The sequence below is a fragment of the Lutibacter agarilyticus genome, from assembly GCF_900188235.1.
In the GTDB taxonomy this organism is placed as follows: Bacteria; Bacteroidota; Bacteroidia; order Flavobacteriales; family Flavobacteriaceae; genus Lutibacter; species Lutibacter agarilyticus.
Window position 1 is genome coordinate 1 of sequence record NZ_FZNT01000012.1, and the last position, 57,671, is coordinate 57,671.

At 32.9% G+C, this 57,671-nt stretch carries 31 protein-coding genes and 1 tRNA gene (1 of these 32 running past the window's edge); 25 read left to right on the forward strand and 7 right to left on the reverse strand.

What is annotated here, in order from left to right; translation table 11 throughout:
* Positions 1–381: 381 nt before the first annotated feature.
* Entirely contained in the window at positions 382–1,686 is a 1,305-nt protein-coding gene (locus tag CHB67_RS16185; protein ID WP_089382852.1) for a voltage-gated chloride channel family protein, read from the forward strand.
* Between the two features lie 94 nt (positions 1,687–1,780).
* Here CHB67_RS16185 and CHB67_RS16190 read toward each other — a convergent pair whose 3' ends face one another.
* Both CHB67_RS16190 and CHB67_RS16195 read right to left on the reverse strand, forming a co-directional pair.
* Entirely contained in the window at positions 1,781–3,088 is a 1,308-nt protein-coding gene (locus tag CHB67_RS16190) for a family 43 glycosylhydrolase (RefSeq protein WP_089382853.1), read from the reverse strand.
* A gap of 56 nt (positions 3,089–3,144) precedes the next feature.
* Positions 3,145–4,434, reverse strand: a complete 1,290-nt coding sequence (locus CHB67_RS16195; protein ID WP_089382854.1) for a class II aldolase/adducin family protein — start codon at positions 4,432–4,434, stop codon at positions 3,145–3,147.
* A 681-nt stretch (positions 4,435–5,115) separates the two neighbouring features.
* On the opposite strand from CHB67_RS16195, the gene CHB67_RS16200 reads away from it, so the two are divergent.
* From CHB67_RS16200 to CHB67_RS16305, 22 genes are all read left to right on the forward strand, one after another.
* Complete coding sequence (locus CHB67_RS16200) at positions 5,116–8,316, forward strand: SusC/RagA family TonB-linked outer membrane protein (protein ID WP_089382855.1); 3,201 nt, start codon at positions 5,116–5,118, stop codon at positions 8,314–8,316.
* Positions 8,317–8,343: 27 nt separating this feature from the next.
* Positions 8,344–10,125, forward strand: coding sequence for a RagB/SusD family nutrient uptake outer membrane protein (locus tag CHB67_RS16205; RefSeq protein ID WP_089382856.1), 1,782 nt, complete (start codon positions 8,344–8,346; stop codon positions 10,123–10,125).
* Positions 10,126–10,352: 227 nt separating this feature from the next.
* Positions 10,353–12,056 (forward strand): sulfatase family protein, encoded by a 1,704-nt coding sequence (locus CHB67_RS16210; RefSeq protein WP_089382857.1) that lies wholly within the window; start codon positions 10,353–10,355, stop codon positions 12,054–12,056.
* A 39-nt stretch (positions 12,057–12,095) separates the two neighbouring features.
* Positions 12,096–14,243, forward strand: coding sequence for a beta-xylosidase (locus CHB67_RS16215; protein ID WP_089382858.1), 2,148 nt, complete (start codon positions 12,096–12,098; stop codon positions 14,241–14,243).
* Positions 14,244–14,265: 22 nt separating this feature from the next.
* Positions 14,266–17,214 (forward strand): carbohydrate-binding protein, encoded by a 2,949-nt coding sequence (locus tag CHB67_RS16220; RefSeq protein ID WP_089382859.1) that lies wholly within the window; start codon positions 14,266–14,268, stop codon positions 17,212–17,214.
* Between the two features lie 43 nt (positions 17,215–17,257).
* Positions 17,258–20,641 (forward strand): alpha-L-rhamnosidase-related protein, encoded by a 3,384-nt coding sequence (locus CHB67_RS16225; protein ID WP_089382860.1) that lies wholly within the window; start codon positions 17,258–17,260, stop codon positions 20,639–20,641.
* A 184-nt stretch (positions 20,642–20,825) separates the two neighbouring features.
* Complete coding sequence (locus tag CHB67_RS17495) at positions 20,826–20,984, forward strand: carbohydrate-binding protein (RefSeq protein ID WP_394335364.1); 159 nt, start codon at positions 20,826–20,828, stop codon at positions 20,982–20,984.
* A gap of 60 nt (positions 20,985–21,044) precedes the next feature.
* Positions 21,045–22,409 (forward strand): family 43 glycosylhydrolase, encoded by a 1,365-nt coding sequence (locus tag CHB67_RS16240; protein ID WP_089382862.1) that lies wholly within the window; start codon positions 21,045–21,047, stop codon positions 22,407–22,409.
* 23 nt (positions 22,410–22,432) lie between these two features.
* A complete protein-coding gene (gene budA, locus CHB67_RS16245; RefSeq protein WP_089382863.1) occupies positions 22,433–23,233 on the forward strand; it encodes an acetolactate decarboxylase in 801 nt (266 codons plus the stop codon).
* Positions 23,234–23,238: 5 nt separating this feature from the next.
* A complete protein-coding gene (locus CHB67_RS16250) occupies positions 23,239–26,580 on the forward strand; it encodes a glycosyl hydrolase (RefSeq protein WP_089382864.1) in 3,342 nt (1,113 codons plus the stop codon).
* Positions 26,581–26,784: 204 nt separating this feature from the next.
* Positions 26,785–29,544: an alpha-L-rhamnosidase gene (locus CHB67_RS16255; protein ID WP_217900280.1), complete on the forward strand. Its 2,760-nt coding sequence runs from the start codon at positions 26,785–26,787 to the stop codon at positions 29,542–29,544.
* Positions 29,545–29,695: 151 nt separating this feature from the next.
* Positions 29,696–31,801, forward strand: coding sequence for a polysaccharide lyase 8 family protein (locus CHB67_RS16260; RefSeq protein ID WP_089382865.1), 2,106 nt, complete (start codon positions 29,696–29,698; stop codon positions 31,799–31,801).
* 38 nt (positions 31,802–31,839) lie between these two features.
* Positions 31,840–35,862: a glycoside hydrolase family 2 protein gene (locus CHB67_RS16265; protein WP_089382866.1), complete on the forward strand. Its 4,023-nt coding sequence runs from the start codon at positions 31,840–31,842 to the stop codon at positions 35,860–35,862.
* 166 nt (positions 35,863–36,028) lie between these two features.
* The gene (locus CHB67_RS16270; RefSeq protein WP_089382867.1) at positions 36,029–39,028 is read left to right on the forward strand and encodes a glycoside hydrolase family 2 protein; all 3,000 of its coding nucleotides are present in this window, start codon (positions 36,029–36,031) and stop codon (positions 39,026–39,028) included.
* A 115-nt stretch (positions 39,029–39,143) separates the two neighbouring features.
* Complete coding sequence (locus tag CHB67_RS17320) at positions 39,144–39,689, forward strand: glycoside hydrolase family protein (RefSeq protein ID WP_217900281.1); 546 nt, start codon at positions 39,144–39,146, stop codon at positions 39,687–39,689.
* A complete protein-coding gene (locus CHB67_RS17325; protein WP_217900282.1) occupies positions 39,682–40,188 on the forward strand; it encodes a glycoside hydrolase family 28 protein in 507 nt (168 codons plus the stop codon). Before CHB67_RS17320 ends, CHB67_RS17325 begins: the two co-directional genes overlap by 8 nt.
* Before the next feature lie 105 nt (positions 40,189–40,293).
* Positions 40,294–41,268 carry a Gfo/Idh/MocA family protein gene (locus CHB67_RS16280; protein WP_089382868.1) on the forward strand — a complete coding sequence of 325 codons (975 nt, stop codon included), beginning with the start codon at positions 40,294–40,296 and terminating at the stop codon, positions 41,266–41,268.
* A gap of 57 nt (positions 41,269–41,325) precedes the next feature.
* Positions 41,326–42,438, forward strand: a complete 1,113-nt coding sequence (locus CHB67_RS16285; RefSeq protein WP_089382869.1) for a glycoside hydrolase family 88/105 protein — start codon at positions 41,326–41,328, stop codon at positions 42,436–42,438.
* Positions 42,439–42,451: 13 nt separating this feature from the next.
* A complete protein-coding gene (locus CHB67_RS16290; protein WP_089382870.1) occupies positions 42,452–43,555 on the forward strand; it encodes an alginate lyase family protein in 1,104 nt (367 codons plus the stop codon).
* Positions 43,516–43,695, forward strand: a complete 180-nt coding sequence (locus CHB67_RS16295; RefSeq protein WP_089382871.1) for a hypothetical protein — start codon at positions 43,516–43,518, stop codon at positions 43,693–43,695. The genes CHB67_RS16290 and CHB67_RS16295 overlap by 40 nt, the downstream gene beginning before the upstream one ends.
* A 52-nt stretch (positions 43,696–43,747) precedes the next feature.
* The gene (locus CHB67_RS16300) at positions 43,748–44,965 is read left to right on the forward strand and encodes a DUF2264 domain-containing protein (RefSeq protein WP_089382872.1); all 1,218 of its coding nucleotides are present in this window, start codon (positions 43,748–43,750) and stop codon (positions 44,963–44,965) included.
* Positions 44,966–45,074: 109 nt separating this feature from the next.
* Positions 45,075–48,068 (forward strand): glycoside hydrolase family 2 protein, encoded by a 2,994-nt coding sequence (locus tag CHB67_RS16305; protein ID WP_089382873.1) that lies wholly within the window; start codon positions 45,075–45,077, stop codon positions 48,066–48,068.
* A 395-nt stretch (positions 48,069–48,463) separates the two neighbouring features.
* Here CHB67_RS16305 and CHB67_RS16310 read toward each other — a convergent pair.
* Positions 48,464–48,548 (reverse strand) — tRNA-Ser (locus tag CHB67_RS16310).
* A 100-nt stretch (positions 48,549–48,648) separates the two neighbouring features.
* Here CHB67_RS16310 and CHB67_RS16315 point away from each other — a divergent pair.
* A complete protein-coding gene (locus CHB67_RS16315; RefSeq protein WP_089382874.1) occupies positions 48,649–49,401 on the forward strand; it encodes a sulfite exporter TauE/SafE family protein in 753 nt (250 codons plus the stop codon).
* Between the two features lie 70 nt (positions 49,402–49,471).
* Positions 49,472–50,521 carry a chorismate synthase gene (gene aroC, locus CHB67_RS16320; protein WP_089382875.1) on the forward strand — a complete coding sequence of 350 codons (1,050 nt, stop codon included), beginning with the start codon at positions 49,472–49,474 and terminating at the stop codon, positions 50,519–50,521.
* Positions 50,522–50,555: 34 nt separating this feature from the next.
* Here aroC and CHB67_RS16325 read toward each other — a convergent pair whose 3' ends face one another.
* The 4 genes from CHB67_RS16325 to gltB all read right to left on the reverse strand — a co-directional run.
* Positions 50,556–51,113 (reverse strand): PepSY-associated TM helix domain-containing protein, encoded by a 558-nt coding sequence (locus CHB67_RS16325; protein WP_089382876.1) that lies wholly within the window; start codon positions 51,111–51,113, stop codon positions 50,556–50,558.
* 4 nt (positions 51,114–51,117) lie between these two features.
* Entirely contained in the window at positions 51,118–51,645 is a 528-nt protein-coding gene (locus tag CHB67_RS16330) for a hypothetical protein (protein ID WP_141119740.1), read from the reverse strand.
* A gap of 265 nt (positions 51,646–51,910) precedes the next feature.
* Complete coding sequence (locus CHB67_RS16335; protein WP_089382878.1) at positions 51,911–53,371, reverse strand: glutamate synthase subunit beta; 1,461 nt, start codon at positions 53,369–53,371, stop codon at positions 51,911–51,913.
* 5 nt (positions 53,372–53,376) lie between these two features.
* Positions 53,377–57,671: the 3' portion of a glutamate synthase large subunit gene (gene gltB / locus CHB67_RS16340; protein WP_089382879.1), read on the reverse strand. The gene runs 217 nt beyond the window's last position; the window shows 4,295 of its 4,512 coding nt (coding positions 218–4,512); the start codon falls outside the window, past its right edge; the stop codon is at positions 53,377–53,379.

Below are 57,671 nucleotides of genomic sequence, written 5' to 3' on the forward strand. Positions count from 1 at the left end.
GTTGTAATTATAATTGTTAGTTTAATTCAGCATAAAGGAAAAGATGATGAAAAAGCAATTGAAATTACAAAGGAATTATTTAAAACAAGTCCGTTATTTAACATTGGCTCATTTGCAGTTATGTTAGTATTAGTTGCTTTATACGCTGTTTTTTGGAAATAGAAATAGTTATTTATAATTTAAAAGAGTTGGTGAAAGCCAACTCTTTTTGTTTTATAATAGATGATTTTTAATAAATCTGTAATATTTAGGTTGTCAATTTATTTTTTGTTTTAAATTTGAGCAGCTATTTGAATAAATATGGTGTTAATTAGCCCTTATTTAATATAATAACTTCAATTTGAGTAACCTAAGTGAGTTTAAAATTTATATAAGGAATTAATGAATATTGATAAAATTAAAAAATTTCTAAGTTCTATAGAGCAAATTCCTTCGTTGTTTTATCTTGTTAAGTGGTTGTTAATATGTACTGTTATAGGGGTTATAGTTGGCGGTATTTCAGCCTTTTTTCTTTTAAGTCTTGAGTGGGTTACTAATTGGAGAGAATCACATTTATGGATTATAGCTTTGTTGCCAGTAGGTGGTTTTATTATTGGAATTTCGTATCATTTGTATGGTGATAGTGTTGTAAAAGGTAATAACTTATTGTTAGAAGAATTTCATTCACCCAAAAAAATAATTCCTTTTAAAATGGCACCTTTAGTGTTGTTTGGCACATTAGTTACTCATTTTTTTGGTGGTTCAGCTGGTAGAGAGGGTACTGCTGTTCAAATTGGTGGAGCCGTAGCCGATCAGTTTACAAAATTATTAAAGTTGTCAAAAAGAGATCGTCAAATTGTACTAATAATTGGTATTAGTGCAGGTTTTGCAGCGGTTTTTGGAACACCATTAGCCGGTGGAATATTTGCGTTGGAAGTGTTGGTTTTAGGACGCATTAGATTGGATGCTATTATACCGAGTTTTATGGGAGCAGTTTTAGCCAATTATTTCTGTGAAATATGGAATGTATCTCATACACATTATACCATAAGTTCAGTTGCTGAAATGAATCCTGTAAACTTATTATGGGCTTTATTGGCAGGAATTATTTTTGGATTGGCAGCGATGCTTTTTTCAAAATCTACGCATTTTTGGGGTAATTTATTTTCAAAATATATAAAATATCCGCCGTTACGACCTGTGGTTGGTGGTGCTGTTTTAGCAGTAGCTATTTACGCCATTGGAACTACAAAATATATTGGTTTAGGAATCCCTATGATTGTTGATGCGTTCAACAATAATTTAAACTCGTACGACTTTTTATTAAAAGTACTTTTTACTTCTTTCACTTTAGGAGCTGGCTTTAAAGGAGGTGAAGTAACGCCGCTATTTTTTATAGGTGCTACTTTAGGAAACGTGTTAATTTGGTTTATACCTTTACCTATGAGTTTATTAGCAGGAATGGGGTTTGTAGCTGTTTTTGCAGGGGCTACAAATACACCTATAGCTTGTACAATTATGGGAATTGAATTGTTTGGAATTGAATCGGGCGTTTTTATAGCCATTGCTTGTAGTACAGCATATTTGTTTTCAGGCCACTCAGGTGTATATTCTTCTCAAATAATTGGTAGCCCAAAAAATAATAGTTATTTAAGAGAAAAAGGATTGGCTTTGTTTGAAGTAAGAAAAAAAAGAGCTTCAAAATAAATAAATCAGTTATTTTTTAAGTGAAGTAATTATAAAAAAAAAGCCTATATATAGAATGTTTATAGGCTTTTTTTAAAGTTATTAAGTAGTAAATTTAATCAATAAATTTAAAGTAATCAAGTTCAACTTTAAATTTTTTATTTCCTTTAAAAACCAAATAGATATCTTTAATTCCTGTTACATTTTTAATTTTGCAATTAATTGTTGAAGCAGTAGATTTTTCATCAATATAAACTGTCCCAATTAACAATCCCTTAAGCTTGTTCATTCGAATTTCAATTTCCCCTTTACCTTTTACTTTTTGAAGTAAGGCTTCAAAGCGTTCTTTTTTAGTTTCAAAATTTACATTTGCATATTTTACCCAACTATTATTAGTAATATCCGTTAATACAAAGCCATTTTTTTTAGTTCCTTTTTTTATAATATTTGGAGATACTTCATAATACCATTCAGCTTCTATTTTATCCCAAGAGGCATTGTATTGGCCAACTCCATTGCTAAAGTGTAAATCTAAAAAATTAGTATCAGTTACAATTTCGCCGTTATCATCAATATGGCAATAAGAAATGATAGATTCTCTGAATTTATATCCATTTTTAATATAATAGCACCATATATGGTAAAACTGACCTTTCCACCAAAAAAAACTACTATGTGCTAATTCATTAAGGTTATAACCTTTACCAACAGCACCAACACATTTATAAGGGCCGTATAAATTTTTTGAAATGGCATATTGGTTTCCCCAACTTAAATAATACGTGTCTTTATTTTTAAAAAGGTAATTTTTATCCATCCATTTCGGTGCATTTTCCCAACCTTCACCAATAATTTCTATAGGTTTTGGTGCTTCCGAAGTTGAAATCATATCCTCGTTTAATTTTGCGATATAATAAGAGTCAGATTTATCGCCATAAACTATATAAGGCGTGTTTTTAACATCATCATCTATAAAAATTGTAGGATCGTGTAACGGCGCAACAAGTGGTTTTCCTAAGGCATCTTTAAAAGGTCCAGTAGGAGAATTTGCTGTCATTACCCCAATACCTCTTTTTTGATCAGAAAAATAAAAATAATAGTTGCCGTTTCTGGTTGCTGCATCACTAGCCCAACAATCTATACTGTTTTCATCCATATAATTATCTTTGGGTGAAATGGTAGTTGTTAAATTCCAGTCTAATAAATTAGTAGAAGAAAAAACTCTCCAATCCTTCATTACCCATAGCTTATCTTCGGGAGAATCATCATGACCGCTATACAAGTGTAGTGTATCATTAAAAACTCGAATATGTGGGTCTGAAACTCCTTTGTGTTTTGTAACAGGATTTTGACCAAAGCTTAAATTTGTTATAAAAAATAAGATATTTAAAATAAGTATAGTTCGTAATTGCAGTAATCTCATAGTATAAAAATAGTTAACGTAAACAACTTTTGTTAAGTTTTATAGTGTTAATAAAATTAAACCAAAAACTTTTTTCTTAAATCTTCTACTTGTTCGTTATTCATAGGTGTCATTTTCCCTAATGAAGTACCTAGTACAATTGATTTTGCACTAAATTCAGCAACTTCTAAATAATCAAATGTTTGCAATAATTGATCTCCAGTGATGATAACTGAATCATTTTGGATAATTGTTGCTGTAGAGTTTGCGTTTAAAATATCCTGATTGTTGGTTGCTTTGAAATGTTCACCATATTTAAGAGCCTCAACATCTTGCAAGAAAATCCAACTTTCTGGGATGGTACGTACATCAAAATGGGTGTCTGTTACTCCAAAAGCCATTAGGTATGGCGATTGTGTCATAATAATAGAATTTACCTTTGGATTATTTTTGTAAATTTCTTGATGAATCCATGCAGCCCTACTCGGTGTTTTTCCTTTTTCTCTTTTTCCATCTTTAATTTGAACAATATCTTCAATTGCTAAATCCCAACGGTTTACATTTGTAGGTGTAATTAAAAGATCATTTTCGTTCCATCTTACAGAAGCTGTTCCAAAAGAGCTAATCATTAATCCTTGTTCACAGGCACGTTTTACAATTTTGCAAATTTCCAATCGTTTTTCAACCTCATCTGAAGCGTATTCAATACCGTCAATTTCTGGTAGCATAGCTGGGACTTGTGCTTCAAATTCATTAATTTGAATATCCGTTAAATAGTTTGGCGTACCAATTTGAGTGCCATATAAAATTGTACTAGCACAGAACTCTAGAGTTTCAAATCGTTTAAAAGCATCGTTTAAATCACTTCCACCTAAAACAGTTCCGTGGTTTTCCATGATAATTGCTTTGTATCCTTTTTTAAATTCTTCAGCAATAATATCTCCTAGCTCTTCGCTACCAGGTAATTCATAGTCTGCATATCCAATTGGGCCACAAATGTTTTTGGCTTGTGAACTCATATTTGTGTTTGGTATTTGACGAACAATACTAAAAGAAACTAGCGCTGGTGGATGTGCATGAATAACAGATTTAAGTTCTGGGCGAACCTGATAAATTGCTTTGTGAAATGGAAATTCAGAAGAAGGTTTGTGTTTTCCAATAACAGTTCCATCTTTTTTTACACATATAATATCTGAGGGCTTTAAAGAACCTTTATCTACGGCTGAAGGAGTTACCCAAACATCACCATTGGCGTCAATTATTGAAATATTTCCACCTGATGTAGTTGTCATACCTCTTTTATATATTCTACTAATAATAGTAGCTATTTGATCTCTTGGGTGTACAAATTTTATCTTTTCTGACATTTTTTATGTAAAATTATTTAATAAATACTCGGTATGTTTTTAATAAAATGGGAACCCTGATTGTGTTTGAGGATTCACTTACTAAATATCAAAATTATAGCAAGGTTTAAATAATTCTATCCTGTACTGCACTGTTCTGTGCTGAATACAGACAGTTTGAGTTGTTTTTGTTTGTTTAGTAAGGATATTTAAATTAGTGTAATTCTTAAGTTTTGTTTAAGGCTGCTTATTCTGAATATGGAGTTTTAAGGCTGTGTTTAGTTTTTTTTAATAACATTTGTCTTTTAGGGTTGTTGTTGTGCTTAAATATAATACGCGTAAAAAAATAATTCAAGTAATTCATAATTAATTAATTAATTAATTATGAATTACTTGAATTTTGATCTATTTGATGTTTTTAGGTTTAATGTACGGGTGTTACTGTATAGTTGGGTTTAAATACAGAATACTTAAAAGTATTTAAGTTTAGTAGCGTTAGTAGATTTTATGGTTGAATTAAAAAACAAAAAATGGCTGTCACATATAGGTGTGGTAGAGATTTTAATTAAATTGAGTGTATGTGTGCTGTGTGTCTGCACAGAACGGTACAGGATAGTACAGGGCAGCATAGTTTCTAAGTTGGAGTTAATTTGTTGTAGAATAATTTAAATATTAATTTTTTAACAAACAAACTTACCAAACATGAAAAAAAAATTATTAGGACACGGTTATTTAACAAGAATGACTTGTTATGTAGCATTGTTATTATGGGGAATAGGTAGTTTTACTGCCTTTGCTCAAGAACGTAGTATTACGGGGGCAGTGAAATCGTCTGACGGCATGGGATTACCTGGCGTAAACGTAATTCAAAAAGGAACTTCAAATGGTGTTACAACCGATTTTGACGGAAACTATTCTATCAATGTAGGGCAAGGTTCAGCGACTTTGGTTTATTCATTTATGGGGTTTAAAACAAAAGAGGTTTTAATTAGTAATAATACAACTATTAACGTAGTACTTGATGAGGATTCTCAAAGTTTAGATGAGGTAGTTGTAGTTGGTTATGGTACGCAATCTAAAGCTAACCTTACCGGTGCTGTTGGTATTGCCAAGGGTGAAGTTCTTGAAGACAGACCTATTGCTACAGTAGGGCAAGGTTTACAAGGTGTTGTACCAGGTTTAAATGTTACTGTTCAAAATGGTGACCCTTCACAAAGTACAGATTTTAATATTCGTGGTTTCGAATCTATTAATGGTGGTTCTCCATTAATTTTAGTAGATGGTATTCCTATGGATATTAACTCTTTAAATCCAAATGATATTGAAAGTATTACGGTATTGAAAGATGCTGCAGCTGCTGCAGTATATGGAGCTCGTGCCGCTTTTGGAGTTATTTTGGTGACAACTAAAAAAGGAAAAAAAGGAAAGGTAAGAGTTGAGTTAAGTACTGAATATGGTATCTCAAGCCCTATATTCCATATGGATCCTGTGAATGATCCTTATACGTTTGTGAATGCTTGGAATGAAGCAGCAGTAAATGCTGGTGGAAATCCTGTTTACGATCAAGATATGATTGACGGAACGCAAAGATGGTCTGAAAACCCTACAGAAGCAAATACTTGGGGTGTAAAGGACGACGAACTTCGTTTTTACGGTTTTAATAACTATCAGCGTCAAATTGTAACTGAATCTTCTCCTCAACAAAAATATGATATGAGTATTTCTGGAGCTACAGACAAAACGTCTATTTATGCTTCTATTGGGTATTTTGGTAAAAAAGGATTTTTAAATGTTCCTGGTAAAAACCAACATTTTCAACGTTATAATACATTATTAAGTGCTGAAATTAGAGTAAATGATTGGTTGAAATTGACTGAAAGAGTTGTGTATACAAACCAGTCAGATGATAATCCACATACCTATTCATATGATTCAGGTTTAAATACAGTTGCGAGAGTTACACCGGTAGATCTTATTGATTTTCCAGACCTTCCTTATTACTTAAACCCTGGAGATCGTGATCAATACGAACAATATATCGGAATGGGATTTGATAGCTTTAATTCATTACCATATATTAGAGAAGGTGGTCGTGATACGTGGACAAAACATAATATTGTATTGACACAAGGAGTTCAGCTTGATCTTGCAGAAGGATTAATGGTGAAAGGAGATTTTTCATACAATATGAATTTTAGAGATCAACAAAATGTTGCGAGTAAATTAAATGTATTGGCAAATAGCAACCTTTCATCTTTAAATGTAAACAATGGTTTTAGTGCCAATGATTATATCCAGAATAGAACAAATTACAGCCAGTATTTTACAACAAATATTTATGCTGAATACACGTATGATAAATTGGATGACCATTTCATTAAAGGTATGGTTGGTTACAATCAAGAAAACGGTAAAACAAAACAGGTTACTGCACGTGCAAATAATTTAATCACTCCAGGTATTACAGATTTAGATGTAACAACAGGTGATCAATTTACTGGTGGAGGCCAACAACATTTTGCTTTGAGAGGAATGTTTTTTAGATTAAATTACAACTATAAAGAAAGATATTTCTTAGAAATAAATGGTCGTTATGATGGAACTAGTAGATTTCCAAAAGCAGATAGATTTGGATTCTTCCCTTCATTCTCTGCAGCTTGGAGAATTTCTAATGAAGAGTTTATGTCTGGAACAACAGGGTGGTTAGATAACTTAAAACTAAGAGGTTCTTATGGTGAGCTTGGTAACCAAATAATTTTAAAGAATGGACAACAGGATTATTATCCATATGTTCCTTCATTATCTGCAAATAGTGGTAATTTCATTATGAATTCAGGTGAAACTCCTTTTGTAAATGCAGCTGGATTGGTTAGTTCAACATTAACTTGGGAGACTGTAGCTACAACAAACTTTGGTTTGGATATGACAATGTTAAATAGCAGATTAAATGTTTCTGCAGATGTATATCAAAGAGATACTAAAGACATGCTTTTAGGAGTGTCTAAGCCCGCAATTTTAGGTGCAAGTGCTCCAAAAGAAAATGGTGCAGATTTAAGAACAAGAGGATGGGAATTAGCTGTTACTTGGAAAGATTATGTGAATGAAGATTGGAGTTATGGTGTTACTGCTTCAGTAGCAGATAGTCAAACTGAAATCACAAAATTTGACAATCCAACAGGTCGTTTTACTACATTTTATGAGGGTAAAAAAATAGGAGAAATTTGGGGATATGAAACTCAAGGAATTTTTCAATCTGAAGAAGAAGTTGCAAGCGCAGCAGACCAAAGCAGTGTTAATAGTGGAACTTGGGTTCCTGGAGATATTAGATATGCAGATTTAAACGGAGATGGTATTATTGATAAAGGAACAACGACTCTTGATGATAGAGGAGATATGAAAATTATTGGAAATTCATCAGCAAGATATTCTTTTGGTATTAATGGAAATGTAAAGTGGAAAGGATTATCATTAGACATGTTCTTTCAAGGGTTGAAAAGAGATTACTTACCGCCTAATTCTCCTTGGGGAGCATTTTATCCATACAATTCAGGGTATGCTGAGAAATATTATTTAACAGATACTTGGAGTGAAGATAACAGAGATGCTTATTTTTCTAGACCTATGATTTCTACAAATAATAGTAAAAATATTCAGGCACAATCACGTTATGTTCAAAATGCATCCTATATACGTTTAAAAAATGTAACGTTAAACTATAACTTACCTGAAGAAACAGTAACTTCAATAGGTTTGAGTAAAGTAGCAGTTTATCTTTCAGGTATGAATTTATGGGAATCTACAGGAATGCGTAAACCATTAGATCCAGAAAATGTTTACTCTAGTCTTAATCAACAATACTATTTTGACCGTACTTATAGTTTAGGTGTAAAAGTAGCATTTTAATTAATCCTTAATAAAAACAATATCACAATGAATAAAAATATAAAAAGAATAGGAATTTTATTTTTTGCAAGCTTTATTTTATGGAGTTGCAATGATGATTACTTAGAGAGATATCCACTGGATGAATTGAGTAATGAAACCTTTTGGAAAACGGAGAATGATTTAAAGGTATATAACAATAGCATATATGACCGTTCAAAAAAGGATGACCAGAATGTAGTTTTAATGGCGCATGATTCTAAATTTGCGAGTACACGTGCTAGCTACCAATATTGGGATGAGTTTACAGATAATTTATCACCAGTAGCGGGTGAAGGTAGGACAAACCGTTATAAAGATGTACGTGCAGGGATTCATATTCCAGGAAACAGACAATCTTTTGGGTATAGAGCTTGGGATTTTTTAAGAGCTGTAAATGTTGGTTTAGATAATTATCAAAATGCAGTTGATTTAGATCAAGCAGTTATTGATAAATACGCTGCAGAAGCACGTATGTTTCGTGCTTGGTTTTATTCAGATAAAGTTTCAAAATTTGGAGACAATCAATGGGTAGATCACGAAGTAGCAACTGATGAAGACGATATTTTATTTGGAGAAAGAGATCCAAGAGATGAAGTTATGGCACATGTGTTAGAAGATCTTAACTTTGCAGTTGATAATATACCTACAAATTGGGGGCTTGGTGAAGATCCGGGAAGATTAAATTACTGGGATGCTTTAGCATTAAAATCAAGAATTTGTTTATTTGAAGGTACTTGGCAAAAATACCATGGTGGTTCAAATGCAAATATGTGGTTACAAGAAGCTGCAGATGCTGCTAAATTATTAATTGACGGAGGTGTTTACTCTTTAAATTCAACTGGAGACTATACTACTTCTTATAACGATTTACACCGTTCTCAAGATTTATCTGGAAACCCAGAAATAATTCACTGGGTAAAATATGAGTCAGGAATTAGAGATAATAATATCATGAAATATTATGTGTACTATTCAGGTGGTGCAACAAAAAATATGGTTGAAGATTATTTATGTACAGATGGTAAACCTATTACTTTATCTTCAGAATATGCAGGTGATGCACAAATTGAAGATGTGTTTGTAAATCGTGATCCGCGCTTAAGACAAACAGTATTGCATCCTGCAGATAAAGATTATTACGCTTACAATAAAGGAGATGTAAATGATTATCCAAGAATGGCAAATATGCAAATGTCTGGAGGGAAATCTTCAAGTACAGGGTACCATATTATTAAAACATATGTTTCAAGTGTCCATGCAGGTGGTCATAATAGTGGTACTACTCCAGGTATTGTATTTAGATTAGGAGAAGTGATGTTAAACTATGTTGAAGCAATGGCAGAATTAGGAACAATTTCTCAAGGAGATTTAGATATTACAATCAATAAATTAAGAGATAGAGTAGGAATGCCTCATTTAACTGTAAATCCAGAAATGGATCCTCGTTATGCTAACGATGGAGTTTCAGCTTTAATTGTTGAAATTAGACGTGAGCGTAGAGTTGAGTTGTTTAGCGAAGGGTTTAGATATAATGATTTAAGACGTTGGAAACAAGGAAAGAAATTAGAAGAACCAAACTTAGGAATATTTTGGGACGATGCAGCTGCTGCAAGATATCCAGGAGCAAATCCTCAAACAACAATTGTAGATGGAAAAGCGTATATAAATCCTTATAAAGGAACAAGTTGGGAAAACCCAGTTTTTGATGAAGGAAAACATTATTTATGGCCAATTCCATTAAATGATTTAAGTGAAAATCCAAATTTGGGCCAAAATCCAGGTTGGTAATTCATAAATAAGTTTATTGAAAAGCGTATCCAATCACTGGATGCGCTTTTTTTTGGATAAAGAATAACGAACATAAATTTATATATAGGAATAATTTGTTTTTTTACAAAAAGCAGAACGGAGCAGGATACTCAATCTTTTTTTTTTGTATAAGTTTGGTTTTTAATGTTTTTACGGTGTAAAAACAGAATTAATTTTAAATAATTAATATTGAAATCCATAAATAAATGACTAAAAATAGTTTTTATATTGCAATTCTAATACTGCTAGTTAGTTTTCAAACTAAAATAATTGCGCAAAAAAAGGAGGTTAAAAAACCAAACATTATTTTTATTTTAACTGATGATCAACGTTGGGACGCCATTGGATATGTAGGCAATGAATTAGCATATACTCCAGAAATGGATAAGTTGGCTAAATCAGGTGCTTTTTTTAACAACACCATTGCAACTACACCAATTTGTGCAGCAAGTAGAGCTAGTATTTTTAGTGGTTTGCAAGAACGTACACATGGGTATACGTTTCAAACTGGCCCTATGAAAACTGAGTATATGCAGCAAGCTTATCCTAAAATATTAAAAGAAGCAGGTTATTACACCGCATTCTTTGGAAAATTTGGAGTAAAGTATAAAAATACCGCAGAACTATATGATGAATTTGATGATTACGATTTATTATATTCAAAAAAAGATAAGTCAAGTTACTACTATAAAACAATAGATAAAGATACAGTACACTTAACTAGATATACTGGTTATCAGGCATTAAATTTTTTAGACAATGTAAGTAGCGAACAACCTTTTTGTTTGCAATTAAGTTTTAGTGCACCACACGCAAGTGATAATACTACAGAGCAGTATTTTTGGCAAGAACCATCAAATCATGTATTAGAAAATACAACGGTGCCTGAAGCAAATATTTCATCAGATAGTGATTATGAAAAATTACCTCAAATAGTAAAAGATGGATTTAACCGTTACAGATGGCATTGGAGGTATGATACACCTGAAAAATACCAATACAATGTAAAAGGTTATTATAGAATGATTGCCGGAATAGATTATGAAATTGAAAAAATCCGTAAAAAATTAGATGAAAAACAATTGGCAGATAATACGGTAATTATTTTAATGGGAGATAACGGTCAAATTTTAGGTGAACGTCAAATTGCAGGTAAGTGGTTAATGTACGAAAACTCTATTAAAGTGCCTTTAATTATTTACGATCCAAGAGTTGGAAATCCACATGAAATTGATGAAATGGCTTTAAATATCGACATTCCTTCAACTATTTTAGATTTGGCAGGTATTGAAAGGCCTACATCTTGGCACGGACAAAGTTTAGTGCCATTCATAAACAATAAAAACGCAAGTTTAAAACGTGATACTATTTTAATAGAGCATTTATGGGAGTTTGAAAATATTCCTCCAAGTGAAGGTGTGAGAACTAATAAATGGAAATATTTTAGATATGTAAATGACAAGTCTGTTGAAGAATTATACAATTTAGAAGAAGACCCAATGGAAGTGAATAATTTAGTAATGGATAAAAAATATCACAAAGAACTACTAAATTTAAGAGCTAAATGTGAGGAGTTAATTGTAAAATATAGAGACCCTTATTCTGGAACTCCTTCAGGTTTAACTACTAAAATTAGTAACCGAAAACCAACATTTAATTGGGTAGTTCCAACGGAAGCTACCAGTCAAACAGGGTATCAAATATTAGTTGCTTCTTCAAAAGAAAATATTGAAAATAATATTGGCGATGTTTGGAATAGTAAACGTATCAATGAAAACACTTCAACAAATATTTTATTTAAAGGAAGATCTTTCTTATTGAATAGAACTTATTTTTGGAAAGTTCGTGTTTGGGATGTTGATAAAAGAACAGGAATTTATTCAGAACCACAATCATTTGAAATCAAATAGAATTAATAATATAAATTTTAAAATTAATAAATAACAACCATGTATAAAGTATATCTCTCACTAGTTTTTTTAGTATTAGTAGCTAGTTGTCAAACAACTGAAGTTAAAAATGAAAGCCCTGCAGATGCAGAAATTAGTAAAAAAGTTGCAGCACTTTTAAGTGAAATGACTTTAGAAGAAAAAATTGCAGAATTAACACAAGATGCTCCAGCAAATGAACGCTTAGGAATTCCAATTATGAACTATAGTGAGTGTTTACATGGTTTGTGGTTAGAAGGTGCAACAGTATATCCACAAGCAATAGCTTTAGGTTCAACTTGGCAACCAGAATTATTAACCGAAATGACTACACAAATTGCATTAGAAGCGCGTGCGGCTAATTTAACGCACTGTTATTCTCCTAATTTAGATGTAATTTCAGGTGATGCACGTTATGGTCGTGTTGAAGAATCGTATGGTGAAGATCCATATTTAGTTTCAAAAATGGGTGTTGCTTTTATTGAAGGTTTACAAGGAACAGGTGATGAGTATTTAGATGAAAACCACATTATTGCAACTGCAAAACACTTTGTTGGGTATCCTGAAAACAGAAGAGGAATTAATGGTGGTTTTAGCGATATGTCTGAACGTAGATTGTACGAAGTTTTTATGCCTCCTTTTGAAGCAGCTGTAAAGGAAGCAAAAGTAGGTTCAATTATGCCAGGTCACCAAGATTTTAATGGGGTTCCAATGCATATGAATAACAAATTGTTAGTGGATGTTTTACGTAAAGAATGGGGGTTTGATGGTTTTATAGTATCAGACAATAATGATGTTTTACGTTTAAATTCAATGCATTTTATTGCTGAAAATAGAGTAGAAGCGGCTATTTTAGGATTAAAAGCAGGTGTAGATATGGATTTAGTTATAGGGAAAAGTCCTGATTATTCTACTTATATTGATGTTGTTTTAGTAGAAGCAGTAAAAAAAGATCCTTCAATAGAAAAATATATCGATCAAAGTGTGTCACGTATTCTTACCGCCAAATACAAATTAGGTTTGTTTGAAAGGTTAGATGATCAAGATTCAAAAGAAGTTGTAAGTACAAAAGAAAGCCAAGATGTTGCTTTAAAAATTGCTAAAAAAGCAATTACATTACTTAAAAACGACAATAATTTATTACCACTAAATGCAAATAAAATTAAAAGTATTGCGGTAATTGGACCAAACGCTGCAGAGGTTCGTTTAAAAAACGGAAAATATCCTCAATTGGGTGGTTACGCAGGTATTCCTCCTTATTATACTTCAGTTTTAGAAGGTATTCAAAATAAAGTAGGAAATGATATTAAAGTGAATTATGCTTTAGGTGCATCTTTAAAAAGTACTTCAACAAAAGGTTTTGCCGAAGCAGTTGCAGCAGCAAAAAAATCAGATGTTGTTATATTAGCTATTGGAGGTTCTACACAAACTTGTGGTGAAGGATTAGATAGAGCTGATGTAGATTTATTTGGAGTTCAAAATGAATTGGTTGAAGCAATTCATAAAACAGGAAAACCAATTGTTGCTGTTTTAATCAATGGGCGTCCACTGTCAATTAATTATGTTGCTGAAAATATTCCAGCAATTTTAGAAACTTGGTATTTAGGAATGAATTCTGGTGAAGCTATTGCTGAAACATTATTTGGAGATAACAATCCAGGAGGTAAATTAACAGTTTCTTTTCCGCGTTCAGTAGGACAAATTCCTGTTACTTATTTAGAAAAACCTGATTTTGTTGGTTCAGGAAAAGGACTGTATAAATTTTCAGATAAAACGCCTTTATTCCCATTCGGATTTGGGTTAAGTTATACAACATTTGAATATTCAAACTTAAAATTAGCAGAAACTACAATTGCACCTAATGGAGCTACAATAGTATCTGTTGATGTTACCAATTCAGGAAAAGTTGATGGTGATGAGGTGGTTCAAATGTACGTGAGAGATGATTTTGCTTCCGTAGGAAGATATAATAAAATGCTAAAAGGTTTTGAACGTATTCATTTAAAAGCTGGTGAAACTAAAACCGTACAGTTTGAATTGAATTTTGAAAATCTTTCAATTTACAATCAAGAAATGGTTAAAGTTGTAGAGCTTGGTGATTTTACAATTTCAGTAGGTGCATCTTCTTTAGCTAAAGATTTACATGAAATTAAATTAACTGTAAAATAATAGTTATTAAAATATATTTCAGATGAAAAATATAGACAAGATTAAAAGTTTATTGGTTTTATTGTTTTTTCTACCATCATTATTAATGGCACAAACATACCCTTTTATATTGCCAGCTACTGTTACTGCAGAGTTAAATGTAGAGACAACCAATACAGAAGATTTTAAAAACACTTTATTAGGGTATAATATAGAAGGTTTTAATACAAACCTTCAGAAAGATTTTATTAGGTTGGTAGATCCAATAACTATTCGTTTTCCACATGGTGTGTGGGCAAATTTTTACGAATGGCAAGATGATACATATCAACAAGATAGCTATGATAATGGAACTCATCAAGCAACATTAGATATTTATGTTGATCGTATTAAAGGGCATATTGGAGGTATAGCAGCGTTAAATAAAGAAAGAGTTGATGCAGGCAGAAAAGGTTTTGACATGATGTGGACCTACTCTATTAATTTTGATGATGGTGCTAGTAGTGTAGCCAGAGCAAAAAAAGACATTGCACTTGGTTTGGAAGTAAAGGATATCGAACTAGGAAACGAACATTTTTGGAAGAATCAGAGGTCAAACAGAACCGCAACCGAAGCAGATTATTTAAGAGAAGCGAAAGCAGTATCTGCCGCTTTAAAGGACGAATTTCCTGATATACGAGTTTCAATACCGCTTTCTTGGAGACATGCACAAGCTGGTACAACTATAAATCATGCAGCTTATAATGCAGCAATAGCTGATGATGGTTCTTATTTTGATGCCTTATCAATTCATAAATATTTAGGAGCTGATCCAGATCAGCCAGGTGAAAGTAATAGTGCATATGAAGCCTTGTTAACTGCTAAACTAGAATTGGCAGAAGATGTAAATTGGGTAAGAGATAATTACGGGCCAGGAAAACCTATATGGTTAACAGAATGGGGAGTGTCTGCAGGTTCTGATGTACACGGAGCTGCTTGTTTAGGTATGGCAGATGCATATTTATATATGGCAGAGAATCAACAAGTTTTTGATAGAGCAAATTGGTTTAGTTTTAATAGAGTATTAAACGCTATGGTAGTTGTTGGTAGTAATAGAGAGCCTGTGTATCCATTACAAAAAAGAGGTTATTTATCTACTTACGAAATTTTACACAGTGTATTAAAAGACGCTACTTTATTAAAGAGTAACGTATCTTCATCGGCTCAATTAACTACAACAAGGGGTTCGGTTAATGCTGTAAATGCAAGAGCAGTAACCAAAGATGGTAATACAACAGTAATCGCAATAAACCTTAGTGATAAACCTGTTGAGTTTACCCTGAAATTTGACAATATTGTTTATGGTGGTAGTTTTAAACACGAAGCATTGAAATTTGACAATGTTGGCGTAATAGATCCAATAGATTTTTATTCTAACCCTCTAACGCTTGTTAAATCGGGTTCAGGAACCATTACTCTACCACCATTGTCTATTAGCAAAATAACTGAGGTAACATTAGACCCTACAGTTAAATTTATTCCAGGAACCATTGAAGCCGAAGATTATAAATCAGGTGGAGAGGGCGTAGGATACTCTGATACAACATTAGGTAATAGCTTGAATGCTAGCTCATTTGCTGACGGTGTTGATGTTGGTATTTTTAATTCAACAACATATGTGGGTGGTACACAAACCGGTGAATGGTTAAAATATGATGTAAATGTGTTACAGGATGGAGATTATGACGTTGAATTTTTATATGCAGCTGCAACTGCTGGATCAATTAGTTTAGAAATTGATGACATAGGAATATTTAAAAATCATGAATTACAGTCAACACCAAACAATGGTGCTGACTTTCAATTAAGTCCAAAAGTGTCAATTGATTTAGCACAAGGACAACATAATTTAAAAATAAAAGTAGAAAAAGGAGGGTTTAATTTAGATAAAATGAATTTTATTTACGTAGTACCACCTCCGGCACCTTCTTTTGTGTCTCCAGCCAATGGTGCAATTATTCTTCCTGGATCAGATATTGAGGTGGAAGCTTCAACTACTTTAGGTTCTTCTGAAATTAAAAGTATGGAACTTTTTATTAATGATGTATCAGTACGTTTACTTAACACAGGACCATTTAAATGGGGGTATGCAGGATTAGGAGATACTTTACTAGAAAACATTGCTGAAGGTGATTATACTTTAAAGTTAGTACTTACCAATGTTAGAGATAACACTTCAGAGACGGTTATAGTAGTAAATAGCCAAGCAGGTGTTACACAGCCTTTTAGTGGTGCATTACATCAGGTTCCAGGGAAGATAGAAGTTGAAGACTACGATCTTGGTGGTGAAGGATTCGCTTATCATGATAGTAGTTTAGGTAATGATACAAGCGGGTATAGAACTGAAAATGATGTTGATTTAACAACTGGAGGTTCAGGAATTGTTTCTAATGCTTTAAGCGGTGGCGAATACACTAGATATTCTATTAATGTTACAGAGAGCGGTAGTTACCACATGTTGGTAAATTATAAAACAAGTTCCAGCACTTCAAAACCTTTTGCGGCTGCATTATTGCCAATTGATTTATCTTCATCAAGAACATTATTTTCACAGGCAGCAGGTTCAACTACTTCAGGTATAATTCATACAGGTGGTACTTATAAAGACTATGTTTCAATTAATTTTGATTTAGACGCTGGTTTTTGGGTATTAGAACTTCAAATTCCTAATGGTGGTGCAGGGCCAAATTACGATTATGTAACCTTGGTAAGAGAAGGTACATTAGGTGTTGAAGATGATGTGTTATTAACAAAACAATTAGTTTTGTATCCAATGCCAAGTAATACGGGTATTTTTAATTTAAGTGAAAGTACTTCTTGGGAAGTGTATTCTATGTTAGGCGTTAAAGTAATGCAAGGAGAAGGTGTTTTAGTGGATATTTCTAAATTTCCAAAAGGAATGTATATCCTAAGAACAGAAAAAGGGATAAGTAAAAGATTATTTTTTCAATAATAAATTACCTATAAATTAAATTTATAGTGCTAAACAGCTTTTTATGTTTTCAATTTTTAAACCATCAAATTCTGCCAGTATTTATTCCAAAATAATGGTGTTGGCTTTGTTTAGCATTTTTCTAGGAATGCAACAAGGCTATTCTCAAAATTGGACAGGGAAATGGATTTGGCAAGCCAATGATGGTCCCGATAATACTTGGATTGCCTTCAGAAAGGAAGTTAACCTTACAACCGTTCCAGAAACAGTTATAGCAAATATAGGTGTTGATAGTAAATACTGGTTGTATATTAATGATCAGTTGGTGAAATTTGAAGGGGGATCAGCGAGAGGACCTGCACCAGGTAATACTTGGTATGATGAAGTAGATATTCAGCCTTATTTAAAAACAGGTACAAATACAATAGCAGTATTGGCATGGTATTGGGGGAGAGAAACCTTTAAAGGAACTCACATTGATAGTGGAAAAGGTGGCTTGGTGTTTCAGGCAGATCTTGGTGATTTCACGTTAATATCAGATAACACATGGAAAGCCAAGTCACATCCTGCCTATGACCTAAATAGTGGAGGTGGTAACAATCGTATTGTTCCATATAATGTGCATTTTGATGCAAATCTAAGCCTTGGGGATTGGAGCTCATCAGCTTGGTACACTTCTGGTTATGATGGCAGTTTATGGGAAGATGCTACAGAAAAAGGTTTGCCAGGAGTAGCACCATGGGGTAATCTTGAAAAAACCTATGTAAAATTAAAAGACCATGGTTTAACAGATTACTTGTCATTAAAAAATGGAGCATCAGCAATTACCTTACCTTTTACAAACAATACAGGGGCTACAATAACTATTGATGCTAAACTACCCTTCAATATGCAGATTACACCATATCTAGAAATTGATTGTGCGGCAGGTAAAATAATAGATATTGCAACAAGTAATACGCAAAATACGATTACAGCAAAATATACTTCTAAATCTGGAAGTCAGCAGTTTGAAGCTTTTTCATGGATGAGTGGGGGTATTGTTACATATCAAATACCAGCTGGAGTTACTATAAACGCCCTAAAATACCGATGGATAAGTGTGGGTGACACGGCAGGAAATTTTGAATGTGACGATGCTTTTTATCAAAGATTATGGTGGATGGGAAGAAATACGTTGTTTGTAAATGCCCGCGATAATTTTATGGATTGCCCCGACAGAGAAAGATCATTGTGGATTGGTGATGTTTCGGATCAGGCAAGTTACCTCTTTTATACCATGGATGAAAATGGTAGAGAATTGTTGAAAAAGGCTATTAGAATGACGATGACATATAGTTTAGATGGTGGAATAATTAGAGGGCAGGTTCCTGGTGGTGGAAAAGAATTACCTACACAAAGTTTACAGTTTATATCTCAGGCTATTTGGCAATATTATTTAAATACAGGCGATGTTGAAACATTGGAATTTGCCTATAGTTATGTGAAGAGTTATTTAGCCCTTTGGAGTATGAATAGTAGCACAAACTTGATCAATATGAGAGCCTGTTCTGGAGATTTTTGCTGGAATTGGGTTGATTGGGACTCAGGGAATACGTTTGACAGGGTGCCTATATTTAATGCCTTATATTATTATGCATTGGATAGTGCTAAAAAAATGGCAGAGGTGCTTAACAAGTCTCAAGATGATATTGATTGGTACGATGGGCGTATTGATCAAATAAAAATAGGTTTCAATAGTAATTATTGGAATGGTAGTTTTTATTCAAGCAATGCGGGTTCTTATCAAGATGATCGAACAAACGCTTTGGCCATTATTACAGGGCTTGCAGATAGTAGTAAATATGATGCAATTGTTAAAAATGTATTGGTGCCAAATCACTTTTGTAGTCCGCATTATGAATGGATGATTGAAGAAGCAATGTGTATCGCAGGAAGTTATAGAGAAGCTTTAGTTAGAATGAGATCTAGATATCAACAACAAGTTAACAATGAAAATACAACAACACTTAATGAGTATTTTACCATAGGGGAAGGTACAGATAACCATGCGTGGAATGCTCCTAACACCATATTATCAAAACACATCGCTGGTATTGCACCAGTAGATGCAGGGTGGAGCAAATATAAAGTATATCCAAACTTAGTACATTTATCTTCAGCGAAACAAGTAATGAGTAGTGTTAAAGGGGATATTACTGTAGATATCAATTTATCAGATACTCAATATCAGTTGGATTTGATTTCTCCAGTAGGAAGTGTTGCTGTAGTAGGGATTCCTAAAGCAAATATTTTAACATCTGAAATTAAGGTCAACGGAGCACTTGTTTGGCAAAATGGAAATTTTATTGACGGTGTATCAATTATAGGAGCAAAAGGTGAGGATGACGAATTTATTTGGTTTGAACTAAATGATGGTAATTGGACTATCATTGCAACAGGTGTTAGACAAACCGTAAATTATATCAATTTTACAGCCCCTTTTGATGGAAATATTGTAGATGTTGGTACTGATTTGGTGGTACGTGCTGAAGCAGGTAGTACCACTACAAATGTAGCTCTTTTTATAAATGGCCAACTTGTAAGATCTATCACAAGCGCACCTTACGTTTGGGGATTGGATCCTCTTGAGGATGTTTCTTTAGCTGATATGCAAGTAGGTGATTACACCCTAAAACTGGTGGCTACAGATAATGAATCAAAATTGGTAGAAACTATTATAAACATAACATGTACAGCTCCAATTGTACAGTTACCTTATGAAGGGATTATTCCAATTCCGGGAACAATTGAGGTTGAAAATTATGATCTCGGAGGTGAAAGTATTGCCTATCATGATGCCGATGCGTCGAATAAGGGTGGTATCTACAGAACCGACAATGTTGATATTGACGTTATTGGAGATATGTATCACATAGGATGGACTGCTAATGGTGAGTGGCTCGAATATACCGTAGATGTTGCAAAAGCAGGGATATATGACATTGATGTTGTTTATTCAGCAGGTAGGACAACACCAGCAAAAATTGGTCTTGAATTGTTTGATGAAGGGACTCAACTTTTTAACAATTTTACGCTACCTATAACTGGCAGTTGGAGTACATATAAAACTATTACAGTTAAGGATGTAAATTTAACCGAAGGAAATCATATAATACGATTAAATATAATAATTAGTGGATGTAATATAGATAAATTAATATTTAGATCACAAGATGTTGCTTTGGGATTGGATGATGAAATACTCAATGAAGGATTAAATGTTTTTCCTGTACCTAGTAATGATGGAGGATTCCAATTAAGTAAGATTTGTCAATGGGAAGTTTTTTCTGTTTTAGGATTGAAACTTAAAGAAGGAGAAGGAATGCAGGTCGACCTATCTCATTTTAGTAATGGAATGTATCTGCTTAGAGTTGACAATAAAACACTTAAATTATTAAAACAATAAAGTATATGTAGCACTTTGTATGATTGTTTTTAGAATAGCTACATTACCTGTAACAGCACATAATACCATTTGTGCTTCAGGCTTAAGTGTCTCATAATCTATTAGGCCATGTGGAGATAGTAAAATTAATGCTTTAGGTGGTGTGAGTAACAAATGAATATAAATTGAATTCAATGAAAAATTAATAGGTACTTGTTCAATTCCTTCCACTGGAAATTATGAAACTTGGGAAACAATTATTTGCGATGTTCAAAAAATAGAAGGGAAACACGATTTATATTTAAAATTTGCTAGTGAAGGTGAAAAATTATACCATTTTAACTGGTGGAAGTTTAATAAATAATTTCAAAAATTAGCTTTAAATCAATCAATTGTTGATTCATAAAATAAGAATAGCATAAACATGAATAAATCAAAAAAAATAGGAACCTTTTTACTCTTTACGCTTTTAAGTATTACGACTATTGTTAAAGCGCAAAATCCAATTGTTAAGGACTTTGGAATGGCAGATCCACATATGTATATTTTTAATGATAAAGCATATCTTTTTTCCACTAGAGATGAAGATCGTAATGCAAATCACTTTATAATGCCCGACTGGCATATTTGGTCATCTAACGATTTAGTTAATTGGACTTACGAACTTAAAATAGATCCATCTGAAACGTATATGGGGAAAGGTTCAAAGCGATGTTGGGCAACTGAAACGGCTGCTAAAAACGGTAAATATTATTTCTATTTTTCAAATGGAAATGATGATACTGGTGTGATGGTAGCGAATCAGCCTGAAGGCCCTTACAAGGATGCTTTAGGGAAACCTTTATTAGAAAAAACGTTGACGCCAGGAAGTGAATATGATCCAACGGTTTTAGTGGAAGATAACGGCAAAGCTTATATGATTTTTGGACATCTTGATTCAAAAGATAAAGGATTGAGATACTATATTTCAGAACTAGGAGAAGATATGATTTCTTTGAAGGAAACCCCTAAAATTGTAGTTTTTAATAAAGAAGGTGGTTTTTTTAATGACAAGCCAAACCTTCATAAATATAAAGGAAAATACTACTTATCAGCTGGTTCTGTATATGCTGTTTCAAATAATATTTATGGTCCTTATAATTATGTTGGAAATTCAGGAGATGATAGTTATGGTTTAACAGGGCGTGCACACGGTAATTATTTTACTTGGAACAATCAATGGTTTCATACGTGGTGTAATTTTATTTCAGACCCGAAAATTAGATTTAGAGAATCATATATGACCTATTTACATTACAAAGACAATGGAGAAATGGTTGATGACACTAATTTCTTGAAAAAACATTTTTCTACAGGAATTGGAAGATATGATGCCGATTGGGATGTGGTTGAGGCTGAGTGGTATATGAAAGCTAATAAGATTGAAAAGAAAGAATCAGCTAACGGAGGTTTTGAGATACAGCAGATACAAAACAATGCAACGTTATCTTATCCAAATATTAAAAATCTTGTAAATAAAAAATTGATGACCTTTTATGTCTCTTCTCTTAAAGGTGGTAAAATAGAAGTTCGAGAAAAAGATGTTAACGGAAAATTGTTGGGAGCTTGTAAAATTCCAAAAACAGGTGATTGGAACTCATACCAAGAGGTGAGTTGTGACTTGAGTAATGTAGCTGACGTGTCAGATATTTGTCTTGTATTTAAAGGTAAAACAGAAGATATACTACATCTCGATTGGTTTAAATTTGGAGATGTTTCCTTTTCAGAATCAATTAAAATTCAAAAATAATTAAACCCTTTAAATTCAAAAATATGAAAAAAGTATTTTACCTTATTCTACTTTCAAGTTCAATAATTAGCTGTTTAAAGAATGAACCTAAAACACTAGCGGAAAGCGAACCAATAGCTAAAATTGATCAAGATGTATTTTATCATTATTCCATTTGGGAAGCCTTCGTAAATAAAATTTATGACGGTACACTAAAAGCTTCTGAATTAAAAGAAAGAGGTACTATAGGCTTAGGATCTTACAATGCATTAGAAGGTGAATTGGTGATGTTAGACGGTATTTTATATGAAGCGTTAGGAGATGGAAGTGTAATTGTGGTGAATGATACTACTAAAATAGCCTATGCCAATGCCGCTTTTTATAAAGAAGATGTAGCTTTTAAATTTGAAGATACATATAATTATGAAGACCTTAGAAAGGAATTAAACCTACAAACAGGATCTAAAAATTTCTTTTATGCGTTTAAGATTCATGGTACGTTCCAAAAATTGAAACTTGGAGGTGTACCAAAGCAAGAAAAACCTTATACTGAAGGTTTAGATGTTTTGATACCTAATAGACCTGTTTTTGATAAAGAAAATATTACAGGAACTATGGTTGGTTTTTACTGTCCAGAGTTTATTGGTAAAATAAATGTAACTGGGTATCATCTTCATTTTGTGTCTGATGATAAAAAATCTGCTGGACATGTGATGGAATTTACCAACGCATCTGATTTAACAGGAGGCTATAAAAAAATAAGTAAATATCAGTTTGATTTGCCTGAAACGAATGAATATGAAGCCGTTAATTTAGAGAAAAGCTTTCAGTATAATAAAAAATAACCAAGATGATAATCAAGTTTTTACAATTAACATTATTGCTATTTGCTTTTTTAAGTTGTACCAAACAATCTTCTCCACAGGATTTAGAAGCTAATTTTAAAAATCCACCTATTGATGCAAAACCAAAAACATGGATGCATGCAATGAGTGGAAATATGTCAAAAGAGGGACTAACTAAAGATTTGGAAGCTATTGAAGAAGTAGGTCTTGGAGGTGTTTTACTATTTAATGTTTCTGCAAATATTCCTGCGGGTAAAGTGGTTTATAATTCTCTTGAACATCATAAAATGATAAAACATGCGGCTGAAGAATGTGAGCGATTGGGACTGACCTTTGGTTTTCATAATTGCGATGGTTGGTCGTCTAGTGGTGGGCCTTGGATTACACCTGAAAATAGTATGAAAATGTTGGTTTATAGTGAAACCATAGTGAAAGGCGGAGCATCTTTAGAGTTGCAATTAGAGCAACCGTTTACGCGAAGAGACTTTTATAAAGATGTTGCTGTTTTAGCTTATCCTTCGTTGGCTTCGGAAAAAGAAGATTTCAACAATAAACCGATAATTACGTCTTCAGATCCAAATTTTAAAGCGAACCTTATTACAGATAATAATTCTTTAACAGAATCTGAAATTAAGGGAGAAAACCCATGGGTACAGTTTGATTTTGGAAAGCCCTATACAATTCAATCATTTTTTATGGAAGTGAAAGATCGATGGGGAAGTGCTGAATTATTAACTTCAGATGATGGTGTGAATTTTACTTTAGTAAAAGACCTTTTTAAACATAAAACGGTCCATCATCGTTTAGATTTTTTTGATCACTTTGAACCAGTAACTGCTAGATATTTTAGAATAAATCTCTCTAGAGTTACTATGATTAGAGAAGTGGATTTGATGGCTACATATACTATTGGTAATCTAATGCCACGAATTGGGTTGAACAGAATTGACGATGATAAGCTTTCTAATATTGGAAACCCTAAAGATGAAATGATAATCGATCCTAAGTCAATTATTAATTTATCTAATTATATGGATACTAAGGGGCGTTTAAAAACAACATTACCTAAAGGAGATTATACCATTATGCGTTTTGGTTATACGACTAACGGGTTGGAAAATGCGCCTTCTTCTGTTGAAGGTCGTGGCTTGGAATGTGATAAATTCAGTAAAGAAGCGATAAAATCTCATTATGATGCTTTCATTACTAAAGCTGTTCAAAACCTAAAAGGCGTAAAGTCTATGCAATACATTGAGATTGATAGTTACGAAATGGCGATGCAAAACTGGACAGATAATCTCGACTCTATTTTTACAGCTAAAAAAGGATATGATTTGGTGAAATTCTTGCCACTATTTACAGGTAGATTTGTTGAAAGTGCCAACGTTTCTAATGCTGTTTTAGGAGATTTTAGAGAAGTAACTTGCGATTTAACAACGGAGAATTATTATGGATATTTTAGTGAATTGTGTCACCAAGACGGGCTAAAAACCTATTTTGAACCTTATGGAGATGGCTTGATAAATGAGTTGGATGTTGCAAAAATGGCAGATATTAATATGGGTGAATTTTGGCCAGATCGTAAAGTGAAAATGATTGGAGCTGCTGTTTCTGGAAGTCGTATTTTTGGAAAAAATGTAGTGTCTGCTGAAGCGTTTACATCCATACCTAAAAACAATTGGAAAGCACATCCTGGAATGGCAAAAACCATTGGAGATTCTGCTTGGGTTCAAGGTATTAATCAGTTTATGTTACATCGTTTTGCACATCAGTCAAATACACACGTAAAACCTGGTATGACGCTAGATAAATGGGGTTTTCATTTTGATAGAACCAATACTTGGTGGTTCAATGCAGGCGAGGCTTGGTTTAAATATATGGCAAGAGGCTCTTATATGTTACGGCAAGGAGTGCCCGTTTCAGATTTATTGATTTTTATTGGAGAAGGCTCACCAAATGCGCCTTTTTATAGAGATGATTTTGAACCAAATATTCCTAACGAAACTAATTTTGACAATGTGAATTCCGATGTATTAATTAATGGTATTACCATAAAAGAGAATCAACTGGTTTTGAAAAATGGTGCTACGTATAAAATATTAGTGTTAAAAAATTGCGAAAAACTATCATTAAAAGTGATAGAGAAAATTCATGAAATAGCACTTGCAGGTGTTCCTATTGTTGGTTTAGAATCTATAGAGCCATCAGGGTATTTAGTTTCAGAGACATTGAAATCCACTTTTGAAAAGTTAGTTTCAGAAGTGAAAAGTCAACCAAAAACTTATGTTAATTTTAATTGGTCGCACATATTTGCTGAAAATAATATTACAATCGACTTAGATTTTATTGAAAGAAATGATATGATTTATACGCATCGCAAAGATGTAGATACGGATATTTATTTCTTTTACAATAGAGACAAAAGCGTCAGTACGTTTGAGTGTGTTTTTAACATAGATGGTAAAATCCCTGAATTATGGAACCCTGTAACTGGTGAAACTAAAAAATTAGGACAGTTTACTCACAAAAATGGTAAAACAAAAGCTTGGATTAATTTGGAAGGAGAGGAATCCGTTTTTGTAGTTTTTAGGGAGTCTTCAAAAGAAATAAATTATGTAAGCCTTGAAAATGGTCCTAAAGATAAAAATACTGAGTTTTTGTTGAATGAAAAGAATCAATTAGAATTAGTAGCAAAAGAAAATGGAGCATATCTGGTAACTTTTAAATCGGGTGAAAAAATGGAACTTGATCTAAAAGATATGGCACAACCATATAATATCAATGGCTCATGGGAAGTTGAGTTCTTAAAAGACAATGATTTTGAAGCAACGCTTCCATTTGATGAATTGACAGATTGGAAAGACCATTTTAATGAAAATATCAAGTATTATTCTGGTACAGCCATTTATCGTAAAACCTTCAATTTTGATACTAAAAAGACAGGGAAAACAGAACGGTATATTCTTGATTTAGGTAAAGTAAGCATTGCTGCTGAGGTAATTTTGAATGGAAAAAATTTAGGAGTTTTATGGATAGCTCCTTTCATAATTGATATAACAAAAGAATTAAAACAGGGTGAAAATACGTTGGAAATTAAAGTCACAAATCAGTGGACAAACCACTTAATTGGAGATGAACGGTTTTCAGCAACGGATGGTTATGATAAAACAGCTATTTCAATGCCAGATTGGTATATCAATAATGAAACAATGCCAAAAAGTAAACGAACCACTTTTACAACAGCTCAATTTTACAATAAAAACAGTAGGTTATTGTCTGCGGGTTTATTAGGACCAGTTCAAATAAAAAATGAAAGGATGATGCTTTTAAAAAAACAAATTGATTAATGTGTTTTCTATGTATGAAAGCTTTAAATTGTTATTGTTTTAGTCAGTTTTTATATTGTTTATTTTTTAGCCAAAAAGGCTTGTTAATTTATACTAATTAAAACAGTATAGTACAGGATACATTTTTTTAATAGAAATTTTATTTTTAAAAAGAATTAGGAATGCCTTAATTTCACTTTAAAGAAGAAATAATTTTACAATTTTATGAGATTACTAAAAATAAGTTTAAGTGTAGTTTTAATGCTTTTTTGCATTCAATTATCTTTTGCAGTTCAAAAACCAAAAGTAGTACAACTTGTTTGTGAATATCACACCAACCCTGTTGGAATTGAAGTAGAAAAACCACGTTTTAGTTGGCAATTACTTTCTGAAGCAACAAATGTATCACAAAAAGCTTATGAAATTAGAGTTGCAAGTTCTGAAGCAGATTTGAAATCAGAAAGTAATTTAATTTGGAGTTCGGGTAAAGTCAACTCAGATAAATCGGTAAATGTTGAATATGAAGGACCAAAATTAAAATCAATGGAACGTGCTTATTGGCAAGTTCGAGTTTGGGACACTAAAAACAAAGTTAGTTCTTGGAGCAAACCTGCCTTTTGGGAAATGGGAATTTTAGATGATTCTTTATGGGTAGCATCTTATATTGCTATGGATGATGTTACAAAGGAAAAAAAATCACATCCTTCTCAATTTTACAGAAATGAATTTAAAACTGAAAAAACCGTTAAATCTGCCAAGGTTTATGTGACTTCTTTGGGTGTTTATGAATTGTATTTAAATGGTGAAAAAGTGGGAGATGATTTGTTTACTCCAGGTTTTACTTCATATAATAAAAGGCTACAGTACCAAACTTATGATGTAACGAATATGCTTCAGAAAGAGAATAATACTGTTGGAGCTATAGTTGGTGATGGATGGTATAGAGGAAATATTGGATGGCTGGGAGACTATGCTTATTACGGTAAACAATTGGCTCTTTTTGTTCAAATGCACGTTGAATATGTTGATGGAAGCAAGGAAACTATTGTGAGTAATTCAGATTGGAAAGCGTCTTATGGACCAATTTTAGAATCTGATATGTATAATGGTGAAAAATATGATGCTCGTTTAGAAATGGATGGATGGGCAACTAATGGTTTTGATGATCAAAAATGGTCGAATGTTCAAATTCTAGAGCATCCAAAAGATATTTTAGTGGCGCCACAAGGACCTCCAGTTAAAGCAATAGAAGAAATTAAACCGATAAAATTGATTACTACACCAAAGGGTGAAATAGTATTAGATTTAGGTCAGAATATGGTTGGTTGGGCACGTATGAAAGTGACAGGGAAAAGAGGAGACCAAGTAACTTTAAAATTTGCAGAGGTTTTAGATAAAGAAGGTAACTTTTTCACAAAAAATTTACGACTTGCTGATGCAACAGATATCTATACCTTAAAAGGAGAAGGAGAAGAAATATTTGAACCACGTTTTACTTCTCATGGTTTTAGATTTATACAAGTAGAAGGGTATCCTGGAACTTTAGATTTAGATGCTATAACGGGTGTCGTTATTCACTCGGATATTGCGCCAACAGGAAATTTTACAACTTCAAATCCTTTGATAAATCAATTGCAAAGTAATATACAATGGGGACAAAAAGATAATTTTTTAGATATTCCTACAGATTGTCCACAAAGAGATGAACGTGCAGGATGGACTGGAGATGCTCAAGTTTTTAGTATGACAGCAGCCTATAACTTTAATGTTGCGGCATTTTATACAAAGTGGCTAAAAGATTTAGCGGCAGATCAGTTTGAGAGTGGGAGAGTAACCAATGTAGTTCCAGATATTTTAACGAATGGAGGAGGCGTTGCCTCTAAAGGAGGTGCTGCAGGTTGGGCTGATGCTGCTGTTATCATTCCTTGGACGGTTTACCAATCTTATGGTGATGAACGTATTTTGAAAGAACAATATTCCAGTATGAAAGGTTGGGTAGATTTTATGGCTGTAAAAGCGGGTGATGATTATCTTTGGAACGATCCTAATCATTGGCATTGGGGAGATTGGTTGGCTCCAAATGCGAACAAGCCTGACTATAACGGATCTGTAACTGAAAAAGATTTGATTGCTACTGCATACGCTTATTACTCTACGGGACTTTTAAGTAAAATAGCAACTATTATTGGTGAAACTGAAGATGTTGAGAAATATAAAGAGCAAGCGAAAAAGTATAAAGCGGCCTTTATTCAAGAGTTTGTAACACCAAACGGAAGGTTGGTTTCACATACACAAACAGCTTATGCCTTAGCGCTTACTTTTGATTTGATTCCTGAGGAATTGATTGAAAAAGCGCAGAACTATTTTATTCAAGATATTCAAAGGTTTAAACATTTAACAACGGGTTTTTTGGGTACACCTTTATTGTGTAGCACATTATCTGCTATTGGTAGAGAAGATTTAGCATTTATGTTACTGAACAGAAAAGAATATCCATCTTGGTTATATCCTGTAACACAAGGTGCTACTACTATTTGGGAACGTTGGGATACTCAAAAACCTGATGGTACAATTATAGATGGTATGAATAGTTTTAATCATTATTCGTACGGAGCAATTGGTGAATGGATGTATAATTATATAGCTGGATTAAATATTGATCCTAAAAACCCTGGTTATAAGCATATCATCTTCAATCCACATCCTGGAGGAGGTTTAACAAATGCAACAGCCGATTTTCAATCATTATACGGAAACATAAAATCTGCTTGGAAAATAGAGAATGACACATTTATTTATGAAGTTATAATTCCAACAAATACAACAGGAACACTCACTTTACCAAAAGCAAAAGTAGCTGCTATTTTGTTGAATGGAAAAACTATTAAAACAGACCTTACTAATCATATGCAACAAGTTGGTGAAAATGTAGAATTAGAATTAGGTTCTGGAACTTATGAGTTTTCATATCCTTTCCAAAATTAAAAGCACAAAATTATAAGATAAGCTGTATTCGAAATTTTGATTTTCTTCAACCTGAAATAATTTCAGAATGATGTGTTTGAATTTTTTAATACAGCTTTATCATTTTAAACCAAATTATAAATCACGATCATTTATTCGTTAACTCCATTTTATGATGAAAATTAATACCTCAATAAAAAAGCACAAGCAAACTGTTAAATGGGGTGCTATGCTCTCTTTCTTACTTGTTATTTTTACAATAGGATGTGACTCTAAAAAGGAGGTTACCTATCCCGACAATTTAAGTCAGTTTCATGATAATTTAATGACTCATTATACGAGTACGCCAATTGAAAATAGTGCTATTGAAGATTTATTAGAGGGGTTAAATGAAGATGGATCGTGGAAAAGTATTGATTATGCAAATAAAAGAAGGGGAAGATGGCCTGTAAAATTGCATTTGGAGCATGTTCAATTTTTAGCAATCGCTTACCAAACGGAAGGTTCAAAACAATATCATAGTAACATTGTTTCTGAAAAAATTCATACGTCGTTAAATTATTGGTTAGATAATGATTTTTTAAGTACCAACTGGTGGGATCAACACATTGGAGTTCCTGAATTGTTATTGCCAACGCTTTTTTTAATGGAAAATGAATTGAGCAAAGAGCAGTTAAAAAAGGCCATGGTGTTGCTTAATAGAGCAAATATTAAAATGACAGGTCAAAATAAAGTGTGGCTTTCAGCAAATGTAATGTTACGTTCATTATTAATAAGAAATGCCGATTCAGTTGCTATTGCAAGCAAAGCATTACAGGGCGAATTAAAAATAGCGAAAGGTGTTGGAATTAAACCTGATTGGTCTTATCACGAACATGGCGCTCAAATGCAATTTGGAAATTACGGCTTATCCTATTTAGAAGATATGATAAAATGGTATTCAATATTAGATGCCACACCTTATAAGTTTGATGATACTAAAATTGACGTTTTACGTAATTATATTTTGAAAGGGCAGCAATGGGTGTTGTGGAATGGAAAAATGGATGTGAACACGCTTGGAAGACATCTTTTTAAGGATGAACAAACCAATAAATACCTTCAGTTGAAAGCATGTTTTGAAAAAATGGAAATGCTAGATGAAGCGCATGCGCAAGAATATAAAGATGCAATGGATTCTAAAATTATTTCAGGAAATAAACATTTCTGGGAATCAGATTTTCAAATTCATAGAAGCCCGAATTTTTATTTTTCAGTAAAAATGAGTTCAAAACGTGTGATTGGAACAGAATCTGTAAACGAAGAAAATATACAAGGTTATTATTTGGGTGATGGCGTTTCTTTATTATATACTAACGGCGATGAGTACAAGAATATTTTTCCATTTTGGGACTTTAAAAAACTGCCAGGAGCTACCATTATTCAAGATGATGAGCCTTTGCCAATTATAAAAGCTTGGGATTTTAAAACCCAAAGTGAATTTGTTGGTGGAGTTAGCAATAATGAAAATGGAATTTCGGCAATGAATTACGAACGAGATGGGGTAAAAGCCCATAAATCGTGGTTTATGTTTGGCGATAAAATAGTATGCCTTGGAAGTGGAATTAATGCAGAAACTAAATTTCCAGTTGCTACGACTATTAATCAGGTATTTTTAAAAAATGATTTAAAGGTTAGTCAAAACAATAAAATTAGCGGTCAATTAGAAAAGAATCAGGGTGCAACACCCGATTGGATTCTTCATGACGGTACTGGATATTTTTTCTCAAATAAAGGAAGCGTAAAATTAGAATCTAAATTTTTAGCAGGTAGTTGGAATAGTGTTGCTAAACGTTATCGTCCTGTAATTTTGACTGAAAGTATTTTAAGATTGTGGTTTGATCACGGTGAAAATCCTAAAAACCAATCGTATGAATATATTTTGGTGCCAAATGCAAATGAGGATAAAATGATGGAGTTAACAAAAAACACACCTTTTAAAATTATAAATAGTGTTAACCAACAATCGGTTATTTCTAGTGACGGATTATTGGGTGGAATTGTTTTTTATAAGGCAGGGGAAACTAAATTGTTTGGTGGGATTGAAGTTGACAAGGCTTGTGTTATTTTAGTTGAACAGGAAAAGGACGGTTTACATATTTCCATAAGTGATCCATCTCATAAACTAGAAAAAATCAATTTAAAATTCGGTGCAACTTATAAAAATCAATCTGTAACGGTAAAGTTACCTGAAGGTGATTATAAAGGGAGTACTGAAGTGCTTTTTTTGAAAAAGTAAAGTTAGTTTCATAAGGAATATCAATAAAACAGCAAATAATGACAATAGTTAAAAAGTTGTATTTACAACTGCTTTTCTTTTTTTGTGCTGCAATTATGTATGCACAGCCAAGCCCAGAATATATACAAAAAATAAGAGGAAATGTAGCTGTTTCTTGGTTGCTTTCAGTAGGGAATAATATAAATGCAACACCCTTACAATTCAATTTAAAAACAGCACAAGGTTTTGAAAATACGCATAAAAAGGCTAGAAGTATTGCGTTATTAGATAATTCTTGGGTGTTTTATCCTGTTGAAAACGGAGTGGTTTCTACAAAAAAGAAAGAGGTAACTATACCATATTCTTTTGAAAGAAATAGAGATTATGTTTCTGGCTGGTTTATTTCAAATTACAGCATTTCAAAAAATAAAAAGAAACGATATGTTTTAAAATTGAACAGGGTTGAATTATTTAGCGAAGTATACATAAACGGAAAACGTATTGGACATCATTTTGGAGGATTTACACCATTTGAATTTGATATTACTAATGAACTGAAAAAAGGAGATAATACCATTGCCATTTTTGTGCGCGATAAAAGTGCTACGCTTGATAATGGAAAAATTTACAATCAGGTTGGTGTTTCAAGAATGGGAAGTTACAATCCAAATAGTTCCAGAAAATTACCTGGAGGTATTCATGATAACATACGTATTGAAGAATTAGAAAGTACGCATTTAGAAAACATTTTTGTTAAAACTTCAACTCGAAATAAAACATTAGAAATTGATTATGAAATAGCTTCTGAAACAACACTGGATTCAAAAGTGAAATTTGAAGTTTTTATTTGGTCAACAGGTGAAAGAGTAGATTTAGAGCTGCCAATTGTTCAATTAAAAAAAGAGAGTAATAGTAAACAACCGTATAAAGTAAACTGGGGGAATCCAAATTTATGGAGTCCAGATCATCCAAATTTATATGTGTTACGAGCAACCTTAAAGCAAGGAAATACAATTGATGTTGTAGATACACGATTTGGGTTTAGAGAATTTTGGGTAGAAGGAAAACAATTTATGTTGAATGGAAAACCTACTGTTTTAAGAGGAGAATCTCATTATAGAGATAATAACCACGATGTAAATTACCATAGAGAACTGTTTTTAATGCAGAAAAAAATATATGGTATAAACGCCTGTAGAATTCACGCAACAATGCCACCTAATGAAATTATGTATGGAGCTGATGAAGCCGGAATTTTATTGATTGACCAATCTGCAATTTGGTCGGTAAATAAACCATTTTATAACAAAGGAGGCGATTGGTTTGCTAAAAACCTAGAAAAAGAGTTTGAAGAATGGGTAAAAAGAGATCGAAACAATCCTTCCGTAGTTATTTGGGATGTTGAAAATGAAATGCTTCGTTTTAACTTTGAAACTTACAAATGGATAAAAAAGCTTCCAGATTATATCAACAAATTTGATACAACCAGACCAATAAATTATTCAGGAGCAGGTTGGTTTAGTGATTCGCAAGAAATGGTGTCTTTACATATGCAAGAGCACTATACGCGTATAATGAATGATTGGAAAGAAAAAGATATACGCCCTTTAATTATGGGCGAATTTTGGGTTGGAGGAAGATCTGAACAGCGTTTATCCAATTCTGTCGAAATAAAATCAGTGTTAGATAGAAACATACAAGAAGCCAAGTTGTATGAAGAAAAGCTATTAGAAATGCGGAATTTTGGAGTAGCAGGAATGATGCCGTTTAGAATATCGTTACTATCTCTTTCAAAAACACCCATTGAAGGCGGACAAGAAATATCATTTTCAAATAACACGAAAAAATATACGCAACCGGAAGTTGTTCTTCAAAAAATTCACCACGCATTACAACCCGTAACTACTTTTTTATGGCCAAGGTCAACCTATGTTGAAAAGGGAAAATCACTAAAAAAAGAATTAGTAGTATGTAATGATAGTGAGATTGAAGATACGTTTTCTGTTCAATGGAAATGGTTAGGGGAAAATTTTTCAGAAGAAATTTTGTTAGCCCCAGGAGATAAAAAACGTATTGCTTTAACACTTGAAGATTCTAAAGAAGATTCGTTTTTAATTGCTTCCGTAGTTCAAGATTCAAAGCAAATTTCAACGGATACGCTTTTAATAAAACCTTTTGAAAAACCATTGTTGGCACAAACCAAACGGATTCAGGTATATAAAAATGAAACATTGGTTGGTATCTTTAAAGAAGCAGGTTTCGATGCTTTTTCTTCGAAAGCTATTCCAACAGTTGAAGATAATGTGGTTTGGGTATTTCCTGAACATGCAAACAATAGAGAGTTAACGACTATTAAAACTGAAATTGAGAATTATTTAGCTAATGGAGGTGCAATTTTAAGTTTAAAACAAGATCAAGCACCTACGTGGTTTCCTATGAAATTTCAGTTTGGTTCAGCCAATCAAGCTAATTTGCATAATTACGCAAAAATGGGTTGGGAAGGATTGAATAAGGATTTGTTTTATTCTACAGAAGCACCGATTTATGCGTTGTCACATCCAATTTTTAAAGGACTAAATACAACTATTTTAGAAGGTTGGAATACTTTTGATGGTCGTGTAGCTGATGATGTTTTTGTGCGCCCTTCAAGTAATAGTAATTACGAACAAGGAAATTGGAGAACATTGGCAGGTGGTACCCGAAGAGAAAATATCAGTCTTGCAGAGGTGTTTTATGGAAAAGGATTTTTAGTTGCTTGTCAACTAAATATCATAGAAAATATTGAAAATCCACAAGCCAACGCTTTATTGGTAAATACCATAAATTACTTATCGAATAGACAGGCTCAAAAATTAGGAGGGAAAGTACAAATTGAAGGAACTACAACTGCGGCTGATATTGCTAAATTAGTAGGAGTTCATGAAAATGTGTTTCAAAATGCAAATGCAGCAAACGGTGATTGGATGCTTGCTTTTGAAGGCGCTAAAATGGTGACTATTAATGCTTGGAAAGCAAAAGGAGGAAACGTATTGGTATTATCACCAAAAGTTGCGGATAGTTTTGAAGGTGTAAGAACAAGTGAAGTTCAAGAGCAAGGTTTGTTAGCTACCAAAATAGCTGATAAAGGTATTTTAAATGGAGTTTCATCAGCAAATTTTATGTCTTCAAAAAAATCATTAGTGCACAGTTACTTTACAGAAATACCAACAAATTCAGAAGTGCTATTACAAGGATTTATTTCTAATTCTACTTTTTGGAGAGTCGAAGATTCTTTTCCTGTAATGGTTGAAATACCTTATAAAAACGATAAAATTATCGTATCAACAATTCAATTAGATGCACAGCCAATAGCCGATCAACAAGAATTTTTAAGTTTAATATTAACTAATTGTGGTGTTTCAATTCCGTTTGTTGAAGAGCAAATGCAGTCAGAAATTTTGATTAAAAAAACAGTTCCAATTACCGTTGATGGAAATTTAGAGGAATGGTTAGAAGATATGGAAGACCGATTTGTAACACAATTTATACATGCGCAACCAATTTACCTAACTTCTGAAAACACAATTGAAGGTCCTCAGGCATTCGATTTAAATTTATCAGCCATCAACTATATGATGTCAAATTCAGAAGCATTGCATATTGCAGGCGTTGTTTTTATGGAACAAAAGTTTTTTGGACCAGAACAATATCCTGGAAATAAAAATTATAAGCAACAATTTAAATTAAATGAAGATGTAATAACGCTTGAAATGTCAGATGACGTAACAAGTGTTTGGGTGAATGGGAATGTTTCAGAAAAAGTTGAGGTGAAAACGGGGAAGTTAAACTCAAAAGAAATGACAGATGCAACAGAACTACAATTCAATTTTATGCACGCAAGTGGAAAAATAAAAACATTGGATCATTTAGTTGGTGAAACTTTTGAAGTGAAAATTCCTTGGAGTTTGCTTAATTTCAAATCAACTTCAAAAAAAGGAAAAGCACTATTTAGTTTAGATAATAAGACTTCTAAAATTCAATTGCCACTTAAAGCTGATTCAGAAAAGAAAGAGAATTGGGTGCAAATAACAATTGAGAATTAAATAAGACAAATTTTCGTTGTTATTTTGGTGTAATTCGTTTTAAATTAGTCTTTTATATGCTTTTTTAATTTGAGTTAAGGTTTATGTGTGATTCTTTACAGGATGGTACAGAATAGTTTGCTGAAAAAGAGGTTGTAATTTTATCGTAAATACAATAAATAAATATATGATGCAAAAAACGTTTTTACCAAAAATTGAAAGATTATTTTTCTTGATTGTTTTTGTAAGTTTTTTTTCTGTTTCTTGTGAAAGTGAGAAGCAAAATGTGACGTCTATTCCTGAAGGAAATAGAACAAAGTATAATTTTAACCCAGAATGGAAATTCATTCAAGAAAATCCAGAAAATGCGCAAGAAGTAGCGTTTGATGATGCTTCTTGGAGTACTGTAAGTGCACCACATACATTTAATGATGTAGATACGTTTGATGATTTAAGTATTGGAGGTCATAAAGGAGAGAAAAACCAATGGAGAGGTACTGTTTGGTATAGAAAACATTTTAAATTGCCTATTGTAGACTCAGGAAAAAAAGTATATATCGAGTTTGAATCTGTACGTCAAATAGCAGATGTTTATGTGAATGGTCATTTTTTAGGTCAAAATCAAACGGGTTTCATCCCTTTTGGATTTGATTTAACACCTTATCTTAAATTTGGTTCAGAAGAAAATATAATTGCAGTTAAAGTAAATAACGATCGTAATAGTGATAATTTTAGAGACAATGATCCACTTGTTTGGAATCATGAACATTGGCACCCAACTCACGGAGGGATATATAGAAATGTTTTTTTGCATACTATGGATCCAGTGCATATTACATTACCATTGTATGATAATTTAAAAACTGTTGGTATGTATGTATTTGCTGAAAATATTAGTGAAAAAAGTGCAGATATAACTATTACTGCAGAAGTTCAAAATGAGAATAAAACTTCAAAAAAAATAACTTTTGAGGCAAATATAGTTGATAATGATGGAGTTATTGTAAATACATCTAAAGATGTTAAAATACTTAATGCTGAAGAAAAATTTACATTTTCAACAACTGCTATTGTTTCAAATCCAAATCTTTGGTATACACGTCACCCTTATATGTATAAAGTAGTTTCTGTTTTAAAAGAAGGCAGTACAGTACTTGATACGTATGAATCACCTTTAGGTATTCGAAGTTTTGATTTTAATAAAGATACTGGATTTCATAATAATGGAGAACATGCTAAACTACACGGTTGGGGGCAAAAACCAACCAATGCTTGGGCTGGTTTAGGAGCTGCTTTACCTGACTGGTTACGTGATTATACCTATATGCTTATGGATGAAGCTGGAGGAAATTTTATTAGATGGGGACACTGTGCAGGCTCACCAGCTGAGATTGCTATGGGCGATAAATACGGATTTGTTACCTTAATGCCAGGAGTTTCAGGAGAATCTCAAGATGAAGGTGAAACTTGGGGAATTCGTATGGCTGCATTTCGAGATATGATAGTTTATTACCGTAATCACCCATCTATTTTTATTTGGGAAGGTGGTAACTGGGCTGAAACAGCTGAACATTACGAAGAAATATTAGATATTATCAAAACATATGACCCTAATGGAAAAAGGTTGATGGGGAATAGACGTTCAGACACGAAAACAGAATCGGAAGATTATGTTACAATTGAAGTAGGTACTGAAGGTTGGGAACGCGAGTTTCCAGGTTTACCAATTATTGAAAGTGAGTATTGTAGAGATGAAGCTCCAAGACGTATTTGGGATACATATTCACCTGATGATAATTTTTATAACAATCCAAATCTATATAAAAATGTATATAAATATGGATCTGAAACATTCGCCGTAAAACAAGCAAGTCATTGGTGGAACAAGATGGGAAAAAAATCATTCCACAGTGGAGGTGCCAACTGGGTATTTACTGATGGAACACACGGGGGAAGATGCCCTACAGAAGTTACAAGAGCTAGTGGAGAAGTTGATGCGGTAAGGTTGCCTAAAGAAGCCTTTTATGCATTGAAAGCAATGTGGAGACCTGAGCCTCAAGTTCACGTGGTTGGTCACTGGAATTATGCTGAAGGAACTAAGAAAGATATGTATGTGATTTCTAATTGTGCTGCAGTAAAGTTGTATGTGAATGGGGAATTATTAGGGACAGATTCAACTCCAGATGATGGATACGTTTATAAGTTTTCAGATATTGAATGGCAGGCAGGAGATATTAAAGTTGAAGGATATATTGATGATAAATTGTGTGTTTCTCAAACAAAAAGTACTGTTGGAGAGCCTGTAGCTATTAAACTTACATCTATTACAGGTTTAGAAGGATGGCGTGCAGATGGTTCAGATGTTGCATTGGTAGATGTTGAAGTAGTAGATGAAAATGGAAATAGATGTCCGTTAGATAAAGGTCGTGTTGATTTTACATTTTCAGGACCAGGAATATGGCGAGGAGGTTATAATAGTGGTAAAGCAAATAGTACAAATAATTTATTTTTAGATACCGAAGTTGGAATTAATAGAGTTGCTGTACGTTCTTTATTAGAAGCTGGAACTGTAACAATTACAGCCTCTAGAGATGGATTAAAATCTGCGAGTATTGATATTACATCTTTGCCAATAAATATTAATAATGGGTTAACAAAAGAGTTGCCACAAATGTATTTTGAAGTACCAGGTGAAGCAGAACCATTACCAGCTCACATTCCTGAGATGCCAGTTTATGAAGCCGAATCTCAGAATAAAAGTAAGTTGTTCACTAAATTTAGTTATACAGGTGACGCTAAATCCATGTTAAGAACCACGATGGATTGGGGGAAAAAGGCTTATACCGATTTAGATATGAATTATACAGTAATTCCAAATTACTTGAGAGGAGCTGAATATATTAGAACTCCAGATTCTGATAAGGGTTATTGGGCTAGAGATCTGTTACAATTTATAGCAGGTGTTGATATGGATATTTATGTATTGCATGATGATCGTGTTGCAAGACCAGAATTTTTAGTAGAAGATTTTAAAGATACAGGTGATGATCTTAAAATAGCAGATGTCACAATGTCTATTTTTAAGAGAACTGTAAAAGCAGGAGAAAGTATTGTTATGGCAGGGAACAGTGATGGAGATATACCAAAAGAGTCTAGAATGTATACTGTTATGGGTAAGATACATTAATCATAAATAATTTTAAGTTTTGAGTTTAAAAAAGCTATAATAACAACGCAAAATTTATTTGCAAAGTTATTATAGCTTTTTTTAATTAAATCACAGAAACTTTAGCATCAAAAAAATGAAGCATAGATTAAGTGTTATATCCATTTTAAGTAGTATTTTATTTTGTACAACACTATATTCTCAAAACAATTGGGATAAAGCAATTCAGATTGTGAGTGAGTTAAATCCTGTAACATCTTTTTTAGATACTACTTATTATATAAATAGTTTTGGAGCCAAAGGAGATGGGGAAACACCTTGTAAAGAAGCATTTGACAAAGCGGTTACAACTTGTAGTGAAAATGGAGGAGGAACAATTATTGTAGAAGCTGGAGATTATTATATGAATGGCCTACTAGTTTTGAAAAGCAATGCTCATACCGAATTAAAAGAAGGTGCTGTCTTCAATTTTAGCAGTCATGAAAGCGATTATCTTCCTGCAGTTTTAACTCGATGGGAAGGAATGGAGTTGTATAATTTTTCACCACTTATTTATGCGTATCATGTTTCAAATATTGTCATAACAGGAAAAGGAACTATCAATGGAAATGGTAGTAAGCACTTTGCTTCTTGGAAACATCAACAGGTAGCTGATAAAAAAAGTATTGCGCGAAATGGGTAAATTAAATGTACCTGTTTACAAAAGAGTCTTTGGAAAAGGACATAAATTACGCCCGGGTTTTTTTGAGCCATTTGGTTGTACTAATGTTCGTTTAGAAGGAATCACCGTCTTAGATTCACCTTTTTGGGTACTACATCCAATTTTTTGCAACAATGTAATTATTAGAAATGTAACCGTAAAAAGTAACAACCCAAATAATGATGGTGCGGATCCAGAATCTTGCACCAATGTTTTGATAGAGGATTGTAATTTTGAAATTGGTGATGATGCAATTGCCATTAAATCGGGACGCGATAATGATGCTTGGCGTGTTGGGCAACCTTCAGAAAATATTGTGATTCGTAATCGTTTATTTAGTTCAAAAACTAATGGTGTTTGTATAGGTAGTGAAATTGCAGGAGGTGTTCGAAATGTGTTTATTGAAAATATAAAAATTCCAAAATCATCAAATGCAGAAACATCTTATTTGTTTAAAAGATGGAAAGAATATTATATTTGATAGCGTAGTTATTAATGGTGTGAAAATGAGTAAAACTCCAAGAGATATTATTTTGGTAAAATTGAACACACATTAGTTTAAACAGTATAATTAGGATTCTAAATTATGAGTGAACAAAAAATTAAATGGGGAATTATAGGTTGTGGAGATGTTGCTGAAGTTAAAAGTGGTCCTGCTTTTCAAAAAGCTGAAAATTCAGAATTAACAGCTGTCATGCGAAGAGATGCTGAAAAAGTAAAAGACTTTGCTAATAGGCATAAAGTTGTAAATTGGTATACAGATGCAGTTGAACTTTTAAAGAATGAAGCTATTAATGCAATATACGTTGCTACGCCACCATCAACACATTTGCAGTATGCTTTAGATGCATTAAAAGCGGGTAAAAATGTGTATATAGAAAAACCAATGGTACTTAATTCAACAGAGGCTGAAAAGCTTTGTGAAGCTGTTGAAAATGCCAGTTCTAAAGTTACGGTGGCTCATTACAGAAGATGTTTACCTGCATTTTTGAAAGTGAAAGAATTAATAGCATCAAATAGTATTGGAACTATTTCATTAGCTGAGATTCAGATTTTTCAACCAAAAAACACTGAAATGATTGCTAAATCTGACACAAATTGGCGTGTAAATCCTTCCATTTCTGGTGGCGGTTATTTTCATGACATTGCCCCGCATCAAATAGATTTAATGTGTTATTATTTTGGAGAAGTAAAAATTGCTGAAGGTTTTACTGTAGCTCAAAATAATGAGTCAAATAATCTTGTGAATGGAATCATAAATTTTGAAAATGGGGTTCAGTTTAAAGGAACTTGGAATTTTAATGCTCCAGTTAAAATGCAAAAGGACAATTGTACCATAGTTGGAAGTAAAGGTACTATTTCATTTTCTTTTTATGGAGAAGAAGTTGTAACTGTTATTGATGGAAAACAGGAAATTCATCAATTTACAAATCCTATACATGTACAACAGCCAATGATTGAAAAAACCGTGGCATATTTTTTAGGGAATGAAAGCAATCCTTGTTCGGTTGAGGAAGGTTTAATGGTGACAGAAATTATGGATAAATTTTGTGGTAAATAAATTTTTAAACATCAAAATATTTTAAGTTTTAATAAATAATAAAAAGGGATCAAAAAAATGAAAAAATTGAATCTGATTGTAATTGTAATTATTGTAAGTCTGTCATCGTGTAATTCGAACACTACGCCAGTAACTAAAGAAACAGAAACTATTGAAGATAAAATGGTGAAAGCCTTAGAATGGCAAGAAGCACATCCAATTTACGCCGTTGACCCAACAGATTGGACAAACGGAGCTTATTACACGGGTGTTGTAAAAGCGCATCAAGCAACAAAAAATCAAATGTTTTTAGCTGCACTAAAAACAATGGGGCACAACAATCAATGGGAAACTTTTGAAAGATATCATCATGCTGATGACATTGCAATTTCTTATGCCTATTTATATACAAATACTACCCGTAAAAACTTAGTTGATTTAGAACCAACAGATACTTTTATTCAAAAACATTTATTTGATCCAAGTCCTTGGAAACAAGGTGTTGAAGGTTCTGACATGCAAATATTATGGTGGTGGTGTGATGCATTATTTATGGCGCCTCCAGTATTGGCAAAGTATGCGAAATTTAAAAATGATGAAAGTTATTTAGATGAAATGCATACCTATTACAAACAAACGTATGATATGCTTTACGATAAGGAGGAGGCTCTTTTTGCAAGAGATTTACGCTTTAAGTGGAAAGGTGAACCAACCGATAAAAAAGGAGGAAATGGTAAAAAAATATTTTGGTCTCGAGGAAACGGTTGGGTACTTGGTGGCTTAGCTTTGGTTTTAGAAGATATGCCGAAGGATTATAAACATAGAGCTTTTTATGAAACATTGTTTGTTGAAATGGCTACAAAAATTAAAGAGATTCAAAGTGAAGATGGTTTATGGAGAACGAGTTTATTATCTCCGGAATCATTTAATCATGGTGAAACTAGCGGCAGTGGATTTTTTACGTTTGCAATGGCTTGGGGAATTAATAATGGGGTATTATCAAAAGAAGAATTTCAACCTACAGTTTTAAAAGCTTGGGGTGCTTTAGAATCTTGTCAACAAGAAAATGGCATGGTAGGCTGGGTGCAAAACATTGGATATGATCCAAGACCTGCAAATGCTGAGAGCTGGCAAAACTATGGGACTGGTGCATTTATTTTAGCCGGGAGTGAAGTGTTAAAGTTGAAATAAAACCATTAAATTCATGAAAAATGAAAAAAATTTATTAAATAGTTTTATATGTTTTTTGTTGTTATCACAAATTACATTGGCACAGGAGGTAATTAAAGGAACCAATAAACTGATTTATCTAAATGAATATCATTTGGGAAAAGTGAAGGAGTTAATAGCAAAGAATGACGCTTTTTTTACAGAAGCCTATGGTGAATTGATAGTTGAAGCAACAAAAGAATTGGATATTGTTCCAAATCCTGTTACCAATAAAACAACGATTCCTCCTAGTGGAGATGTACATGATTATATGAGTATTGCTGTTTATAGATGGCCAAATCCTGATACGGAAGACGGAATGCCTTGGATTGTGAAAGATGGGCAAATAAACCCTATGGTTAGGACTGATGATTTGGATTGGACACGTTTGGGTAAAATGTTTGGTAGCTTGAACAAACTTTCAATGGCGTATTATTTTTCAGAAGATATAAAATATGCGAATAAAGCCAAATCAATTATAAATACCGGGTTTATAAATGAAAACACAAAGGTGAATCCGAATATCAATTTTGGACAAGGAATACCAGGGGAGTTTTTAGGTAGACGTGCAGGAATGATTGAATGGAAAAATATTTCAACTGTAGTTACTACAATACAAATATTGGATGCTAAAAACATCTTTAATGATGATGAGATGAAGGTGTTAAACACTTGGTTTTATAATTATTATCAATGGGCGAAAACAAATAAATTTGGTCTTGAAAATGATAATGGTCTACAAAATCATTCCACTTGCTATGATTTTCAGATGGTGGGTATTGCTCGTTATTTAGGATTAAATGATGAAGCAAAAAGTAGATTGGAAGCTGCAAAAATGAAACGTACTGATACACAAATTGGGCCTGATGGAGCACAACCTCGTGAGCTTGGTAGAACGAGGTCTGTACACTACAGTTCTATGAACTTAAAAGTAATGACTAGTTTAGCTGAAATGGGAGTACCTCTTGGGGTTGACCTATGGAGTTATATTTCTCCAGATGGAAAAAGCATAAAAAATGCGTTTGAATTTTTAAGACCTTATGCGCAAGGAGACGAAAAATGGCCTTACAAACAAATTGGGGGCCAGAAAAAGCAATAGACGACGAAATGAAACCGGTATTTAGTATGGCAAGTACAATTTATGGTGAGCCGTTAATTAATGAAAATGTTCATGTGTATAAGCATTTAAATTATTTACAAAAGTTGCAATATCCTCCATTATTTAAACTAAATAATTAGTAATATATTTAATTATAAAATCTAAAATTATTCATCTTAAGAAACTATAATCATGAAAACGAAATTTTTATTTTTTAGCTGTATTCTTTATCTCGTTACATTTTCAATACAAGCTCAAAAGAAGTCTCAATTAGAAAGTAGAGCTTATTTTGTAGATGTTTTGGTTAATGTTTCTAATCCCGTATTAGAGGCTTTAGCGAATAATGAACTTAAAAAAACAATGCCGGTAGAGGTTTCACCAAAACATATAAACGATAGAACCAGATTTGCTTATTTGGAAGCTTTTGGAAGATTACTTTCAGGTATCTCGCCTTGGTTAGAATTAGGACCAGATAATTCAAAAGAAGGGAAATTACGCGAAAAGTATATTCAACTTACATTAAAGTGTTTAAAAAATGCAACGGATCCAAATGCTGCAGATTATATGAATTTTAGTGAAGGAAGTCAGCCACTAGTTGATGCAGCCTTTTTAGCGCAAGGTTTATTAAGAGCACCCACTCAACTTTGGGAAAGATCAGATAAGGAAACACAACAACATATTTTAAAAGCATTAAAGCTAACCCGAAAGTTATCGCCAGGTTACAATAATTGGTTATTATTTACGGCGATGGTTGAGGCGGCTATTTTAAAGTTCGAAGGCGAAGCTGATATGGTGCGAATTCAATATGCATTAAACAAGCATAACGAGTGGTATCTAGGAGATGGTACTTATGGAGATGGCCCTAATTTTCATTGGGATTATTACAATAGTTTTGTAATTCATCCAATGTTATTAGATATCTACAATGTACTAAATGAGCAAAAAGAGACATTACAAAATTGGAGATACAGTCAATTTATAGATGGTTATGATGGGATTTTGAAGAGAGCTCAAAAATATGCAGTAATTCAAGAAAAGTTAATTTCACCAGAAGGAACTTATCCGCCAATAGGACGTTCATTAACATACCGCTTTGGAGCTTTTCAACTGTTGTCACAAATTGCTTTGTTTCAAAAATTGCCAAAAACGATAAAACCGAGTCAGGTTCGTTCTGCATTACATGCGGTTATTGAAAAACATATGAGTTCAAAAAGGATGTTTACAAAAGATGGTTGGTTAACCATTGGTTTTTATGGCCATCAACCAGAATTGGCAGAACGATATATCTCAACAGGTAGTTTATATATTTGTGCTGAAATATTTTTAGCATTGGGTTTAAAGCCTGAATCTTCTTTTTGGGCGGATCCAGCTGAAGATTGGAGTCAAAAAAAAATATGGGCAGATAATTAACTCCCTTTACAACCCTATGCTTAACAGCACAGTACAGGATGGTTTTTTTTGTGAGGTTTCATAATCTTGTTCTTAATTAATACATCACATCAATATTAAAAAATTAAAAATGATTAAACACATTATTACTTGTGCATTATTAGTTTTAGCAATCAGCTTTACAAGTTGTGAAACTAAAAATGAAATTTCCTACAAAGGTGAAAATTTGCCAACAGGAAATAGAACTAAATATAATTTCAATCCAGATTGGAAGTTTCTTCAAGATAATCCTGAGCCTGCTGAGGCACTAAACTATGATGATACATCCTGGTCTACAGTAAGTTGTCCACATACATTTAATGATGTTGATACTTTTGACGATTTAAGTCTTGGGCATCACGATGGAGAAAAAAATCAATGGAGAGGTACCGTTTGGTATCGTAAACATTTTAAATTACCAGCTTCCGATGAGGGTAAAAAGATATTTATTGAATTTGAATCTGTACGTCAAATAGCTGATGTTTATGTGAACGGAAAGCATATTGGACAAAATCAAACTGGGTTTATTCCTTTTGGATTTGATTTAACACCTTATATTAAATTTGGAGATGCAGACAATGTAATTGCAGTGAAAGTAAATAACGATCGTAATAGTGATGACTTTAGAGATAATTTTCCGCTCGTTTGGAATCACGAACACTGGCATCCAACACATGGTGGAATTTACAGAAATGTATTTTTGCATACAATGGATCCTGTACATATTACCTTACCATTATATGATAATTTAAAAACGGTTGGAACGTATGTGTACGCTGAAAATATTACAGAGAAAAATGCTGATATTTTTGTAAATGCAGAGGTGAAAAACGATAATAATGCAGATAAAACAATTGATTTTGAAGCTCAAATAATTGACAAAGAAGGAAAAGTAGTAGCTATTGCAAATGAGCAACAAACCATACCTTCCGGAGAAAAAATTACATTTTCAGCAAAAACAAGTTTAGCAAATCCAAATCGTTGGTACACTCGTAAACCTTATATGTATAAAGTACTTTCGGTTTTAAAGGAAGGCGATAGTATTATTGATACGTACGAAACACCTTTAGGTATTCGTAGTTTTGATTTTAATAAAGATACCGGATTTTGGAATAATGGTGAATATGCCAAATTACATGGTTGGGGACAAAAACCTACAAATGGCTGGGCAGGTTTAGGAGCTGCATTGCCAAATTGGTTGAATGAATTTACATTTCAATTGATGGATGAAGCAGGAGGGAATTTTATTCGTTGGGGACATTGTGCTGGTTCTCCAGGCGAAGTAGCAATGGGAGATAAATATGGGTTTGTAACCTTAATGCCAGGTGTTTCAGGAGAATCTCAGGATGAAGGTGAAACTTGGGATATTCGTATTGCTGCTTTTCGTGATATGATTGTTTATTACAGAAACAATCCTTCTATTTTTATTTGGGAAGGTGGAAACTGGGCTGAAACAGCTGCTCATTACGAAGAAATTTTAGATATCATAAATACTTTCGACCCGAATGGAAAAAGATTGATGGGGAACAGAAGAGCCGATGTAAAAATGGACTCTGAAGCATATGTTTCTATTGAAGTTGGTACTGAAGGTTGGGAACGTGAATATGCCCATTTACCACTTATTGAAAGTGAATATTGTCGTGATGAAGCTCCAAGACGTATTTGGGATAAATACTCACCTGATGATAATTTTTATAATAATCCAAATCTTAGTAAAAACACCTATAAGTTTGGTTCTGAAACGTATGCAGTAAGACAAGCAGATCACTGGTGGAATAAAATGGGAAAAAAAGCATACCATAGTGGTGGCGCTAATTGGATTTTTACAGATGGAACTCACGGAGGTCGTGGACAAACTGAAGTTACTAGAGCTAGTGGAGAAGTAGATGCAGTACGTCTTCCAAAAGAAGCTTTTTATGCATTAAAAGCTATGTGGAGACCAGAACCTCAGGTTCATGTAATTGGGCACTGGAACTATGCTGAAGGTACTAAAAAAGATATGTATGTAATTTCAAACTGTTCTGAAGTTAAATTCTATTTAAATGATGAATTATTAGGTACAAATAATACGCCAAAAGATGGCTATGTATTTAAATTATCAGATGTTAAATGGCAAAAAGGAACAATTAAAGTTGAAGGTTATATTGATGGTAAATTACAAACTTCACAAACAAAAGTAACTGTAGGCGAACCAGCAGCTATAAAATTAACTTCAATTACAGGAGCAAAAGGATGGCGTGCAGACGGGTCTGATATTGCTTTAATTGATGTTGAAATTGTTGATGAAAACGGATTAAGATGTCCGTTAGAAAAAGGTCGTATTGATTTTACAATTTCTGGCCCTGGAATATGGAGAGGTGGTTACAATAGCGGAAAAGCAAATAGCACTAATAATCTTTATTTAGATGTTGAATGCGGAATTAATAGAGTTGCTGTACGTTCTTTACTTATGCCTGGAAAAGTAACAGTAACAGCTTCAAAAGATGGTTTTGAAGTGGCTAGTATTGATATTACTTCTCAATTAGTAGCTATTACAAACGGACTTACAACAGAACTTCCTCAAGTATTTAATGATGGTGAAATTGCAGAAGAGCCAATGCCTGCTTATACTCCTGAAACACAGCCTTACGTAGCAAGTGAGCAAAATAAGAGTGAATTGTTTACAAACTTTAGCTATACAGGTGATTCAAAAGCAATCCTTAGAAAAACTTTAATGTGGGGTAAAAAAGCGCATACTGATTTAGAGTTTAACTATACTGTTATCCCATCCTATTTAAGAGATGGAAGTGCTGAATATATTCGTACTCCAAATTCAGATAAAGGATATTGGGCACGTGATCTGTTGCAATTTATTGCTGGAGTTGATATGGTTATTTATGTGGGTCATGATGATGCTGTAAAAAGACCAGAGTTCTTATTAAAAGATTATACAGATACAGGTGATAATTTTAAAATTGATGATCGTACTATTTCATTATTTAAAAGAGAAGCTAAAGCTGGTGAAAGTATTATTATGGCGGGTAACAGTGATGGAGATGTGCCAGAAGATTGCCATATGTATGTGGTAATTGGAAAAAAACTTTAATTATTGATTAAATATAATAAATAGAAAGTATAATTATTTGGGTTTGATTTGTGAAATGCAGAGTTGTTTAAACAACTCTGCATTTCTTGTATAAGCCATTTTTTGATTATTAATTATATTTTCAAAATATTGAAGATTAGCAACGAACTAAAAATTAATCATTCAATAGCGATGTATTGTAAGGAAGATAATCAGTTCACACGCTTTACTAGATAGTGTCCTTTTTAGATTAGCTAAAATATTCGCATAAAATATAAAATCCCACAACTTTTGATCTTAATGCAAAACGACACAATTTTGAAACAAATCTAAATAAAAATGAAACATTTGAAAATGAAAAAACCTTGTAGAATAACGTTCTACAAGGTTTTGAAGGGAGTTTAAAAAACTCTTAGCGGAGAAAGAGGGATTCGAACCCCCGGAGGTATGACCCTCAACAGTTTTCAAGACTGCCGCATTCGACCACTCTGCCATTTCTCCCTTAGCGGTTGCAAATATAAAACGCTTTTTTGTTTTGATAAAACATTTTCACACTTTTTTTTAATATTTTTTCTATTACATTTGGCCTTCAAATAATTAGATGAGTTCAATAGTCGAAATAATAGTTTTAATAATAGTTGGTTTTGTAGCAGGATCAATAAATACATTAGCAGGTGGAGGTTCTTTGTTAACTTTACCAATTCTTATTTTTTTAGGCTTACCACCAAACATTGCAAATGGAACAAATAGAATTGCAATCCTTTTTCAAAATATTTTTACAACAGCCGGTTTTAAAAGTAAAGGGATAGTAACTTTTCCTTTTAGTATTTATGTGGGTATCTCAGCCTTATTTGGATCAATAATAGGAGCTCAAATTGCAGTTGACATAAAAGGGGATACTTTTAATAAAATTTTAGCCATTATTATGGTAATTGTGGTTGTTTATATGCTTTTGAAATCACAGCATAGACAACTTAATATTCTTGAAAAAACAACAGGTAAACATTTGTGGTTAAGTATTATATTGTTCTTTTTTGTAGGTGTTTACGGAGGCTTTATTCAAGCTGGAGTAGGTTTTATAATGTTACTTGTTTTATCTTCGGTAAATAATATTTCCTTAGTTAAAAGTAATGCTATTAAAGTAACGGTAGCGTTAATTTACACGTTCTCTGCCGTTGCTGTATTTGCATACAACGATAAAATTAATTGGAAAGTAGGCTTAACTTTAGCGATTGGTAATTCAGTTGGTGGCTGGTTGGCAAGTAGGTGGTCTGTTAAAAAGGGAGATGGCCTTATTCGTAATATTTTAATTGTTATGATTGCTGTAATGGCAATAAAATTGTGGTTTTTTTAAAGTTATTTCAAAGTATAAATCAACCTTCAATAGGATTCTTTTTTTTACATTTGTCACTTAAATTTATGATATGTCTAATTCATTTGGAAAAATATTTACAATAACAACTTTTGGAGAATCTCATGGCGAAGCTATTGGAGGTGTAATTGATGGTTGTCCTGCTGGTGTAGAACTTGATTTGGAGTTTATTCAGAAAGAAATGGATCGAAGAAAACCTGGTCAATCTAAAATTGTAACTCAACGTAAAGAACCAGATGCAGTTCGTTTTTTGTCTGGTATCTTTGAAGGTAAAACAACTGGAGCTTCCATTGGATTCATTATTGAAAACGTACATCAACGTTCTAATGATTATTCTCATATAAAAGACTCTTACAGACCTTCTCACGCAGACTATACATATGATAAGAAATATGGAAATCGTGACTATAGAGGTGGAGGAAGAACTTCAGCACGTGAAACTGCTAACTGGGTTGTTGGTGGTGCCGTAGCTAAACAAGTAATTCCTGAAATTAAAATTAATGCGTACACATCTTCGGTAGGTGATTTGTTTTTAGAAAAACCATACCAGGATTTAGATTTTACGCAAACAGAAAATAATATTGTTCGTTGTCCTGATGCTGAAGTAGCAGAGAAGATGATCGAAAAAATTGATACTATTAGAAAACAAGGTGATACTATTGGAGGAACAGTAACTTGTGTTATTGAAAATGTTCCTGTTGGATTGGGTGAACCTATTTTTGATAAGTTACATGCGCAGTTAGGGAAAGCTATGCTTTCAATAAATGCTGTTAAAGGTTTTGAATACGGTAGCGGTTTTTGTGGTGCAAAAATGAAAGGTAGTGAGCACAATGATATTTTTAATGAAGATGGAAGTACTCAAACAAATCTTTCAGGTGGTATTCAAGGTGGAATTAGTAACGGAATGGATATTTATTTCCGTGTAGCTTTTAAGCCTGTTGCTACAATTATGCAAGCACAACAAACTATAGATAAAGAAGGTAACATTGTTGAAATGCACGGTAAAGGCCGTCACGATCCTTGTGTAGTACCTAGAGCAGTTCCTATTGTTGAAGCTTTAGCAGCAATGGTGTTAACCGATTTTATGTTGCTAAATAAATAAATAAAAAGGCTGAAATTTAAATTTCAGCCTTTTTTTATAAACTTAAGATTAAAAATAGCAAGGGAATCAAAATACCTAAAGCAGTATAAATTCCGCCTCTACCTTTGAGTCCTTTTTTACCTTTCACCATAAATAAAGATGTAATTGCAAACAGTATTAATGCACCTGCAAAAATATCTGAAAACCAAGTCCAGAATCTATTTGGATTGTAATGTAAATAATTTACTTCATAAAAAACAGGACGCCTTTTTAAATATTCAGCATAACCTTTTCCACTATTTGTATTTACAATAATAGAAGAGCCTCCTTTTAAAAATATTTTTATTCTATTATCATTTGGATAATAATGTTTTTTATAATTATCTCTATTGTCAACTTCATCTAATAGTAAAAAGATATTTTCTTTTACTGAAGCCGTTTTTTCAAGCTGAATAGCTGTTGTAAAACGATTTATTTCCACAGAGTAATTTGGATTCCAGTCGCTCATATGATTTAAAGCAATTCCTGAAAGTCCGTATATTAATGTTGTTCCTATAAAAAAGTAGCCAATGTCTCTATGAAGAATTCTACTCCATTTACGTAATAGTTTCATGAAATTACTCTACAATCTCGTGAGATACATATTGTAACGAGTAATTCGAAATATGATCTGTACCATCTGCCTTCATTTGATCTCTATAATTTTGAAGGTGTTTCTTTTTATTATTGAATTGTTCTTCGTTAGATTTTCCTTCAGAATGACTTTTAATATTGTCTTCTTCCATTTTTAACAAATATGCTTCATCAATACGTTCTTCTAAAACAATACCTGTAAGCGAAATTTCACTTCCTTTTAAGCTTTCGTCAAATCTTTCTTCTGAAAAAACATGTGCATCACCTTCATCAGTAACTAATAGAATCTTTTTACCACCATGTTTACATACGTGGTCAACAATTCCTTGAACTTTTATTTCTTTACTAACAAAGTCACTAGCTTTTGAGTCGAATTCACCTAAAGTTAGTACTGGAGTTTCAACAATTTCTATAGCTGCAGTGCCTGTATTTTTTTCTTCATTTTTTGTGGCTGTTTTGCAAGAAAATAGAAATAAACTAATTGTAAATACTACTAAAATATTTTTCATCATTGTTTTAATTATTTGGTTGAATTATAAAATGTAACTACTAAATTAGAAGTGTTTTAAATGATAAATTATGATTAATATCAGTTCATTTGAAAATAGATGTGTGACTTAAGTTTCATTAAATACTTATTAATAAGGTTTTTAGATATTTAAGAAGGTGTTTGTAATACATTTTTCGCTCATTAATAAGTATAAAAAAAACCATCTTTATTCAAATAAAGATGGTTTTAGAATATTCTACACTATTTAAACAATAGTAAGTTAACTATTACATTGCAGGTAAATCTCCATTACCTTTAGTAGGTAAGTTGCTATAACCCATTAAATATTCATCAACTTTTCTAGCAGCTTCTCTTCCTTCAGAAATAGCCCAAACAATTAAACTTTGACCTCTACGCATATCACCAGCAGTAAATATTTTTGGAATATTTGTTTGGTATGCTACGGTAGTTGCTTTGTAATTGCTTCTAAAATCGGTTTCAATTCCTAATTGATCGCTTAAAATAGCTTCTGGTCCTGTAAAACCAAGCGCTAATAAAGCTAAGTCACAAGGCCATGTTTTTTCAGTACCTTCAAGTTCAATTAATTCAGGTCTTTGACCGGGAACCATTTTCCATTCTACATTCACAGTTTTTAAAGCCGTTAATTCACCTTTTTCGTTTGTAATAAACTCTTTTGTGTTAATTAGCCAGTTTCTATCACAACCTTCTTTGTGTGAAGAAGATGTTTTTAACTGTAAAGGCCAATAAGGCCAAGGTGTTGAAGGGCTTCTGTGTCCTGGAGGTTTTGGCATAATTTCAAAATTAGTCACAGATTTTGCTCCATGTCTGTTTGAAGTACCAACACAGTCAGATCCTGTATCTCCACCACCAATAACAATTACATGTTTATCAGTAGCTAAAACTTGATCTTTAACTTCTTTACCTAAAACAACTTTAGTTTGTTGTGTTAAAAAGTCCATAGCCTGAACAACTCCCTCGCTATCAGCTCCTTCAATAGGTAAACCTCTTTTTTGAGTAGCACCACCACATAAAACAATAGCATTGAATTTTTTCAGTTTTTCAATAGGGTAATTAACACCAACATTTGCATTGGTTTTAAATTTGATTCCTTCTTTTTCAAGAATATCAATTCTTCTATCAATAATTCCTTTTTCTAATTTGAAGTTTGGAATTCCGTAACGCAATAAACCACCCAATTCATCATCTCTTTCAAAAACAGTTACGGTATGTCCAGCTCTGTTTAATTGTTGTGCCGCAGCTAAACCAGCAGGTCCTGAACCTACAACAGCTATTTTTTTACCAGTTCTTTTATTAGGTATTTGAGGTACAACCCAACCTTCTTTAAATGCTCTTTCAACAATATTTTTTTCAATATTTTCTATTGAAATAGGATCATCAATTAAACCAAGCACACATGCTTGCTCGCAAGGAGCAGGGCATAAACGTCCTGTAAATTCTGGAAAGTTATTGGTTGAATGCAATATCCAAGAAGCTTTTTTCCATTCACCCTGGTGTACCATATGGTTAAAATCTGGAATTAAATTACCAAGTGGGCACCCACTATGACAAAATGGAATTCCACAATCCATACATCTTGATCCTTGTTTTGTAATTTCAGCCTCGTTTAATGGTTGTGTAAATTCATCGTAATTAGTTACACGTTCTTTAACTGGCTTATATGTTTCGTCTTTTCTTTCGAATTCTTTAAATCCTGTTACTTTTCCCATATTTCTTATGCTGTTAATTCTTCAACCATTGGTTCTTCAGTTTCTAAACGTTTTAATGCACGTTTGTATTCAATAGGCATTACTTTTACAAAGTTACCTAAACTGTTATCCCAATCTTTTAATAATTCTTTACCTCTGTTACTGTTTGTGTATAATACGTGTTTTTCAATAAGAGCTTTTAACTCAGCAGCTTCATCTTTTTCTATTTGCTCAAATTCAATAGTTTCTGTATTACATAATCCGTTTGTGAATTTATCTTTCGGATCATAAACATAAGCTATTCCTCCACTCATACCTGCAGCAAAGTTTCTTCCTGTACCACCAAGCACAATAACTTTACCACCAGTCATATATTCACAACAATGATCTCCAACACCTTCAACAACCGAAATTGCTCCAGAGTTTCTTACTGCAAAACGTTCACCTGCTATACCGTTAATATATGCTTCACCTTTTACAGCTCCAAATAAACAAACGTTACCAATTATAATATTGTCTTCAGCAATAAAGGTTGCTTTAGCTGGTTTTTTAACAATTAGTTTAGCTCCAGATAATCCTTTACCTAAATAATCATTAGTATTTCCTTCAACAGTAAATGTTAATCCTGGTGCTCCAAATGCTCCAAAACTTTGTCCTGCAGATCCTGTAAAGTTTATATTTAAAGTGTCTTCAGGAAGTCCTAAGTGGCCATATATTTTAGAAATTTCGTTACTTGTAATAGCTCCTGTAGAACGATCAATATTACAAATAGGATACTCTAAAGTTGTTTTTTCTTTTCTGTAGATTGCTCTATGCGAATCATTCAAAATTTGAAAATCTATCACATTGTCTATGTCATGATCTTGTTTTTCTGTATTTTTTAAAGGCATTTCGCTGTAACCTGCTGGTCTATGTAAAATAGATGATAAATCTAATCCTTTAGCCTTGTAATGTTTGATTGCTTTGTTTGAATCAATTTTTTGAGTTTGACCAACCATTTCAGCCATAGAACGGAAACCTAATTGCGCCATAATTCCTCTTAATTCTTCAGCAACATAGTAGAAGAAGTTAATTACATGTTCAGGAGTTCCTTTAAAGTTTTTACGTAAGGATTTATCTTGAGTTGCAATACCAACTGGACAAGTATTTAAATGACATTTACGCATCATAATGCAACCAGAAGCTACTAAAGGAGCGGTTGCAAAACCAAACTCTTCAGCACCTAATAAGGCTGCAATTGCAACATCACGACCCGTTTTTAATTGTCCGTCACATTCAACAACAATTCTACTTCTTAAGTTGTTTAACACCAATGTTTGTTGTGCTTCAGCTAAACCAAGTTCCCAAGGTAAACCAGCATGTTTTAATGATGTTAGTGGAGATGCTCCTGTTCCACCATCGTAACCAGAAATTAGTACAACATCAGCTTTTGCTTTAGAAACACCAGCTGCAATAGTACCAACACCAACTTCAGAAACTAATTTTACGTTGATACGTGCTTCTCTGTTGGCATTTTTTAAATCGAAAATTAGCTGTGCTAAATCTTCAATAGAATAAATATCGTGATGTGGAGGAGGAGAAATTAATCCAACAAAAGGTGTTGAATTTCTAGCTTCTGCAATCCAAGGTAATACCTTTTCACCAGGTAGCTGACCACCTTCACCAGGCTTAGCACCTTGTGCCATTTTAATTTGAATTTCTTCAGCATTGGTTAAATAATGTGAAGTTACTCCAAAACGACCAGAAGCTACTTGCTTTATAGCTGAGTTTCTGCTGTCTCCGTTAATATCCTTTTGAAAACGTTTTCTATCTTCACCGCCTTCACCAGAGTTACTTTTACCACCAATACGATTCATTGCAATGGCTAAGTTTTCGTGGGCTTCTCTTGAAATAGATCCGTAAGACATAGCTCCAGTTTTGAATCGTTTTACAATTTCAGTCCAAGGTTCAACCTCTTCAATAGGAATAGGGTCAAAATTATTAAACTCAAACAAACCTCTAATTGTCATTAAACGTTCAGATTGTTCGTTCACAGTTTTAGCATAAACATCGTAACTAGCTTGGTCGCTTAACCTTACAGCTTGTTGCAATTTTGCTACTGTAGTTGGGTTAAACATATGTTTTTCACCACCACGTCTCCAACGGTAATGTCCACCAATATTTAAACCTAACCTGTTTTTAATTAAAGTTTTAGGGTAAGCGTAATTGTATCTTGCTGAAATTTCTTTTTCAATTTCGTATAAACCAACACCTTCAATTCTAGAAGCTGTATAAGGGAAATATTTTTCAACAAATTTAGAGTTGAAACCAACAATTTCGAAAATTTGAGAACCTCTGTATGAATGTAGTGTAGAGATTCCAATTTTATTCATAATTTTTAATAAACCAGTACCAATAGCTTTGTTGAAATTGTCAACTGCTTTTTGTTCATCCATTCCTGTAATAAATCCTTCTTTTACTTGTAAACGAATAATTTCATTTACCATATAAGGATTAATTGCACTTGCACCATAACCAAATAATGTTGCAAATTGGTGTGGTTCGCGAGGTTCAGCCGATTCTATTACAATATCAAAATAAGAACGCTTGCGAAGTCTATTCATTTCGTGATTTACATAAGAACAGGCTAGTAAAGCAGGTATTGGTGCCATTTCTTCATTTGCACCTCTATCAGATAGAATAATAATGTTATTTCTTTTGTCAACGGCTTTTGAAACTTGTGTTATAATATTTTCTAGCGCATCTTCTAAACCATTAACACCTTGTTCTTTTTTATAAAGCATTTGAATGGTAATAGCTTTAAAATCTCTACCAATTTTAATGTTTCTAATTTTTTCTAAATCGTTGTTAGAAATAACTGGATTTTGAATTCTTAGTTTTTTACATTGTCTTTGAGAAATACTAAATATATTGCGGTCTTTACCTAAAGCAAGACTAATATCAGTAACAATTTCTTCTCTAATACCGTCTAAGGGAGGGTTTGTTACTTGTGCAAATAATTGCTTAAAGTAGTTAGATATTAATTGAGGACGATCTGATAAAACAGCTAAAGGCGTATCAATACCCATAGATCCTAAAGCTTCTTTTCCATTTTGAGCCATAGGTGTTATTACCTCTTGAATATCTTCAATTGTATAGTTGTATAAACGAGAACGCGTTCTAATGTCTAGAGTTTCAATTGGACAATCTTCGTTTGTGTTTTCTACATCTTTTAAATGTATTCTTGTTTCGTCTAACCAAGCTTTGTAAGGTCTTTCGTTAACAATTTTATTTTTTATTTCTTCGTCATTAATAATTCTACCTTTATTCATATCAACCAAGAACATTTTTCCTGGTTCTAATCTACCGTGTCTTTCAACATCCTCTGGATCAATATCTACCACTCCAATTTCAGAAGACATAATTAGTTTTCCACTTTTTGTTACGGTATATCTTGAAGGTCTCAATCCGTTACGGTCTAATAATGCACCAATATAATCACCATCAGTAAAAGGAACTGATGCTGGCCCATCCCAAGCTTCCATTAAACAAGCGTTGTACTCGTAAAATGCTTTACGCTCAGGAGACATAGTTTTGTGCTTTTCCCAAGCTTCAGGTATTAACATCATCATTACTTCAGGAAGAGATCTTCCAGTTAACGACAATAATTCTACCACCATATCCATAGATGCTGAATCTGATTTTCCAGGTAATACAATTGGGAATAATTTCTCTATATCATCACCAAATAAATCACTTTTCATGATTTCTTCACGAATACGCATTCTGCTTACGTTACCTCTCAGTGTATTTATTTCACCATTTTGACACATGTATCTAAATGGCTGCGCTAGTTCCCAAGAAGGCATAGTGTTTGTTGAAAAACGTTGGTGTACCAATGCTAGTCTGGTAACTAGATCTGGCTGTTGTAAATCAATAAAATACGGTCCAATATCTTCAGGCATTATAATACCTTTATATATTAAGGTAGTATTTGATAAACTTGAAACGTAAAAATAAGATGCTTCAGACATTTTAGAACCTGCAATTGTATGTTCTGTTATTTTACGAGCAGCATATAATTTAGCCTTAAAGTTTAATTCTTTTTTTATACGTCCTTTACCAATAAAAACTTGTTCAATTGTAGGTTCTGAATCTAAAGCAATTTGACCTAGTTGAGAAGAATCTACAGGAACGGTTCTCCATCCTAATATTTTTAAACCTTGATTTTTTATTTCTTTTTCGAATTCTTCTTTACAGAAGCGGTATTGGTTTACGTTTTTAGGAAAAAATACCATACCAACAGCATAATCTCTTTGAGCAGGTAATTCAAAATCACATA

Excerpts from the sequence above, each read along its gene's own strand:
- CHB67_RS16185 (WP_089382852.1), top strand. The coding sequence starts at position 382 with ATGAATATTGATAAAATTAAAAAATTTCTAAGTTCTATAGAGCAAATT.
- CHB67_RS16190 (WP_089382853.1), bottom strand. The coding sequence starts at position 3,088 with ATGAGATTACTGCAATTACGAACTATACTTATTTTAAATATCTTATTT.
- CHB67_RS16195 (WP_089382854.1), bottom strand. The coding sequence starts at position 4,434 with ATGTCAGAAAAGATAAAATTTGTACACCCAAGAGATCAAATAGCTACT.
- CHB67_RS16200 (WP_089382855.1), top strand. The coding sequence starts at position 5,116 with ATGAAAAAAAAATTATTAGGACACGGTTATTTAACAAGAATGACTTGT.
- CHB67_RS16205 (WP_089382856.1), top strand. The coding sequence starts at position 8,344 with ATGAATAAAAATATAAAAAGAATAGGAATTTTATTTTTTGCAAGCTTT.
- CHB67_RS16210 (WP_089382857.1), top strand. The coding sequence starts at position 10,353 with ATGACTAAAAATAGTTTTTATATTGCAATTCTAATACTGCTAGTTAGT.
- CHB67_RS16215 (WP_089382858.1), top strand. The coding sequence starts at position 12,096 with ATGTATAAAGTATATCTCTCACTAGTTTTTTTAGTATTAGTAGCTAGT.
- CHB67_RS16220 (WP_089382859.1), top strand. The coding sequence starts at position 14,266 with ATGAAAAATATAGACAAGATTAAAAGTTTATTGGTTTTATTGTTTTTT.
- CHB67_RS16225 (WP_089382860.1), top strand. The coding sequence starts at position 17,258 with ATGTTTTCAATTTTTAAACCATCAAATTCTGCCAGTATTTATTCCAAA.
- CHB67_RS16240 (WP_089382862.1), top strand. The coding sequence starts at position 21,045 with ATGAATAAATCAAAAAAAATAGGAACCTTTTTACTCTTTACGCTTTTA.
- budA (WP_089382863.1), top strand. The coding sequence starts at position 22,433 with ATGAAAAAAGTATTTTACCTTATTCTACTTTCAAGTTCAATAATTAGC.
- CHB67_RS16250 (WP_089382864.1), top strand. The coding sequence starts at position 23,239 with ATGATAATCAAGTTTTTACAATTAACATTATTGCTATTTGCTTTTTTA.
- CHB67_RS16255 (WP_217900280.1), top strand. The coding sequence starts at position 26,785 with ATGAGATTACTAAAAATAAGTTTAAGTGTAGTTTTAATGCTTTTTTGC.
- CHB67_RS16260 (WP_089382865.1), top strand. The coding sequence starts at position 29,696 with ATGATGAAAATTAATACCTCAATAAAAAAGCACAAGCAAACTGTTAAA.
- CHB67_RS16265 (WP_089382866.1), top strand. The coding sequence starts at position 31,840 with ATGACAATAGTTAAAAAGTTGTATTTACAACTGCTTTTCTTTTTTTGT.
- CHB67_RS16270 (WP_089382867.1), top strand. The coding sequence starts at position 36,029 with ATGATGCAAAAAACGTTTTTACCAAAAATTGAAAGATTATTTTTCTTG.
- CHB67_RS17320 (WP_217900281.1), top strand. The coding sequence starts at position 39,144 with ATGAAGCATAGATTAAGTGTTATATCCATTTTAAGTAGTATTTTATTT.
- CHB67_RS17325 (WP_217900282.1), top strand. The coding sequence starts at position 39,682 with ATGGGTAAATTAAATGTACCTGTTTACAAAAGAGTCTTTGGAAAAGGA.
- CHB67_RS16280 (WP_089382868.1), top strand. The coding sequence starts at position 40,294 with ATGAGTGAACAAAAAATTAAATGGGGAATTATAGGTTGTGGAGATGTT.
- CHB67_RS16285 (WP_089382869.1), top strand. The coding sequence starts at position 41,326 with ATGAAAAAATTGAATCTGATTGTAATTGTAATTATTGTAAGTCTGTCA.
- CHB67_RS16290 (WP_089382870.1), top strand. The coding sequence starts at position 42,452 with ATGAAAAATGAAAAAAATTTATTAAATAGTTTTATATGTTTTTTGTTG.
- CHB67_RS16295 (WP_089382871.1), top strand. The coding sequence starts at position 43,516 with ATGGCCTTACAAACAAATTGGGGGCCAGAAAAAGCAATAGACGACGAA.
- CHB67_RS16300 (WP_089382872.1), top strand. The coding sequence starts at position 43,748 with ATGAAAACGAAATTTTTATTTTTTAGCTGTATTCTTTATCTCGTTACA.
- CHB67_RS16305 (WP_089382873.1), top strand. The coding sequence starts at position 45,075 with ATGATTAAACACATTATTACTTGTGCATTATTAGTTTTAGCAATCAGC.
- CHB67_RS16315 (WP_089382874.1), top strand. The coding sequence starts at position 48,649 with ATGAGTTCAATAGTCGAAATAATAGTTTTAATAATAGTTGGTTTTGTA.
- aroC (WP_089382875.1), top strand. The coding sequence starts at position 49,472 with ATGTCTAATTCATTTGGAAAAATATTTACAATAACAACTTTTGGAGAA.
- CHB67_RS16325 (WP_089382876.1), bottom strand. The coding sequence starts at position 51,113 with ATGAAACTATTACGTAAATGGAGTAGAATTCTTCATAGAGACATTGGC.
- CHB67_RS16330 (WP_141119740.1), bottom strand. The coding sequence starts at position 51,645 with ATGATGAAAAATATTTTAGTAGTATTTACAATTAGTTTATTTCTATTT.
- CHB67_RS16335 (WP_089382878.1), bottom strand. The coding sequence starts at position 53,371 with ATGGGAAAAGTAACAGGATTTAAAGAATTCGAAAGAAAAGACGAAACA.